Origin of the sequence: Microcoleus sp. MON1_C1, assembly GCF_036701945.1 — a bacterium.
Lineage (GTDB): Bacteria > Cyanobacteriota > Cyanobacteriia > Cyanobacteriales > Microcoleaceae > Microcoleus.
Window position 1 is genome coordinate 57,672 of record NZ_JAUBRO010000018.1, and the last position, 57,671, is coordinate 115,342.

General features: G+C 47.5%; 36 protein-coding genes and 1 pseudogene. 15 read left to right on the forward strand and 22 right to left on the reverse strand.

Annotated elements, in window-relative coordinates; genetic code table 11:
• Positions 1-94: 94 nt before the first annotated feature.
• Complete coding sequence (locus QUA62_RS12525) at positions 95-1,057, reverse strand: orange carotenoid protein N-terminal domain-containing protein (RefSeq protein ID WP_333404347.1); 963 nt, start codon at positions 1,055-1,057, stop codon at positions 95-97.
• A 278-nt stretch (positions 1,058-1,335) separates the two neighbouring features.
• Between QUA62_RS12525 and queG the strand changes: the two genes are divergently transcribed.
• On the forward strand, positions 1,336-2,301 hold the full coding sequence (queG, locus tag QUA62_RS12530; protein ID WP_333404349.1) for a tRNA epoxyqueuosine(34) reductase QueG: 966 nt from the start codon (positions 1,336-1,338) through the stop codon (positions 2,299-2,301).
• 261 nt (positions 2,302-2,562) lie between these two features.
• Positions 2,563-3,201, forward strand: a complete 639-nt coding sequence (locus QUA62_RS12535; RefSeq protein WP_333404351.1) for an HAD-IA family hydrolase — start codon at positions 2,563-2,565, stop codon at positions 3,199-3,201.
• Positions 3,202-3,352: 151 nt separating this feature from the next.
• On the opposite strand, the gene QUA62_RS12540 is transcribed toward QUA62_RS12535, so the two are convergent.
• Together QUA62_RS12540 and QUA62_RS12545 are read right to left on the reverse strand one after the other, a co-directional pair.
• The gene (locus QUA62_RS12540; protein WP_333404353.1) at positions 3,353-4,180 is read right to left on the reverse strand and encodes an SWIM zinc finger family protein; all 828 of its coding nucleotides are present in this window, start codon (positions 4,178-4,180) and stop codon (positions 3,353-3,355) included.
• Positions 4,181-4,473: 293 nt separating this feature from the next.
• Complete coding sequence (locus QUA62_RS12545; RefSeq protein WP_333404355.1) at positions 4,474-7,896, reverse strand: DEAD/DEAH box helicase; 3,423 nt, start codon at positions 7,894-7,896, stop codon at positions 4,474-4,476.
• Positions 7,897-8,343: 447 nt separating this feature from the next.
• Between QUA62_RS12545 and QUA62_RS12550 the strand changes: the two genes are divergently transcribed.
• Positions 8,344-10,497: a polyribonucleotide nucleotidyltransferase gene (locus tag QUA62_RS12550; protein WP_333287309.1), complete on the forward strand. Its 2,154-nt coding sequence runs from the start codon at positions 8,344-8,346 to the stop codon at positions 10,495-10,497.
• Positions 10,498-10,856: 359 nt separating this feature from the next.
• Here QUA62_RS12550 and QUA62_RS12555 read toward each other — a convergent pair whose 3' ends face one another.
• Positions 10,857-12,125 (reverse strand): Rid family detoxifying hydrolase, encoded by a 1,269-nt coding sequence (locus QUA62_RS12555; RefSeq protein ID WP_333404357.1) that lies wholly within the window; start codon positions 12,123-12,125, stop codon positions 10,857-10,859.
• Between the two features lie 207 nt (positions 12,126-12,332).
• On the opposite strand from QUA62_RS12555, the pseudogene QUA62_RS12560 reads away from it, so the two are divergent.
• Positions 12,333-13,208, forward strand: a pseudogene (locus QUA62_RS12560) (IS630 family transposase).
• A 146-nt stretch (positions 13,209-13,354) separates the two neighbouring features.
• On the opposite strand, the gene QUA62_RS12565 reads toward QUA62_RS12560, so the two are convergent.
• The 7 genes from QUA62_RS12565 to QUA62_RS12590 form a co-directional block, all read right to left on the reverse strand.
• Positions 13,355-18,661: a response regulator gene (locus QUA62_RS12565; RefSeq protein ID WP_445301658.1), complete on the reverse strand. Its 5,307-nt coding sequence runs from the start codon at positions 18,659-18,661 to the stop codon at positions 13,355-13,357.
• Positions 18,662-18,712: 51 nt separating this feature from the next.
• Entirely contained in the window at positions 18,713-18,838 is a 126-nt protein-coding gene (locus QUA62_RS29370; protein ID WP_190661818.1) for a helix-turn-helix domain-containing protein, read from the reverse strand.
• A gap of 22 nt (positions 18,839-18,860) precedes the next feature.
• Complete coding sequence (locus tag QUA62_RS12570; RefSeq protein ID WP_333404361.1) at positions 18,861-19,616, reverse strand: HNH endonuclease; 756 nt, start codon at positions 19,614-19,616, stop codon at positions 18,861-18,863.
• 57 nt (positions 19,617-19,673) lie between these two features.
• Positions 19,674-22,766 carry a methyl-accepting chemotaxis protein gene (locus tag QUA62_RS12575; RefSeq protein ID WP_333404363.1) on the reverse strand — a complete coding sequence of 1,031 codons (3,093 nt, stop codon included), beginning with the start codon at positions 22,764-22,766 and terminating at the stop codon, positions 19,674-19,676.
• Between the two features lie 150 nt (positions 22,767-22,916).
• Positions 22,917-23,450 (reverse strand): chemotaxis protein CheW, encoded by a 534-nt coding sequence (locus tag QUA62_RS12580; protein ID WP_190661936.1) that lies wholly within the window; start codon positions 23,448-23,450, stop codon positions 22,917-22,919.
• Positions 23,451-24,148: 698 nt separating this feature from the next.
• The gene (locus tag QUA62_RS12585; RefSeq protein ID WP_190661814.1) at positions 24,149-25,387 is read right to left on the reverse strand and encodes a response regulator; all 1,239 of its coding nucleotides are present in this window, start codon (positions 25,385-25,387) and stop codon (positions 24,149-24,151) included.
• A 206-nt stretch (positions 25,388-25,593) separates the two neighbouring features.
• Positions 25,594-26,031 carry a hypothetical protein gene (locus QUA62_RS12590; RefSeq protein ID WP_333404365.1) on the reverse strand — a complete coding sequence of 146 codons (438 nt, stop codon included), beginning with the start codon at positions 26,029-26,031 and terminating at the stop codon, positions 25,594-25,596.
• A 986-nt stretch (positions 26,032-27,017) separates the two neighbouring features.
• On the opposite strand from QUA62_RS12590, the gene hmpF reads away from it, so the two are divergent.
• Positions 27,018-28,763, forward strand: a complete 1,746-nt coding sequence (hmpF, locus tag QUA62_RS12595) for a pilus motility taxis protein HmpF (RefSeq protein ID WP_333404367.1) — start codon at positions 27,018-27,020, stop codon at positions 28,761-28,763.
• Here hmpF and tilS read toward each other — a convergent pair.
• From tilS to QUA62_RS12625, 6 genes are all read right to left on the reverse strand, one after another.
• Positions 28,760-29,905, reverse strand: coding sequence for a tRNA lysidine(34) synthetase TilS (tilS, locus tag QUA62_RS12600; RefSeq protein ID WP_333404369.1), 1,146 nt, complete (start codon positions 29,903-29,905; stop codon positions 28,760-28,762). The genes hmpF and tilS overlap by 4 nt on opposite strands.
• 127 nt (positions 29,906-30,032) lie before the next feature.
• Positions 30,033-30,458 (reverse strand): KGK domain-containing protein, encoded by a 426-nt coding sequence (locus QUA62_RS12605; protein WP_333404371.1) that lies wholly within the window; start codon positions 30,456-30,458, stop codon positions 30,033-30,035.
• A 245-nt stretch (positions 30,459-30,703) separates the two neighbouring features.
• On the reverse strand, positions 30,704-31,774 hold the full coding sequence (gene ccsB / locus QUA62_RS12610) for a c-type cytochrome biogenesis protein CcsB (RefSeq protein ID WP_333404373.1): 1,071 nt from the start codon (positions 31,772-31,774) through the stop codon (positions 30,704-30,706).
• 144 nt (positions 31,775-31,918) lie between these two features.
• Positions 31,919-35,887: a CHAT domain-containing protein gene (locus QUA62_RS12615; RefSeq protein WP_333404375.1), complete on the reverse strand. Its 3,969-nt coding sequence runs from the start codon at positions 35,885-35,887 to the stop codon at positions 31,919-31,921.
• A gap of 1,217 nt (positions 35,888-37,104) precedes the next feature.
• Positions 37,105-38,874, reverse strand: a complete 1,770-nt coding sequence (locus QUA62_RS12620) for a DUF3352 domain-containing protein (protein WP_333404377.1) — start codon at positions 38,872-38,874, stop codon at positions 37,105-37,107.
• Positions 38,875-39,195: 321 nt separating this feature from the next.
• Positions 39,196-40,287 (reverse strand): hypothetical protein, encoded by a 1,092-nt coding sequence (locus tag QUA62_RS12625; protein WP_333404379.1) that lies wholly within the window; start codon positions 40,285-40,287, stop codon positions 39,196-39,198.
• 263 nt (positions 40,288-40,550) lie between these two features.
• On the opposite strand from QUA62_RS12625, the gene QUA62_RS12630 reads away from it, so the two are divergent.
• From QUA62_RS12630 to QUA62_RS12640, 3 genes are all read left to right on the forward strand, one after another.
• Positions 40,551-41,789: an LL-diaminopimelate aminotransferase gene (locus QUA62_RS12630; RefSeq protein WP_333404381.1), complete on the forward strand. Its 1,239-nt coding sequence runs from the start codon at positions 40,551-40,553 to the stop codon at positions 41,787-41,789.
• Positions 41,790-42,093: 304 nt separating this feature from the next.
• Complete coding sequence (locus QUA62_RS12635; protein WP_333404383.1) at positions 42,094-43,407, forward strand: AAA family ATPase; 1,314 nt, start codon at positions 42,094-42,096, stop codon at positions 43,405-43,407.
• Positions 43,397-44,338, forward strand: coding sequence for a hypothetical protein (locus QUA62_RS12640; protein WP_333404385.1), 942 nt, complete (start codon positions 43,397-43,399; stop codon positions 44,336-44,338). Before QUA62_RS12635 ends, QUA62_RS12640 begins: the two co-directional genes overlap by 11 nt.
• Positions 44,339-44,369: 31 nt before the next feature.
• Here the strand turns inward: QUA62_RS12640 and QUA62_RS12645 are convergent, their stop codons facing one another.
• Positions 44,370-44,612, reverse strand: a complete 243-nt coding sequence (locus QUA62_RS12645) for a helix-turn-helix transcriptional regulator (protein WP_333231486.1) — start codon at positions 44,610-44,612, stop codon at positions 44,370-44,372.
• Between the two features lie 131 nt (positions 44,613-44,743).
• Between QUA62_RS12645 and QUA62_RS12650 the strand changes: the two genes are divergently transcribed.
• Together QUA62_RS12650 and iscB are read left to right on the forward strand one after the other, a co-directional pair.
• Positions 44,744-45,091 carry a hypothetical protein gene (locus QUA62_RS12650; protein WP_333404387.1) on the forward strand — a complete coding sequence of 116 codons (348 nt, stop codon included), beginning with the start codon at positions 44,744-44,746 and terminating at the stop codon, positions 45,089-45,091.
• A 274-nt stretch (positions 45,092-45,365) separates the two neighbouring features.
• On the forward strand, positions 45,366-46,658 hold the full coding sequence (gene iscB / locus QUA62_RS12655) for an RNA-guided endonuclease IscB (protein ID WP_333404389.1): 1,293 nt from the start codon (positions 45,366-45,368) through the stop codon (positions 46,656-46,658).
• Positions 46,659-46,733: 75 nt separating this feature from the next.
• On the opposite strand, the gene cofH is transcribed toward iscB, so the two are convergent.
• Positions 46,734-47,879 (reverse strand): 7,8-didemethyl-8-hydroxy-5-deazariboflavin synthase subunit CofH, encoded by a 1,146-nt coding sequence (gene cofH, locus QUA62_RS12660; protein WP_333404390.1) that lies wholly within the window; start codon positions 47,877-47,879, stop codon positions 46,734-46,736.
• 140 nt (positions 47,880-48,019) lie between these two features.
• Between cofH and QUA62_RS12665 the strand changes: the two genes are divergently transcribed.
• A complete protein-coding gene (locus QUA62_RS12665) occupies positions 48,020-49,237 on the forward strand; it encodes a glycosyltransferase family 2 protein (protein WP_333404392.1) in 1,218 nt (405 codons plus the stop codon).
• A gap of 94 nt (positions 49,238-49,331) precedes the next feature.
• On the forward strand, positions 49,332-51,125 hold the full coding sequence (locus tag QUA62_RS12670) for a glycosyltransferase family 39 protein (protein WP_333404394.1): 1,794 nt from the start codon (positions 49,332-49,334) through the stop codon (positions 51,123-51,125).
• Between the two features lie 7 nt (positions 51,126-51,132).
• On the opposite strand, the gene QUA62_RS12675 is transcribed toward QUA62_RS12670, so the two are convergent.
• Positions 51,133-51,294 carry a hypothetical protein gene (locus QUA62_RS12675; RefSeq protein WP_333404396.1) on the reverse strand — a complete coding sequence of 54 codons (162 nt, stop codon included), beginning with the start codon at positions 51,292-51,294 and terminating at the stop codon, positions 51,133-51,135.
• Between the two features lie 7 nt (positions 51,295-51,301).
• On the opposite strand from QUA62_RS12675, the gene QUA62_RS12680 reads away from it, so the two are divergent.
• From QUA62_RS12680 to QUA62_RS12690, 3 genes are all read left to right on the forward strand, one after another.
• Entirely contained in the window at positions 51,302-51,499 is a 198-nt protein-coding gene (locus QUA62_RS12680) for a hypothetical protein (protein WP_333404398.1), read from the forward strand.
• Positions 51,500-51,741: 242 nt separating this feature from the next.
• Positions 51,742-53,886, forward strand: a complete 2,145-nt coding sequence (locus tag QUA62_RS12685) for an NACHT domain-containing protein (protein ID WP_333404400.1) — start codon at positions 51,742-51,744, stop codon at positions 53,884-53,886.
• Positions 53,883-55,130, forward strand: a complete 1,248-nt coding sequence (locus tag QUA62_RS12690) for an SUMF1/EgtB/PvdO family nonheme iron enzyme (protein ID WP_333404402.1) — start codon at positions 53,883-53,885, stop codon at positions 55,128-55,130. The genes QUA62_RS12685 and QUA62_RS12690 overlap by 4 nt, the downstream gene beginning before the upstream one ends.
• Positions 55,131-55,215: 85 nt before the next feature.
• On the opposite strand, the gene QUA62_RS12695 is transcribed toward QUA62_RS12690, so the two are convergent.
• Together QUA62_RS12695 and QUA62_RS12700 are read right to left on the reverse strand one after the other, a co-directional pair.
• The gene (locus QUA62_RS12695; protein WP_333404404.1) at positions 55,216-55,821 is read right to left on the reverse strand and encodes a DUF3318 domain-containing protein; all 606 of its coding nucleotides are present in this window, start codon (positions 55,819-55,821) and stop codon (positions 55,216-55,218) included.
• 262 nt (positions 55,822-56,083) lie between these two features.
• Positions 56,084-57,658, reverse strand: coding sequence for a nucleoside transporter C-terminal domain-containing protein (locus QUA62_RS12700; RefSeq protein ID WP_333404405.1), 1,575 nt, complete (start codon positions 57,656-57,658; stop codon positions 56,084-56,086).
• Positions 57,659-57,671: the final 13 nt, after the last annotated feature.

Sequence of the window (57,671 nt, forward strand, 5' to 3'; positions counted from 1 at the left end):
TCTAAAATCTAAAATCTAAAATGATAGAAACCCAGACACCTAATGGCATCTGGGTTTCTGGGCAAGCCTGTTTAACAGAGCCAACAAGAAGATTCTATTGGCGGATCAAATTGAGCAATTCCTTAGGAGATGCCAACAAGTCGATCGCCACAAAGAAAATTTGACCTTGGGGATCTAACAAAAACCGCCACGCGATGTTCATTCCCACATTCGCGCCGAACCAGGGAGTTTCGACTTTGCCGGTGACTTTCACTTGGCGGTAGCCATCTTCTGCGGGTTCCGATACGCCTTGCTGGGGCATCATTTTCAGTCCGATGCACTCTTCCCGCATATAGTTGAGGATAGCTTCGCGACCGACGATCGGCTTTTGGAAAGGTGGTTGCAGGGCACCTTCTTCGGCAAATAAACCGATGGCTGGGGTGAAGTCGAAGGCGTTCATGTAGTCGATGTAGTTGAGGACAGTCTGCTCGCTGATACCCTCAATTTTGGTTTTCACCCGCTCTTCTGGAGCGGTGGGAGTGCTGCGGGGGGCTGAGCGTTTGCCGTACTCTTGGCTAAAAGCAGGGTCATAGCCCATGTTAACTACGGTGTTGCGAAGTACGGTAATTTGCTGACTGGGATCTAGTTTCTTGATGGTTTCTAGAACTGTGGTGGCTTCGGGAGACATTTGATAGCCAGCGGGGATCGGAGCGACAAGGCCCTGTTTCATCAACTGTCCCAACTCGTACCAGAAACCGAGTTTGGTGTTGACGCGCAAGGAAGTGTAAATCCGGCCGATCGTTGTGTCGGCGTTGCTGGCTAGGTCAAACATGGTTTTGCTTTGAGCAGCCGGCGACATTAGCTTGATTTCGCTCAGTATGCCTTCAACAAGCGCCATGCTGGCTACTCCGGGAGCTGCTGGGGTGATGGAAATACCCATTTCGGTGTAGGCATACCAGAGCAAGGCTAGTTGGTCTTCAACGCTGAGTTTGTAAAATGCTTCGGTGGTAGCCGGAACAGCGCTAGCAATCTCCATGTTGGAGAAAATAGATTGAGCTGATTGAATACTAACTGCCATGTGTATGCTGTGGGATTTGTGGTTGTAGCGAGCTACTGGAGTTAGGAAACGTCAAGCTCCCTTGATTAAATTATGTAACGTTTTGTTAAAAATTGCAAATATAAATTACATATAGCTGACTTATAAAATTATGATGAATGGTTTGGTAAATTGCGATCGCCGTCACTAGATTGTGCGCGGAATTAGTTTATTTAGGAAACCGATCGTTAAAAATTGCTTTATGTATCATATAAAATCAAAATAGTCAATACAAAAGGTAAATATTTACCTGATATCAAATGAAAGCGCCAAGTAGCAGCATTTTGGTGAAGCAAAAAGCCCTTGAGTTGGGATTTCACAAAGTCGGGATAGCCTCAAAAGACGCGGATTTCGATCTAGAAAAACAACGATTGCAGGCTTGGCTGGACAAGGGTTATCAGGCGGATATGGCATGGATGGCCAACCCAAAGCGGCAGGATATTCAATTGGTGATGCCAGAGGTGCAGTCCTTAATATGTGTCGCCATCAACTACTACACGCCTCACCAACGCCCCCCGAATCCCCCTTTGGAGGGGAGGGTCGAGCCAGGGGTCGAATATGCCAAAATCTCTCGCTACGGCTGGGGAAGGGATTATCACAAAATCCTGCACAAAAAACTGAAGGTTTTGGCAAATTGGGTGCGATCGCAAGGCGAGGGAATTGAAGCGCGGTATTATGCTGATACCGGGCCGATTCAAGATAAAATGTGGGCGCAGCGTGCAGGGATTGGCTGGATTGCCAAAAATGGTAATGTAATTTCGCGCGAATACGGTTCTTGGGTGTTTTTGGGAGAAATCTTGACTAATTTGGAGTTAGCGCCCGATGAACCCCATACGGAACATTGCGGTACTTGCACTCGCTGCATTGAGGCGTGTCCGACGGGGGCAATTACTGAGCCTTTTGTGGTGAATGCCGATCGATGTATAGCCTATCACACGATCGAGAATCGAGCCGAAAAATTGCCCGACGAAATTGCATCTAATTTACAAGGTTGGGTAGCAGGCTGCGACATTTGTCAGGATGTTTGTCCTTGGAATCAGCGATTTGCTAAACCAACTGATGTTGAAGAGTTTGAGCCTTATCCTGAAAATATAGCGCCGACACTTGCAGAATTAGCGGACATTTCCGACGAGGAATGGAACCGCAGATTTACCGCTTCGGCGCTGCGGCGCATTAAACCCGAAATGCTGCGGCGAAATGCCAAAGCCAATCAAATTAACCCTTAAAAGTTGAGATGTTCGTCAGGGTGCTTAGGGGGCACCTTACCCTATAGATAATACCCCTAGGGTATTTACGGAGCGCCAATAGTCAATATATTATGCAGTAAGTCATTCCCCATCTAAAATCTAAAATCTAAAATCTAAAACGGAGCGCCAATAGTCAATACATTATACAGTAAGTCCTTCCCATCTAAAATCTAAAATCTAAAATCTAAAATCTAAAATCTAAAATTTTATGCTCCCCCGTTCCTTATTTGCTATTGTCCAATGACCAAAGTAATTATTTTTGATTTTGACGGTACTTTAGCAGATACAATCGATATTCTTCTGAGCATCACTAACCGTTTGTCAGTAGAATTAGGTTTTAAATCGGCGACCAAAGAGCAAATCGCTCAACTGAGCAATTTAACTTCTTGGCAACTCCTTCAGTATTCGGGCATTTCTATCTTCAAATTCCCGCTGTTGATTAGAATGTTGAAAGCAGAGTTACGCAGTGAAATTCCCAATATTAAATTATTTCCGGGAATTAAAGAAGTTTTACTCGCTCTAACAAAACTGGGCTTTCAACTGGGCATTATCACATCTAATTCCCGTGAAAATGTCTTGGCCTCGCTGGAAACAAATGGTTTGCAAGACACTTTCACCTTTATTTACTCTGGTTCAACTTTTGGCAAACATAAAGTTATTAATAGCTGGCTAAAAACAGAACATATAAATCCTCAACAAGTCGTTTATGTGGGAGATGAGATTAGAGATATTGAAGCGGCTCGAAAAACAGGAATTAAGGTAATTGCTGTAGCTTGGGGTTTTAATTCTCAGGAGGCTTTGGCTGCACACAATCCCGATTTTTTGATTAAACGCCCCCAGGAATTGATAGAGATTATGAATAATTTGTGGGAAGTGTAAACTGAAATTGCAAAAAGTAAGACTCGTCGGTTGAAATCTCTTCTACCCAAACTCTCGTTCCAACAGAGAGGGACTAAAGAATAAAAGGGGTATAAAAGCCTGATTTGTTATCAGCCACAGTCCCTAGTATCATCTCTGCGAGTAAATTATGTTACTCTCCTTCGCCCCGTTTCAGTGCTGCTAAAACTGCTTGCTGGCTAACTGCTTGGTAGATTTTGCTAAAATGCTGCTTGAGTGCGTCAGAGGCGGGCGAGGATTTGCTAGCGGTTCCTTTTCCGTCGGTTGCGAGGGGAATTGGGCCTAAGATATCTAATACTGTCTCGCTGCTGGGCGGCGGTACAATAACTACTAAAGATGATTCTAGCTGCTGATTGTATTCCCAAAAGCGATCGACCTTTGGCAATTTAGAATTCGCTGTGGGGGAATTTTCGCCGGAGTTGAGTTGGGAATTTTCCTCTCCTTGCGTACCTCGTCTTTGACGAAGTGCTGTCAAGATTTGCTCTTTGGTTCTCCCCCGCAGTTGAAAGAGTACGAAGGGGTCTTCGCTGAAGCGATCGCCCAATAAGTAGTATACTGCACTGATGTGTTTGCAAGGGTTTTTGGGGTCAGGACAGCTACAGCGCGATCGAATATCAGATAAGCTTAACGGAAATAGCGTTTTGCCTGCTGCTGCAAATACATCTTCAATATTGTGCGGCATTTCTCCTGCTAAGAGTTTAGCTGAAAAAACTGCTCTTTGCGACATATTTTCAATCACATAATCCCAATCTTCATCAGTCAATGTATCCAGTCCTAAAGAAACTTGATAGGGTTTTGGATCGGTTCCTTGAACTATGGCAATTACTTCTTGATTGGGAAATTTAATGCTAAGAACTTTACCTTCGCGCGCGTACTGCCAGCCACGTTCTAAGCGCTTTTTGAAGCGGTAGGTATTGATTAAATCTAACCACTGTTGTGTCCACCATTCTCTGTCAATCATAAGCCGAAGGAAGAAGGAAGAAGGAAGAAGGAAGAAGGAAGAAAGCTTTAGTTATCGTCGCGAGAGAAGGAAGGAGGAAGAAGGAAGAAAGCTTTAGTTATCGTCGCGAGAGAAGGAAGGAGGAAGAAAGCTTTAGTTATCGTCGCGAGAGTCAGAAACCGGGTTTTTTACGAAAAAACAGGACTATAACCTTTAATCCTGGTAGAAAACCCGGTTTCTGTGGTCAGAGTGCGTAATTCCTCTGATGGTTGAGAACTAAAGTCCTCACTCGAAACCGAAGAAAATTAAGCACATTATTCTTCTTCCGTTTCTATGATAGCATTGCGATCGAGGATTAGTAAATTCCGAAGTTGGTCTGTATCTAGCTCGGTGAGCCAGTTTTCGCCGGCGCTGACAACTTGTTCGGCTAGAGCTTTTTTGCTTTCGATCATATCGTGTATTTTCTCCTCTAACGTGCCAGTGCAGACAAATTTATGAACTTGCACGTTGCGAGTTTGACCGATACGAAATACGCGGTCAGTTGCCTGATTTTCTACTGCGGGATTCCACCATCTGTCATAGTGAAAAACGTGGGTGGCTCTGGTTAGGTTCAAACCTGTGCCGCCTGCTTTTAAAGATAAAATCATAATCGGCGGGCCTTGGGGGTCGTGCTGGAAGCGATCGATCATTTCTTCCCGCTGCTGTTGCCGAATTCCTCCGTACAAGAACAAAACTTCTCGCCCTAAATGCTGTTCTAGATGCGGTTTCAGGAGTTTTCCCCATTCGGCAAATTGAGTAAAAATTAAAGCCCGATCGCCCTCAGCGAGCACCTCTTCTAACATTTCCACCAACCGCTGCAATTTGCCCGATTCCTGACTCTTAATCTCCAATTCTTTCGGCTTAGCTTCTGCTTTCACAAGTGCTGGATGGTTGCAAAGCTGCTTGAGTTTTACCAGCAAGGCCAGAATCATTCCTCGGCGCTGAATGCCTTCTGCTGATTCTAATTCCGCTATTGACTCTTCGACTATTTTCTGATATAATACCGCCTGTTGAGCCGCCAGCCCACAAAATACAGTCATCTCCTGTTTTTCGGGCAAATCTTGGATGATTTCTTTGTCAGTTTTCAGGCGGCGGAGGATGAAAGGCCGAACGAGCGATCGCAAAGTCTGCAAAGATTCCCTATCTCCGTATTTCTCGATCGGAATTGCAAATCGGCGCTGAAAGAAATTGCGCGGCCCCAAATAGCCAGGATTCAGAAATTCTAAAATTGACCACAATTCTTGCAGTCTATTTTCCACCGGAGTTCCTGTCAGCGCAATTCTAAAAGATGCCTCGATTTGCCGCACCGCTTGCGACTGCTTCGCCTCGGAATTTTTAATATTTTGCGCTTCATCTAAAACCAATCCTTGCCATTTAATGGCTTGAAATTCCTTCGCATCGCGAAACACCAGGGCATAACTGGTAATTATTAAATCCTTTCGTTTAATTTCAGCCGCAAATGCTTTGCCTTTAGCGCGCTTGTCTCCGTGGTGAACTAACACTTTTAGCGTCGGTCCAAATTTCTTGACTTCGCGCTCCCAATTGCCCAATACCGATGTCGGACAAACCAGTAATGTTGGCGCTTCTAGAGAATCTTGTTCCTGTAAGTGCACGAGGAAAGCAATTAGCTCGATGGTCTTCCCCAATCCCATATCGTCCGCGAGACAAGCACCCAAACCCCAGCGTTCTAAGAATGCTAACCAGCCTGCTCCTAGGGCTTGATAAGGCCGCAATTGTCCTCGGAAAGTAGCCGGAGTTGCGATCGCACTTACCGCTTGATTATCGCTCAAAGTATTCAACAATTCCTGAAGTTGACCCGTAGCCTCAAAATTCACTACAGGCAATTTTTCGATCATCTGAGTATCGCCCGACGCCAAACGCAAAGCATCCTCCAAAGAAAGAGTCATTTGCTCTTTGCGACTGGCAAAAAAAGTTTGAGCCGCTTTCACATCGGGCGCGCGCAACTCCACCCACTCGCCGTTAATTTCCACCAAAGGCGAATTCAACGCAGTCAATCTGTCAAATTCTGCCTTAGAAAGGCGCTGTCCGCCGATCGTCAATTCCCACTTAAAATTTAGCAGACTTTGCAATCCCAACCCACCTTTCGCCGGAGTCACTTTCGGAGTTTCCGCTTGAATGCTCAAGCCCAAACGACTCGCCCAACCATCTGTCTTTGTCAAACTCGGCGGCAAAACTACGCCCAACCCGCTATCAGCAAACCGCCAAGCTACAGACTTAATAAACTCGTAAGCTTGTAGCGGATTTAATTGGCAAGATTGAGGCCGCTGTGCTTGCAAACTCGGTTCAATTAACGGATAAAGTTTCGAGGCTAAACCCAAGCCGCTGAGCAAAGTTTCTTGAGGCAATTCTATTGTCCGCCCCGCATAAGCCAAACGCTCGACAGAGTTGTTCCAAACAGTTGTCGCGTCTACCAAAAATTCGGTTTCATCTGCTGCTTGCAAGCAATAATTTAAATTCCAGTTGGCTTTACCGGGCGCTGGTGGTATGAGTTGAAAGCAAGTGCGAAATTGACTTTGTTGAGATAATTGATTTTGCAGCGGTGCAGTCCAAGCACTCAGCTTGGTTGCCAAGTTTTCCAATGCTGCTGTTTCTACTTGCACAATCCCAGATTCCTGCTGCAAAGCTTGCAGCCAGTCGCGCACAGGAGAAACTGTTTTTATCTCTAAAGTAGAGCTACCAGCCGTTAGCGCAGCCCTCGAAGAGGATCGCACTTGACTATCTACAATACTACTCAAAAAGCCTAACACCAATTCCTCCGCCCCCATCGGCAAATCCACCGCTAAAGGCAATTGACTGGATTCTTCTTCCTTTTCCCCTCTTCCTTCTTTTTTTTCCCCTCTTCCTTCTTCCTTCTTCCCTCTTCCTTCTTCCTTCTTCCCTCTTCCTTCTTCCTTCTTCCTGACATCCCTTACATCCGTTACATCCGTTACAGAATCCGTTGCCGAACTTCCTTCTTCCTTCGATTGATATGTTCTGCAAGCCGTCGGCATTTGCTTGACAAAAGTGGCGAGGCGGAGTGTATCTGTAGAACTATCTAACAACGGTTGCCATTTGGCAATAGCAGAACCGTCCGACTGTTTCTCCAATCCAGGCAAAAATTTGCATCTTGCCAACAAATCCAAACTCCACCTAGCAATATGAGACCAAAAACGCAAATCTGAGCCGACAAAAGAGTCTGGTTCCGTGCTGTTAAGCGGTAGTGATTGCAAGAAAACAAAAGCTGCTTGAGGGTTGAGACAAAAACCCTCGACTTGCCAGGGATAAAGGTAAATTTCCTCGGTTTTTGCCGGTTCCTCAAGTGCTGCGGCTGAGTGCTGCGGCATCAGATTTGCGTTCGATTCTGAGATTTGGGTGGGAAGTGCGATCGCCCGAATTTCCCTTTTAATTGAGGAGTTTGGGGGGGGGATTTCTGCGTTTTGACTTTTGGGCGAGCGCCGAGTTTTTTTGCTTTTTTCCGGTTGATTTTCGGCGGTTTCCGGTAATTGCCAATCCAGTTTTCCCGACTGCTGCAAGGAATTTAGGAAAGTCTTAAATTCAGCTTCGGTCATTGCTAAGGGATGCTGTAGATTTATCCCCGCTGTGGTGTCAATCGCCCCAAATTTTCGCCAAGTTTCTCCCCAAATAAATAAGCAACTTTTCTCATTGTCAAGTAGCCAACTGCCGTGTAAAATTGCCATCTTTTTTACCCTGATATTTTTATTTATTTGCGAGGTTGACTACAGCATTTATCTGGGATTTATGAATATTTTTTTTAACAAACAAAGGATATTTTGAGCCAGACAGGAATTAGGTAGAACCTGTATATGTAGGGTGCGCCCTAACCACCTTACGGCTTATTCCCTGTCCTAGATAACTAAATCCTTCTTCCTTCTTCCTTCAACGTCCCAATTCCCAAATGAAAATTCATAGTACCATCTATGGAAGGCGTTTAGCGGGCGATCGACCGGAGAATCGACCCCAGACTGCAAAAAATAATTTTCCAGTATAAATGCTTACAATCGAGACACAGACAGTGGATCGCGAGGCGATTATCCCTGTCTTTTGGCGTCGGACTCTCAAACATCCTGTGGTAATGTTACGATCCCGACAGAGAAAGAATGTGGTAGATAAGGAAGCAGTGCTACATGGTAGAGATAGACAAGTCAATATCCTTCGATGGACGGGATATTAGACTGAAGATTGGTTTACTAGCGCCTCAAGCAGGCGGTGCAGTTTTGATTCAGTCGGGTGACACGGCGGTTTTAGTGACAGCGACTCGATCGCAGGGGAGAGAAGGAATTGATTTCCTGCCCCTGTTGGTGGATTACGAAGAGAGACTCTACGCTGGCGGTAAAATTCCCGGTGGATTTTTGCGAAGGGAAGGGCGTCCCCCCGAAAAAGTGACTTTGACTGGCCGTTTGATCGATCGACCGCTGCGCCCGCTATTTCCAAGCTGGCTGCGAGATGACATCCAAGTTGTAGCCACAACGGTTTCGATGGACGAACAAGTGCCACCGGACGTTTTGGCAGTGACGGGGGCTTCGGTGGCGATACTGCTGGCGAAAATGCCGTTTTACGGGCCGATGGCGGCAGTGCGAGTCGGTTTGGTAGGGGACGATTTCATCATCAACCCAACTTACAGCGAAATCAAAGAAGGCGAGTTGGATCTCGTGGTAGCTGGTTCTCCTGACGGAGTAATCATGGTAGAAGCCGGCGCCAACCAGTTGCCCGAACAGGATATCATCGAGGCGATCGACTTCGGCTATGAAGCAGCCTGTGACTTGATTCAAGCGCAGCGCGAAATTATGGCGGAATTGGGGATCGATTTGGTGGTAGAGGAACGGCCATCCCTAGACTCGGCCCTGGAAAACTTTATTCGCGATCGCGCCCAAGCCCCAATCCGCACCATTTTGTCTAAATTTGAACCAGACAAAAATCAGCGCAATGCAGCATTGGACGAAGTTAAGGCAAATGAAGTCGAAGCTGCGATCGCCGAACTCCCGGAAGAGGACCCGGTAAAAATAGCGGCCACCGCCAACAGCAAGGCGATCGGCAACGTTTTCAAAGACGTTACCAAAAAAATCATGCGCCAGCAAATCCTCGAAGATGGCATCCGTGTAGACGGTCGCAAGCTAGACGAGGTGCGGCAAGTTTCTTGTCGCGTAGGAGTGCTGCCCTCGCGAGTACACGGCAGTGGGTTGTTTAATCGCGGGTTGACTCAAGTCTTGTCCGCAGCTACCCTGGGAACCCCAGGCGACGCCCAAGACTTAGGAGACGACTTGCACCCGCAGCAAGACAAACGCTACCTGCATCACTACAACTTCCCGCCGTTTTCGGTAGGAGAAACCAAGCCGATGCGATCGCCCGGACGCCGAGAAATCGGTCACGGAGCCCTCGCAGAACGCGCTTTGCTGCCGGTTTTGCCATCCAAAGAAGATTTCCCCTACGTGATTCGCGTAGTTTCAGAAGTCCTTTCTTCCGACGGTTCGACCTCAATGGGTTCAGTTTGCGCCTCAACGCTAGCATTAATGGATGCAGGCGTTCCCCTTTCCCAACCGGTCAGCGGCGCGGCAATGGGCTTAATTAAAGAAGGCGATGAAGTCCGAATTTTGACTGACATTCAGGCAATTGAAGACTTTTTAGGCGACATGGACTTCAAAGTAGCTGGTACCGACACCGGTATTACCGCTTTGCAGATGGACATGAAAATCAAAGGTTTGCCCTTAGATGTGATTGCCAATGCCATCCGTCAAGCCAAACCGGCCAGACTGCAAATTTTAGAAAGAATGCTGGCAACCATCGACACTCCCCGCAAGGAAATGTCGCCGTTTGCACCGCGTTTGCTAACCCTGAAAATCGATCCAGAATTTATCGGTTTGGTAATTGGGCCTGGTGGCAAAACGATCAAAGCCATCACCGAAGAAACCGGTGTCAAAATAGACATCGAAGACGACGGAACCGTGACAATTGCTGGCAACGACAGCGAAAAAGCTCAGCGGGCTTACAACATTGTCCAAGGCATGACGCGCAAGTTGAATGCAGGAGACGTGTATGTCGGCCGCGTAACTCGAATTATTCCGATCGGCGCTTTCGTGGAAATTTTGCCCGGAAAAGAAGGCATGATTCACATTTCCCAGTTAGCGGACTACCGCGTTGGCAAAGTGGAAGACGAGTTAGCTGTAAACGATGAAGTGATTGTCAAAGTGCGAGAAATTGACAATAAAGGTCGAATTAATTTGACCCGCTTGAATATTCATCCCGACGAAGCGGTAGCCGCCCGCGAAGCGTTGAATAAATAGTTTACAGTTGGTAATTGGTAATTACTTGTAGAGTAATTGCTAATTGCTAATTGCTAACTCGTAATTAGTAATTGCTAATTGCTAATTGAGATTAAATCTGATAGTTTCAGATTGATTTGGGAGTAGGTGCGCGACAGCGACAGATCGACAAAAGTGCGATCGGCTGTAGAAGTTAATACAGTCGCGCACTTTACCCTCGGCGGTTGCTATAAATAAACTTTCAAATTATTCATCTCTCTCCCCTCTTCCTCTGCGCCCTCAGCGCCCTCTGCGGTTAAATCACTCAGAAACATAAAAAAAAACCAAATATTCAGAAACCAGGCTTATTGAAAAAGCCTGGTTTCTCCAAGAAGATGAAATCAAATCACAGCAATACAGTCAATCTCTACTAACACATCTTTCGGCAAACGCGAAACCTCCACACAAGCGCGCGCCGGTGCTGTTTCGGCATCAAAATATTTCGCATAAACCGCATTCACAGCGGCAAAATCATTCATATCTTTGAGGAAAACCGTAGTTTTTACGACATCCAACCAAGTAGCGCCGGCTTCTGTGAGAATGGCTTCGAGATTTGCCATGACTTGTTCGGTTTGTTTTGCCACATCGTCGGTGTAGACAATATCGTTTAGTCTAATGTCGATCGCAATTTGACCAGCTACAAACAGCATAGTGCCCGTAGCGGCAATGGCTTGATTGTAAGGGCCCACGGGTGCGGGTGCTTTGTCAGTACGAATAATTTTGCGTGTCATATAGGTCACTTTTTGGGATTCTTGTTGAGAGCTTTGCCGTTTGTAGTCGATTTCTGGTTCTGAGATTTCTGGTTCTGAGGTTTCAGGCTCATAGATTTCTCCATCTGGCATTATCGCACCAGTGAAGTCTGCTTTTTTAATATTCCAACCATAGGTTTGAGCATCAGTCAAGTCTGCTTTCTTAAGGTTGGCTCCCTCCAAACTTGCTAGCATCAAAGTTGCTTGTTTAAGACTAGATTTTTCTAGATTTGCCCCTGCCAGACAGGCTTTTTTCAAATTTGTCCCTGTGAGGTCTGCTGCACTAATATCCGCCTCAGTCAGATTCACGCCTGATAAGTTAAGTGCAGAGAGATTGACACCTCGAAGTTGGGCTTGCTGGAGATTGGCATCTTCGAGACTAGCATTACCTAAGTTCACTTGACTCAATTGTGCTCCTGTCAAATTTGCCCTCGTGAAATTTGAGCCGCTCAGATTTGCTCTCTTTAAATTTACTTCCTTCAAGGAGGCTGTAGTTAACCATACAGAGATTAATTGGGCATCACTCAGGTTTGCATTGTCCAGCTTAGTATTTCTCAAATTGGCACTGGTGAGGTCTGCCCTACTCAAGTCAGCACTGGTGAGGTCTGCAAAACAGAAGTTGGCACTATTACCTATCACCCCGATTAAGTTTGTTCCTACCAGGGATGCTCTACTGAAGTTTGCTCCATAGAGGCTTGCTTTGTTCAGAGTTGCCTCATTCAACTCAGCTCCCGTCAAATTTGCACCGCGTAGGTCTATTCCACTCAAGTCTGCACCTTTGAGATCTATCCCGCTTAACTGTGCTTTTGTAAAGTTCCGTTCGCCTTTAGCGTATTTTTCTAAAAGTTCTTCAGCATCCATAAATAACCCCTCGCCCTTCCGCTACACCCCAATTTCCCAGCCTACCACCAAAACCGAAAGCGCGAGCTAAATCTGCGTCAATCCGCGTCAATCCATTTTCATCTGCGGTTAAGAAATTACCTTTTTTAACCGCAGATATAGCAACCGCCTTGGCGGTTAGGGTGTAAACTGGAAGTAGTCTCTGATGCTGCCCCGATCGCACGACCCATGCCAAAACCCTACAGTTACGACCTACGTCAGAAAGTCATTCAAGCTATCAAACTAGATGGCTTAAAGATTAGTGAAGCGAGTATACTGTTTAATATCAGTTGCAACACAATCGGCTTATGGTTGAAGCGACAAACCGAAACAGGAGACTTTTTAGCATTACCGAATAAGCCAAAAGGTAACGGTCATAAAATTAGTGATTGGGAGAAATTTCGTGAGGCAAGCCAAGACTCATGGGGATAAAACTCAAGTTGAAATGGCCTCACTTTGGGATGGAGAAATTAGCTCACGCACAATCTCGCGGGCTTTGAGAAAAATTGGTTTTACTCGAAAAAAAAGACCTACGGCTACCGTCCGCGGGATGAAGTCAAGCGGCAGGCTTTTGTAACCGAATTGTCCACCATTCCCTCGGCTCAGATTGTCTATGTTGATGAATCTGGCATGGATAATAGAGACCAGTATGATTATGGTTGGAACGAACAGGGGCAACGGTTTCATGCACTGAAATCTGGGCGACGTGAGGGTAGGGTAAATATGATTGCTGCTCTATGTAACCAAAAATTGCTCGCCCCTTTTACCGTCGTTGGAGCGTGTAATAGAACAGTTTTTGAAATTTGGCTAGAAAATTGTTTACTGCCAACACTTGTGACAGGACAGGTGGTGGTGATGGACAATGCCACGTTTCATAAAGGTGGTCGAATTGAGGAATTGATTCAAAGTGTAGGGTGTAGATTGTTGTATTTACCGCCGTACTCCCCTGATTTGAACAGAATTGAACAATGCTGGTCTTGGCTCAAAAGTCGCATCCGCAAACAATTAGAGCGGTTTGACTGTTTACGTGATGCGATCGAAGATGTCCTACGCCTTGCATCCTAACCGTCTTGGCGGTTGCTATACAAGCAGATAAACACAGATTCACGCAGATGAATTAGAGATTATCTGCGTGAATCCGCCTTTATCAATTCTTATCTGCGGTCGGAGAAATTGCCTTTTTTAACCGCAGATAAACGCACATTTACACATTAGACAGCAACCGGAGCACCAACAACCTCACCTTTCAACATCCGAGAAGCAGCATCAAGCAATTGCTCCTCCAAATAAGGCTTAGTGAAATAGCCTTTGGCGCCCAAACTGTAAGCCATTTGGCGGTGTCTGTCAGCACCGCGAGAAGTCAACATCGCGATCGGCAATTCACACAAAACGGCATCCTTCTGCATCCGAGAAAGTAGTTCCAAACCGTCCATTCTCGGCATTTCAATATCGCAGAAAACGATATCGCAAGGCAGACCAGATTTCATCTTTTCCCAAGCTTCCTTACCGTCGCGAGCTTCTTCCACACGATAGCCAGACTTCTCGAAAGTAATCGACAATAGCGATCGCACCGTAATCGAGTCATCCACAATCAGCACAGTCGGCTCAGTCTTCTCGATTTCCGCCTCCTTAGTAGCCTTCTCGCTCTCATCCCAAAGCGTACCGCCAGTGTCCTTACGCAGCCTTCCGGTAGCCAAATCGATCAGTTCCAGAACGTCCGCAATCGCCACGATCCGACCGTCCCCGAGCACCGTGGCCCCAGCAATCCCGATCGGCTTCGGCACCGGCCCCTCCAACGGCTTGATCACAATTTCCTGTTCCGTCGAAACCTGATCCACCTGCACCGCCAAGAAATTGCCGGCCGACCGCAGCACGATCACCGAAATCATGTCATCGTCAGTATTAAACCCGTAAACACTGCCCCGGCCCAAATGGCGGTTGTAAGCCAGCAAATCCCGCAGCGGCCGGAACGGCAAGCTTTGACCCCGCCACTCAATGCAAGGCAAACCGTCGGCCCCGGTCGTCACCTGATCGCGAGGCACATCGATCATATCCTCGACCCCATCCATCGGGAAAGCAATGCGAGCTCGATCGCTAATGCAAGTCAGAGCCTTAGAAATGCTCAACACCAGAGGTAAACGGATGGTAAACACAGTCCCCTTGCCGATCGTTGAATCGATCGACACAGTACCGCGAATCTCCTGCAAGGAAGTCTGCACCACATTCATACCGACTCCCCGGCCGGCATACTCTGTAGCCTGTTCCTGAGTGCTGAAACCCGGCATAAACAGCAAATCGTAAACTTCCGAGCGAGACATCCTCTGAGCCTGAGCCGCCGTCAGCATACCCTGCTTAATCGCCTTCGCCTTCACCCGTTGCGGGTCAATTCCCGCCCCGTCGTCAGAAACCGAAACAACGGTTTGGTTCCCTTGGTGGAAGGCGCGAATGGTAATTCTGCCGACTGCTGGCTTCCCAGCCGCCAGACGCACTTCGGGCGGTTCGATCCCGTGAGTAATCGCATTGTTCACCAAATGAGTCATCGGGTCATATAGCTGATCCACAATCATCTTGTCGATCTGAATATCCTTACCCTCAACCTGCAACTGAGCCTGCTTCCCGCACTTAATCGCAATTTCCCGCACCGCCCGGAACAGCCTGTCCGTCGTCTCCGCAAACGGCTTCATCCGGGCGCGAGTCAAACCTTCTTGCAGTTGAGTAGTAACTTGCCGCAGTTGGCGAGTCACCTGATCGGCCTCATCCACCAAAAACTCAATGTCCGCCGCCGACTCCCGCACCCGCACGATCAGCTCGATAATCTCCTGAGCCAAACTGTGGAAAGGAGTAAACCTGTCCATTTCCTCCGGTCTCCAGGCACTTTCCCGAGTGTGGGCCGAATCCTCAGAGCGCCAGGCCGATCGGTGTCCCTGGCGGTTTGCCAGCAAAGCAATCTCCAAAAGACTCCGCTCGTAGAAATCCTGAGTCCGCTGGCTCACATCGCTCAGCAGCGCTACCTGGTGCAGCAAATTGTCCAAAAACTGCCGCATCCGTTCTTGGTCTTGCTCCAAACTGTTGCGGTTCACCACCAGTTCCCCCATCAAATTGCTGAGGTTATCCAGTTGCTTGATCGGCACCCGCATCGTTTGGTCGCCGAACCCGCCCGCGCGCATATTGCGCCTGGGTCTGTTGATCGCCGACGGCCCCATATTGCCTTCCCCTTGGCGGCCGCTCTCCTTGGGATCTTCCAGCAGTTTTTCCAAATCGCCAAATTCGTCGTCGCTCTCCTCGGCTGCAGCGCGCGAAGCTTTACTGGCAGTTGTCGCCGGTGCAGGAATTTCCGGCATAGTTGCGCTCTCGCTGAGGAGCTCTTCGAGATCCGAGAAAACTTCTGTATTTACCGGACTCTGATTTGTACTCCCAGAAGCTGCTATGACAGCTCCAGCACCCCCTGCAATCAACAGTGCTTCTAAATCGTCAAAATTGCCTTCGTCATCCTCAGCGCCTGATTCGTCCTCGCCAAAAAAGTCTGCCAGCGACCCCTCTTCCAACTCCGAGGAATCGGCCTGGGCCGACTCGTCCTCAGCGTCCCAAAAGCCCGTCGTCAGTTCCGAAGTCACCAGAACCTCAGCATCGATGGAATCCAACAAATCGTCAAAACCCTCCAACTCTTCGTTGTTGAGAGTAGCCCCGGTTTCCATCGCCGAGAGCAAGTCAGCATCGCCCTCAAACATACCATCAAGAGATTCTGTCGGCAGCGCCTCTAAATCCGCACTCGAAAAATCTGTTTCTAGGGCATCAAACAAATCATCTTCGCCCTCAGACTCCCCGGCGCCATCTGTTTCGGCTCGATCGAACAAATCCGCACTCACCTCGTCGGACAAACCATCGGGAAGTTGGGCAGACAATTCCTCAACATCAAGAGCCGCGCCCTCATCTGGCGCCGATCCAGCATCGCCGTCCTGCACCATGCCTTCCCCAAACATATCCTCCAACAAATCGAAAACTGCGCCCTCATCAGATTCGACATTTGAAATTTCCGACTCAGGACGATCGTCGGACAAAGCCCCAAGTTTAACCGCTGCCGAATTTGCCAAGCCTTTGTCGGAAACAGTCGCACCATTGTTCTGGAACAAACTCCCCAAGTCGCCCTCATCAACTCCGACACCGGCACCGAGCAATTGTGAATCCCCATCATTCAGCCAAGCCCCACGGCCTTGGCCCGAAGCTTCTCCGTCATACTCAGTACCCGTAGGTACAGAACCGAACAGCTCAGCCAAATCGGCCGCTTCTCGGGATGTAGTCGCTCCTTGCCCATCCCGCACAGTCTGTTCATCCTCAGAAATCGAACCCGAGGTCATATCCCCAAACAGCGCATCTAAATCCGTATCGTCCAGCTCCAGGTTGAGCGATTGCACAGACTCGTCTTCCAGGCCGAAAGCATCTTCTAGCCAGTTTTCATCCGCAGAGATATCTAAATCAGAATTTGATGTCATGTTAAGAACGTTGCCCATTTCCTCATTTTGTGGGATGCCAGCAGCTCGATCTCGATCGCCCCCGTTCTCCATACCTTCGTCTTCTGAAGAAAGGAAATTAGAAGTAATCCCTAACAGCTCGCTCAAATCCGAGTCCTCGCCAACCTCAGAGAACAACTCGAAATCATCCATTTCAGGGAGACCAAGCGCTTCGGCATCCGCTGAATCATTATTGCCCCCTGCTGCAGGCTCCTTCGATTCTCCGTCTAAAGCCTCCGACTTCAGGGAATACTCCGAAGAAACTGCAGGCACATCCGTTGCCTCAGATAAGCCTAAATCGCCGAACAAGTTATCGAAATCAGTATTGTCTGTAACACCAGCAGAAGTTTGGGCGGCCACTTCGTCCAAAAGCGTACCGAGAGCATCTTCGTCCGCTTGTCCCCTGGCTGGGGCTACCGTCTCCTCTCGCCGCTCCAAACCGCCCTTACCGTTACCCGTTTTAAGCTGTTTGCGAGTTAACCGCTGGCTCGAACCCCCATTTTTCTGACCCGCAGCTACTGCCGACCCCTCTGCCTCCTCTCCAAACAGCAAATCCTCCCCAAACAAACTCGTCAGGTCATCAATCGGAGGCTTTGTGTTCGTTTCGGAACTTTCCGAATCGTATTCGTCAAACAACAAATCAGTAAAATCGCCGGAATTGTCATCGTCTGACCCCAGCATTCCCGCCGCCGATATCCCAGAAGACTGTGCATAGTCGAGGTCTTCTTCTTCTTCCCAAGTGCCGTCGAGATCAGGCGACTCGCCGTCAAACAAGTCAGCTAAAGTGTTGAGTTCTGCCGCGCCCACTTCCGGGCCCGTGCGGGTCGAGCCTCTAAAAGCACCCGTCTCCATATCCGATTCTGCGAAGGCGGAATCGTCGAACTGGGCGGATCGAAGGCCGCTGTCATCGTTGCTGTCGCCGCTGTCGAGTTGGTCGAACAGCTCGTCTATACTCAGCCCAGAAATAGTCGGCAGCAACTTGTTCAATCCATCCGGGGCATCGCCCGAGCCCACCAGATCCCAGGCCTCATCCTCAACAGAAACCCCATTTGTCCCCGATTTACTCGGTTGAGCGAAGGCCAGCAAATCTTCAAAATCCGTTTCTGGAACCAGAACAGCCGGCTGCAGCGCCAGAAGTTTTGCGCTTGGTGCGATCGACGATTCTAGACCAGAAATTACAAGTTCTTGCGCTTGTTTGATGTCTTTGATCACCGTTGGGGCTAAGGTGCGGTAGGTATTTTCTGGGTTGGCGATCGCCTTGGATACAGCTTGGATCAATTCTATCCAGCAAGGCAGTCCAAATTCTTCCCCCGCCCTGAGCAAATTCCGACAAATGTTCTTGAGTTGCCGCCTGCTTTCTGGCCCCTCGGGCTGTTTGAACTCTTGCAGGAGTTCCCGCATCCTCGCCGGCACGTCTGAGTCAAATACTAGCTGCAGCGCGCTGTCTTCTGTTGCTCTGGCATCAGGTGCATAAACTGACCGCGAATCCGGAATACTCCTTGATGAGGCTAACGCCCCGACTGCCATCCCCGCCATAACTGGTTCGGGTACTGACATCGCGTAGGTCTCGTCTGCATGGTGTTCTCCGTGTCCGACGAGTCCCCCCAAGTGCCCGTTGAGCTCTTCAAATACTGGTTCTAATTCTCGAACCATCTGTTCTCCCAATTCTTCTGTCAGTCCAAAAGGCCCCGACAGTTGCTCTAACAGCCCTTGCAATGTGTCAAAAATTCGCAGAAAAAGGGACTCTAGCTGTTGGTCTACTTTAACGCTGCACTCTTTTAAAACTTTAAAACTATCTTCTAGTCGGTGAGCTGTTTGTTGAATGCTGGTCAGCCCCAGCATTGCTGCTCCTCCTTTGACAGAGTGAGCGGCCCTAAATACTTCGTTGACCAGTTCTGGGTCTTCGATCGTGGTTTGCAGATTCAGCAAGCCTTGTTCGATCGTATTGAGGTGGTCTTTTGCCTCCTCAATAAAGTAGCCCATTATCCTCTGTTGTTGCTCCGGCAGCATAGTTTTATTCCTGATTTTAAGCGTTATTGTATTGGGTCTATGTTAGTAGTTCTAGAGAAGCTCTCTGTATATCTCGCCCCTTGCCAAGAGAATAATCTGACTGCGAGATATCGCAAATGTCCTGGCTATTTTTGTTTTCGATATCCCCTCACTTAAAAGATAGCGAATCTCCCGCACTTGTTCGGGTTGGAGTTTGCGGTTAGGGCATATCTAGCCGGGAACGCAAGGAAAGCGGTTTTTTTCGCTCGGCATCGCGGGAGTTATCGGCGGGGGTTCCTTTCCACAAATGGTCGGGATTGATACAATCGCGATCGTAGCAACTGTGACACGCAAAATAATCGGCTTTGACAGGCCTTCCCAGTTTGTGTTCCCGTACAAGTCTGTGACCGTAGAAACTTTTTGTTTTGCCCTTAATTTTAGTACCTTTAATGGCGTAACCCTCACTTCTTTTAGCCCAGGTACAAATCATGCAGCGGTTCGGCTGTATTTGGGTTCGAGTACCGGGAATTATTTCTTGCCCTCGCAGTTGTTTTTGAGGTTTCGGCGCCGATGTACTGCGGACATCTTTAATACGTTCTTTTTTAAACCGATATTGAGAATTTTCCCGCCGAGAAACTTCCCACAAAGGGTTAGGATTAATGCAGGTGCGGACATCGCAAGTATGGCAAACAAAGTATTCGGGTCTGAGTGGCCGCTCTAATGAATCTTCTAATAGTAAACGATGGACAGTAAACCTTTTCCCTTCACCGTTAATGCGAAGTCTTTTTTTGGCATAGCCCCTGCTATTTTTTGCTAGGCTAGAGATATTACAGCTCCTCGGCTGAATCTCGCCAAATATGCCGTAAATTACCTCTACTATGTTATCCTCCATCTGTGCAACTCCTACTTTATTTAGGTGTTGAATTAGCAGCCTCGCAGCGGTTTCAAGACTGCGAGGTTGCTTTTTGTCTGCCATTCTTGCCCGACCAACGTGCTGGTAAATCAGCCAGCAAAACAAGCATTAGACACTTAATTATTGTCTTTCTGCGGTTTCTACTCGGAATCTTTCCACCGATGTCAAAAGGTCACGAGCAACGCCTACCAAGTTTTGCAAAGCACCGGAAACTCGCTGCGCTTCTTGTGACGTTTCCTGAGCTGTCAACTCGACAGCCTGCATGACAGAAGCTACCGCGCGAGCTGTTTCGTTTTGCTCTACAGTGTCGGCAGTAATCGATCGCACTAGCACGTCAATTCGGTTAGTGACTTGAATGATATCTTCAAGCGATCTCTTCGCCTGTTCTGCCAATCTTGTCCCCTCAATAACCTGCTGCGTCCCTTCTTCCATCGCCGTCATTACCGCGCCGGTTTCGCTTTGAATTTGCATCACGATCTGTTCGATTTCTTTCAAAGACTTAGCCGATCGGTCTGCCAATTGTCGCACTTCGTCTGCCACGATCGCGAAACCCCTGCCCGCTTCCCCAGCTCTCGCCGCCTCAATACTGGCGTTGAGGGCCAACAAATTCGTCCGGGAGGCGATCGTCGCAATTAAAGCCACAATCTTAGAAATTTCTTGAGAAGCTTCCGCCAAACGCTTGACTTTTCTCGTGGTTTCTGCTACTGTTTCTCGAATTTCCAAAATCCCGGCCACCGTCCGCTCCACAGCTTCGCCTCCTTTCAGAGCCGTTGCCGCCGCGCCCCGTGCCACTTCTTCCGCCTCTCTAGCGCTCTCTGCGACCCGCTGAATCGCGTCGGTGAGGACTTGCACGGAATTCAGCGTTGCCGCCAGTTCCTCAGCTTGCCGCAGCGCGTCGGAAGACAAATCGCCCGCAAACTTAGCACTATCCGTCGCGCCTTTGCTGACCTCCCGAGCCGCCTGCTTCACCTGATGGACAATTTCGCGCAGATTTTGAATTGTCAAGTTAAACGAGTCAGCAACAGCACCCAAAACGTCTGCGGTCACTTCCGCAGTCACCGTCAAGTCACCCCGGGCCGCTCCTTCCACGTCGTCTAGCAAGCGAATCACTTGGCGCTGCAAGTCTTCTTTTGCCTGTTCCTGCTCGTCAGACTTGCGCCTGGTATCGCTAATCGTGGTTTGGATAACCTTAGCCATGTGGTTGAATTTAGCAGCCATTTTACCAAATTCATCTTCCGAGTAAACCGTAGCGCGAGCATCCAAAGTTCCTTGAGATACGGCATCGAACTGAGCTTGCAAATTATCCGACGACTTGCGTACCTGCTTGGCGATCAACTGGCCGATGCCCCAAGAAGTTAAAAAGCTCGTAAAGCCTGCGGCTGCGGTCATTACCCAGCCTGTTTGGCGCAGGTAAACGATCGCCTCGGGTTTGTCTTGCCGCAGAGCTTGATAGGAGGCAATGTTGGTGACGAAAGCCACAGCTACCAGAGAAACCAGTCCCGCCCCAATTGCCGTGTACAACTGTTTTGTAAACAAAGGGGCATTTTCCAAGAAAGCCAGTCCCCCCTGTTCTACCGTAACCGAAGTATCGACCGCTTCTGTTTCTGTGGAAGCAAAACTCGGCACAGACGCATCAGCCGGGCCGTTTATGCTAAATATCTCGTCATCCCGAATTGCTGAGCCATCGCTGTTGTCAAAGTCCAGGCTGCTGCCAGTCGTTCCCATCATGCCGCTGGTCGAGTTGCCGAAATTGGTGTTACCTCTAGTCAAGATCGAACTGCTGGCATCTTCTGAGATATCAAAGTCCGGCAAATTGCCCAAATCGTCAAATTCGTCAAATTCGTCTAAAAAGTCGCTGTGTTCTTGAACGTTCCCAGCTTTTGACGACCAGCCGCTGTTGTTCTTGTCGGACGCTCCAAAAGCTGTCGCTTGTTCGTTTTCGTCGAAAGAGAAAGAATCGCTAAAAGCATCATCATCAAAAGCATCTAACTCGAAGTTGTCTCTAGAGCCAAATGCCGGGGGTTCCGAGTCGCTGTAACCGTTGCTGTTGGCGGAAGATCGATCGACTGAATTAAATTGTCCCCGGCTCGACCTTTGACTTTGAGAGTTAGGGACAGCACCTCCCATCAACAGCGTTTCGTCTTCCGCCAGCGAATAGTTTGATGAGTAGTCCGACCCGTTATTCGGCTGCTTGTTTTGAGGTCGAGAAGACCCGAAACCCGACGATGGCATCGCCTCGGCAAAGGGGTCTTCCTCTTCGGCCAGAGGTGCGTTATGACCGTAATTTTGGCCGCTCTGGGGCGGGGATTGGTAGTCGTAGTCGGAGTTATCGTCGAATTCGTCTGGCAAATCGAGCCCAGCAAAAGGTTCGCCAAAATTGTCCGAGGGCCCGATGGGGGAGTCTAGTTGGTTTGAGTCGAAGGAATTCCCGGTTTCTGAAGAGGCAAAACTTTGACCGTTGAGCATCTGAGTCGGAGCTTCTGAAAACGAATCTCCTGAGTAAGGTGCGCTTTTCCCAGACACTTTGCTGCTAGACACGTCAGCAGCATCAAACCCTCCATCATCTAAGGCAAAAGGGTCTCCAAAGTCCGAGTCTGCAAACTCGTCTATGTCTAGCGAGTCGGAGGTCTCAGCATAAGCTGCCATTCCGCCGCTGTCGCCAGCAAACGGGTTAGAATGTGAGGTTAAATCTGAGACAGGGCCGGCGCGATCGTCGTCTTCTGCTTCCCACCCCAGGCCACTCATGCCCAAGTCAGCCAAGTCCTCGTTTTCCATGTCGTCTGAGGATTGACTTCTATAGGAAAGGGATGGGGAATTTCCTTGGAAAAGTCCTAAATCCGGGTCTTCTAACCCTTCATCAAGAGATAAGTCTGGGTAGAATTCTAATTCAGTTTCAGCAGACAAAGCCTCGAAATTTTCCGTTTGCAGCTCTCCAGATAAAAATTGGTCTGTGTAGGTAATTCCGTTGTGAGCGTGTTCCACCAAACTCGGGTCGTCACTCAGGCCTAGCACAACCGTGTACTGTTCCCGCGCCACCTCATACTGTTGCAGCCCGTAGCAGTAAATGTGGCCGCACAGCAGGCGAGCACTGGGGTCTTCGGGAAAATCTTCTACTAATTGATAAACTAGGGCTGCGGCTTCTGAATAATTGCCATCCATGTAGGCCGCTTCTGCCCGTTGGTAGTCCTGCTGAAAGTTGGTACTTGTTGCCATTTGCCGCCCTCTTTGGATTTTAGATTTTAGATTTGAGATTTTTGATTTTTATTATCTTGAATTGAATGTTTAGATGCGCGCCTCAAGTCGTGTGACTGTTGATGGTTAGACCCCAATCGAAAATCGCAAATCGCAAATCTAAAATCGATTTCACGCTGCCCACCGCGCCGAGCGCAGAATTTTCACTTGATCTAGCAGTCGGAGCACTTTCTGAGCTTGTGCACCTAACATCCATTCTCCCCTCAGAAATGGAATCATGCCGTCGGGTGCATTGTTCTGAGAGTGCAGTTGCTCTACGTCGAGCCAGTCCATCCCCACAATTCGATCGACTGCCAGCCCCAAAATCGTGTCTTGGTCTTCCACAGCCACGATCGGGATTTCGGGTCTATCTGTGTTCAGAGGTGTTTGGTCTCCCAGAAATTGGCCGAGGTCTGCCACCCAAATCACTCGTCCTCTCATATTTAGCGTACCTAAAAGCAAAGAGGAAACGTTGGGGATCGGTGTCATACGGTCTGGGGACGGGGATAGTACCTCTCTAATCCCTGTCGCTGGCAGTGCGAACTCGTTCCCCGAAGGAACGTAGAACCGCAGGTGCAGCTCACCTTCGGGAGTTTCTAGTTCTTGGAATTCCGGAGCCGGATCTACCCCTAGTCCTGGTAATATAAAGTCTGGGCTACCGCTAATCATAATTCTGACACCTGCATTTCTAGCAAATTGTTGAGATTTCCCGCCAAGAAGAACCCGATCGAAACTTCGATGGTCGAAACTTGACACAGCCAAGCTTGACACAGCCAAGGGGTGAATCGCGCGACTGCCGGAGGTGCTTGGCAATAAATTTGCTCCGTCCATAATTGACTGCAATCAATAATTCGCGCGACCTTTGCTTACAAATTAGCTCACATCGACTACGAACAATTAATTGGGAACCCCTAAAACTTCACTTTGTACTCCCACCGCCGTCTCAAGTGGTAAAACTCTGGGTAATTTCTGCGATACAATGCTAAACCGATACTCGGAGTAGCGAGGAGTTGTTGACATGGCTAGTGTCGCGACAATCCTGAACGGAGTCACTTAAGACTGAGAATGCACTCTCTGACTTTGTACAGAAATACCTAGCAATGAGTAGCTCTGTGCATCAGTTTTTCGGAGCGGCTGCAAGTGGAGAACAAGTATATTATATTTGCACTTTGAGCGTGTTAGACCCACTTGGGTCGAGAAATTGAACAGAGTTTTACCGACGCCCTCATGCCAGCGCCCGGATTTATACATTCTAGTTTATGGTGCGATCGCCAATCCTGTCCCCAAGCTTTCTCCTTGTGGTGGCCAAGACTCGATCTAACTGCAGGTACAAGAAAGCTCCAATAATGCCATCGGTGCGAAATTTATTTTTCTTCTAATTGGTCTTCTAGAGAGCGGTCTAATAATCTTTCCGAGAGATTAACCCGAGGGTAGCCCGGGCCCACATATTTTTCTACCAGCATCAATAACTCGCTTTCACCAAAAGGTTTGGTGTAAAAGTCTGTAGCTCCTGCCATGCGGGCTTTAACGCGGTCGATAAATCCGTCGATGCCCGTCAGCATAACGATCGGCGTCTGCCGGAAAGCGCTAGAACTACGCAGCATAGCGCAAATTTCGTAGCCGTCGAGTTCCGGCATGGCGATGTCACACAGAATTAAATCGGGTTTGAGTGGAAACACCAAACTCAATGCTTGGAGGGGATTGCCGATCGTAGTAGCTTCGTAACCGTGTTCATTTAAAATTGACTCAACTGTTTTGCGAATAGTATTGTCGTCGTCAATACAGACAACTCTGGGAGCCTTGGTTTCTGGGGACGACCATTCTTTTTTGTTGTTGGTGGGGGCAACAGAGGGTTCGTAAAATACTTGCACCAATCCCTGCTGCACAAAGGGGTAAATCGCCTTAGCAACAGTGAGCACGTCTCGGTTGAGGTAGCGCGCCATTTGGCGGATCGAAGTGTGCCCGTCGGCCCAGCGTCTGAGAGTATTAAAGGTATTGACAGGCAGCGCGACTCGCAGCTCGGAGGGGTCTGAAATCACCGGGCATTGGTTGGGCGACTGAATGTGAGGGTGAAACTGCTTCCACTGCTGCACCTGTTTGACAATCTTGGCCAGCAGCGAGCTAATTTCTAAGCTGGTCAGTTGAGGAGCCAAAGCTGGGCCCATTTCAAAAGTGAAGGAACCCTGGTGGAGACTCAGCAAGTCAAATAGGGTTTCGTGGATCATGCTCTGGATGATGTTGCGCCCTTGAGCTGGGGTGAGGATGTGGTTTTCTAGCAGGGCCCATAGGTAGCCGTATTCTGGGGCATTGGTAGATGCCATATAGGGAACTTGGATTTTGTCGAGGGCGGTATCTGCTTTGTAGCGGCGCAGGTAGTCGCGCAACCGAAACAAACTGCCCGCACTCTGGGTAGCGTAAATAATCTGACCGTTGAAGCAGAAGACATACCAGGATTGTCCTGCAAGGGAGCGCTGGGTAGGTTGAGTACCCGTGCTGCTGCCGGTGGAGGTGTAGGCCTCTACGAACAGTTCTCCGGTTCGCTGACCTAACTCAATCAATTGCAGGATGCTGCGGATGTCTATTTCACTCAAATTTCCCTGCATGCAGCTAAAGTGTCCTCCTTAAAACCGTTGGCGTCTGAGCTCGGAAAGACTGTGTGCGGGCGAAAAGATTGACTTTAGTTTCCGTCAATAATTTACGCGCTGATGCCGATCTCACAATTGGGAATTGACGAAAGGGCGATACTTGCTGCTGCTCCTCGGCCGCGCTACCAGTCCACAAGCTGAAACCGCGAAACTCGCGGCATTCTCTAAGTGTAGAGTTTCACCTTGTATTCCCACTGTTGCCTAAACTCGTAGAATCCACACCGCATGATTGCACGGGTTCTTCGAGTGTGTAACGCGGGCATTCCCGACTGGTTCATGTCTTCGATGGCTAAAGTTTTGAAGTTTGTGGCTGAGTATGCCGTCAGTTTATCCAACACCTCTTGGCGTAGGTCAACTTCAAAATACCGAGGATTCTCTGGTTTTACCGCTGCTACCAGCAGCAAGTGCCGATCGATGCCCGATGGGAACTTGAGGCTAGTCTGTTGGGTTGGATGAGTTGCGATCGAGGTTTTTTTTGGGTTTGCCACAGCCCTAAAATCAGGTGCAGTCAAAATGAACCTTTGTTGGCAATTGTCAGGAAAACCCTCAGTGCCGATCGACCTTTTTGCTCGCCCGCGGCGAGCGTCATAGGCTCGCGTCATTACCTTATTCTAAGGCAGCGCGGTTCAAATCCCTAGTCCGGCGGAGCAGGGCGCAGGCTTGGGGGCTGCAACGGCTTTTCTCACGATCGACCCATAACTAAAGCGTTGTAAAATCAATAGAAAGTTTTTGATAGAAACGCCAGAGGCAAGCCCTGGGCTAACGACATGGGGATTTAGACCTGGGGATCAGTCGCTAGGGACTTTTAAGTCTCGTGAAACGATTGTGTTGCTAAAACCAGAGTGGTATAATTGGCCCAGAGCGATTCGCCAGAGTAAGAATAACTTTCAACCCATTGAAATATCCTAGACGGCGAGCAACCCCGGCAACGCACTAATCTGATTAATTCGGAATAGTTAAAGGGCAAATAATTGCAGCATAGGTCACGTTTAACCTTAAAAATATGAAGAACTCAGCAATTCTGCGCTCCGGGAGAAGTAAAGTTCTTTGAGTGAATAGAGGGATATTTGAATGTCCCGTTGTCGCCTTGAAGGTGGGCAAGAATCCCCCGGCTTTAGACGTGGGGAGGTTCAAGGACTGACCTTTTTCAGGTTTGGGCTATGGCAGTCTCCGCAGTGAGAGCTAGTCTTTAATCAAGCGGCATTGGTACTGCTCTCTCATTCCTCCAGACAACTGGCGACGGCCGTACTTTCTGGAAGTTCTCCCGTGAGGATCTGCTATGCCTGAGTGCTGCTAAAGTTAGAAAAAAATGCTATCCCCCGATTGGGCAAACGATACCAAAAAGTAAGACTTAAGTGGCAAAAAGTTATGCTTACTTGCCTATACTTATTTACTTTAGGTAAGTTGACTAAAGATCGCACGCAGTGTTATCTTTAGTCAAGAACCTTTGGCTTAAGGGGGATAGCCTACTTATGTTGGGATTAGCCGTCTACCCAACAGCGTAGGAAGTAAACACCACTTATCTTTTAGGCCTTTAAGTAACTTAAAGTAAGTTGGGATAGGTTTTACGAAGCAGAGGACTATTAGTGTGCTGTATCTAGCGGAAGTACAAAAACAGAGAAGCGGCTTTGGTCTCGGTGGCGGTAAGGCTGAGCTGAAACTGCTAGCTTGTCAGCGGGGCGAACATAACTGGAGCGCCGTACCAGGCGATGACGCGATCCCAGTTGAGGAAGCTAATAAGTTTAACGACGGCACGCTGGTGCTGGTTGAGTTGAGCGCTAGCAAGCAAGTGCAGCGAATTCAGGAGGCGGCCCGCCAGTTGGTGAGCATTCTGCAAAATTTCTCGCGATTGCAGGACAAGTTTAAGGATAAGGAAGAGGAAATTGAACAGTGGAAGGCTTCTCTGACGTTTTCGAGTCAGGAACTCAATCGCCGGGAAATGGAAATGCAAGCCCGCGAAGAGCAGTTGGCTCAAATGGAAGAGGAGTTGGAGCGACTGGAGGCTCAGCGCTCAGAAATTGAAAATACTCGAGATGAAGCTAACCGACTGCGAGAAGAAGCCGATCGCAGTCGCGTGGAAATTGAGACGGCATGGGAACAGTTGCGGGGCGAGCAGCAACGGGTGGCCCAGCAGCAGTCTGAGGTTCCCCAGGGGGCAGTAGTTGATGAGCAGCAGACCCAGAGGATTCAGGAGTTGATGCAGAAGCTGGGAGGGGCAATTGCTTCGGCCCAAGGGGTGCGGGAACAACTGAATCAGTCTTTTGGTGCCGTGGGCGCTCAACAGGCAATTCTGGATCAGCACTGGCAGCAGTTGGAGCAAAAACAAAGCATAGCTCAACAGCAACAAGAAGAGGTCGATCGACAAAATCAGACCCTCCAAAACCGCTGGCAAGAGTGGTACCAATCTCAAGAAGCTTTGGCGCAAGCTCGGGCGGAGCTTAAAGGCCAGCAAAGTACCCTCAGCGCTAAGCAGAACCAGGCTCAGTCCGTGTCTTTGCAGGTGCGGGCTGTTGAGGAGCTTTACCAGCAAGTTTCCAGGCTCGCATCTGCTTCGGGTGCTGCGGGTACGCAGCAAAAAGTAGATGTGTCAGCTTTGGAGAAGATGCCTGTTGATGAGTTACAGGGGCTGGTGCAACACCTGCAAGAGGATTTGGAAAAGGTGTTCCGGTTTGTTAACGATCAAGAGGAGGAGTTGACTCTGCAGCGGGAGACAATCGAGGAGCTGCAAGGGAAAATTCAAGCTGCTAGCGAGTACGATCGCATGGCTTTGGAAAATGAAATGGCAGATGAACTCGAAAGTTATCAGATGTTAAACGAAACTCTGGTGGGACAGCGCCTCCGGTTGCAGGAACGGGAAGATGTTTTAAAGCAGCATCAGGCGGTTCTGTGGCGGCGACTGGGTACTGCTAATGCTCCAAAACAAGAGCGAGGAGATATTGATTTGGGGCCGATTGTCGCACAGCTAAATACTCAGCGGCAGCAGCAAAGCCAAGAATTGCAAAGACTGGAAAACGAAATTCAGCAGGTGCAGGAAGCCGTATCCCAAATTGAGGCAAATGTCAACCGCCAAAATGGGGAAAGTGAGGCGAAACGCTACGAACTCAAGCAGTTAGAGCAGAATTTGTTCAACCAGAAAGGTGCAGTGGCGCAACTCTGGGGCAGAGTGAATGTTTATCAAGAAATGTTGCAGCCGGTGCAGGACAATTTGACTGGGCTACGCCAAAAGCTCGAAGCGGTGGCGGGGGAACTCGATCGGGTGCAGCAGACTGGAGAGGAGCAAGATCGGGTAGTTTCAGATTTGCGGCAAGTCCTTTCGGGTTTGATAACAGGTTAAAATTTAAGATCTAAAATTATCGAAGGGTGTTCGACTCGACCGATCGCTCCTCCAGGAAATGGATCGGTTTGCGATCGGTTGGGCGCTACGATTAAGCTGGTTAGTTTTTCTACGCTTTCAAAACTCGGCCCCGAGGGCAATATTTGTTGCAATAGTTGCCGCATTGCGCGTCGCTGCAAGGCCAGGGGTGCTTCCCGCAAAATCGGGCGATTTAACTTGACGGGAAGTTGAAAATTCACCTGCGGGCTGTCTGCAATTGGAGACATTGCTCGCTGTAGCAAGTCGCTGGCTGCAAGTTCGAGATATTCTACGTCGGCGCGGAGGAGTTCGGCTGTTTGAGCTAGCGCTTGTTGGGCTTTTGGGTTGAAATGAGTTTCCAAATAAGGCAATAATTCCGATCGAATCCGGTTGCGACTATATTGCAAGTCTTGATTTGTGCAGTCTTCCCAAATGGGTAGTTTTTGCTCCTGACAAAATTGACCTGTTTGCAATCGAGTTATTTCGAGCAAGGGACGAACTAAATAGATTTTAGATTTTAGATTTTGGATTTTCGATTGGGAATTTTCATCCTGATTTTCCAATCTAAAATCGGCCGATATTTGGGAGTGGGGGTTTTCGCCGGAATTCTCCAATCTAAAATCTAAAATCGGCAATTGAAAATCGAGCAGGGGCCGCGTCCAGGTGAGGGCAGAAAGTCCGTCGGCGCCACTGCCGCGAATCAGGTTGTAGAGAAGTGTTTCGGCGCGATCGCTGGCTGTGTGGCCTGTAACAATGTAGGGGTAGTTGTGGGCGATCGCAATTTCGGTTAAAGCTTGATATCGCCACTTTCTGGCGGCTGCTTCTGTTTTGGGGATGTCCGAGGCTGTTTCCAAATAGTAGGATATTCCCCAGTTTTTAGCTAATTGTTCTACATGATTGGCCGACGCTTGCGAGTCAGAACGCCAACGATGATCGCAGTGAACAATCGCTAGATCCCACCCCCATTTTGGCTGCAAATCTAGCAGTAATTTAATTAAACACAGAGAATCTTGTCCGCCGGATACTGCTACTAGCAGGCGCTGAGTTGATGGCAATATTTGTCGGTAAAGCAGCGTCCTGTGAACTTGAGCGTGCAGGTGCGTCCAATTGGAAGATTCAGCCATGAGAGCAGTTTTTCATTAAGCAAAAATAAGGAAGTCAGACAACGAGCAGTGTACGGGATTTAACCGATGGATTTTTAGCAAAGAAGGGGAAGCATCCCCCTCTCCCCATCTCTCAGTCTTTGCCTTCCTAGCTCCACATTCCTATACTTTGGGGGTCGCGATCTGGATACCTAGAAATAGGAAAGTGATTACTTATTTCTGTTGAGTCACATTGATTTAATGACTCATCTATATCGGTTTGAGGTGAGCTATCTACGGCGTAGTTTTGCACGGTGTCCGATCTTTCGGCAGCGGCAGGAAGGGCTTTTTGTTCTTTGATTTCAGGTTCGAGCGGAATAAACTCCAGACGCATTCTAAGTTTTCCTTTAGTCCAGTCTTTACCAGCACTTAATAGCTCGCAATCGAGACCGTCTGAAAATAATTTTTCGTCTACCAATTTTGACTGCATAATGGCCATAAATTCGCTGACTTTGAATGTACATTGATACATCAAAGCGCTGGTAGGGGCAGACACAACATCGTTTTCTTGGGGAAATATTTTCGATTCGTCCATATTAATTGTCCTTATTTTAATGAAGGAAGAGGGAAGAAGGAAGAGGGAAAAAGGAAGAAGGAAGAGGGAAGAATGCCTTTCGACTTCGCGATCGGGTAAAAAAAGGGAAGAAGGAAGAGGGAGTTAATTATTAGAATCTCGCTGGTTGAGTAAGGTGGGAATTGCCCACCCTACAACCGGAGATGATATTAATCCCGATTCTTTGACTTATCCTGTTCTTCTGTAGCTGATTGGTGGATCAGGAATTAGAAAAACCAACCGTAGGAATGTAAACCTTTGCCTAACAGATTAACGCCTAGATAGCAAATCCAAACTACCACAAAACCTGTGGCTGCTAAAATTGCTGGGCGTCTTCCCTGCCAGCCACGAGTAATGCGGGCGTGCAAGTAGGCAGCAAATACCAACCAAGTAATTAGCGCCCAAGTTTCTTTCGGGTCCCAACTCCAGTACGATCCCCAAGCTTCGTTAGCCCAAACCGCACCGGCAATAATGCCAACTGTCAGTAAGGGGAATCCTAAACCGATGATGCGATAGCTAATGTTATCAAGAGTTTCTGCTAGATTCAATCGCTGGGGCGAGAGAAGTTCTGCGGTTTGAGTTGGGGCGGTTGATGGGGTTTGAACGGTTGCTAATTCGAGCACTGCGGTGGTCCCCAAACCGTTATTGTTGGAGTTGAAAGACGGTTCGCTGAAAACTAATGCGCTGTCGGCGCTGGTTTCTGCAATTTGGGGTTCGGAGTTTTGAGGGCGTTGGAGGCGGTAGTTGCTGTTGCGGTTGCTGTTGGTGCCGAAGGAACTACCGGTGAGTTCGATTTTTTGGCCGCGGGTGACGATTAAAAAGGCGATCGCCAGTAGCGCTCCTACCATTAAAGTTGAGTAACTCAGCATCATGACGCTAACGTGCATCATCAGCCAGTTTGATTTGAGGGCGGGTACTAGGGGCTCTGCCGATTGCATGGTTTCCGGCAGAGTCAGGGCTGCAAAGGCGGATATTGCCATTGCTACGGGGGAGGTGGCTACTCCTACTAAGCGGGAACGGCTCATGTTTTCCGCAACTAGGTGGATGGCGGTGATTCCCCACACGAGGAAAAATAGGGATTCGTAGAGATTGCTTAAGGGGAAGTAGCCGGCTTCTATCCATCGAGAACCTAGTAAAGCGGCGATGGATAGGTTGGCGACGGCCATTCCTGCGGTGCCTAGGGCCCCCAGGTAGGGAATGCCGGGGAAAGCTGCGCCAACCCAGTAAATGAGCATTGTGGAGAACAAAACTGCAAAGGAGATGTTGTCCAGCCAGTTCTGGAGTACGACCAGATCCATAAAAATTACTCCGGTAGTGTTTTTACTTATTTTTGCTAACTAGATCGATCGTACTGGGGTTGGGCAGTTTTGGGTTTGGGATTTTGAATTTTTGTGGCAATTATGAGTGGTTGGCGGTTGTTTATGTGCGAGTGGGCGATCGACTCACCAAGGATTGCCAATCATTCTAAAAGCAGACCAATAATAAGGATGAGAGAAATTCTGACTCCCCACCTTTGCCAATTCCGGAGGTAGCGGCAGATTGCCACCAGAAGTGTGCAGCATCCCCCCTTCAATTCGCACCTCTTGGCGCAACATCGCTAATTGCGCTTGCCGCAGCGCTTCTGCTTTAATCGGAGCAGTTTTTAACTGCGCGTAAAACTCCGACATCAATCCCAAACTGCCCTCGTCGCTGACATACCAGAGAGTCGCCATAGCCGATTTAACCCCTGCTTGCACGGCTAACCCGCCAAAGCCCAACTCGGCTTCTCGATCGCCCACAGCAGTCCTGCAAGCACTCAAAACTAACATTTCAACTTGCGGGCTGTGCCATCCCATTTGCCGCAACTGATCCAAACGCAGTTTAGTATCCCACAACTGAATAAAGGATTCGCTGGGAGCTCCCGATCGAAATTCGGCGTGAGTAGCCAAGTGAATCATCCCAAAAGGCTGCTGCTGGCGCTGCGATTTCAAATTGGCCAGGGTGAAAGCTTCATTCAAGAAAGACTTACCCGGCCACTGGTGCGGCGTGATTGTCGATACTTCTATTTCCACCGCAGGTAAAGGACTCATCTCTGGAAATTGCGACGCCCCCATTGCCAGAACTTGGGTATTTTTGAAATTGGCGGGGCTGCTATCTGTCAAACTCAGACTCGGCATCGAGCCAACACTGTAACGCTCTACCAGAAAGCCTTTGCCGTCGTGTAGGGCGCCCATCGGTATCGATCGCAACCCCCTATCAGAGATAAAAGATAAATTCTCAATGCCTTTGGCTTGCAGTTCTGCTTCGAGCGGCGCTACCATCCACTGATAGAGCTGCTGAGCCAAGGGCAAATAACTTTTAGTGTTGCGCTTTACCGGATTAGTCAGTTCATCGCGAAATTTCCGAACAGCTTCCATTACCTGGGCGCGAGAGGTTCCAGGGATGCGCTGGCGAACGGGCACACCTTCCGGGGTGATCACCATCATTTCCAATTCGTCAGAGGCTTGAATTTGCTGTTCTACGCGCAAGATGGACGAACTGCTGTAAGGCCGAGCGACTGTAGATCCCCGGGGTACAAAGCTGATATAAATGAGAGCTGGTTTGATGCCTGTGGCTTGTTGGACACTGCGAAGGGTATCTTGGGCATCTTCTAGGGTGGCGATCGCAGTTGTTGATGGCAAATTTAGGTAATCGACAAACTCACTGGTAAATCTCTCCTCGACGGGAAAAATAACGGCGCCGACGTTGGTGGGCAAATTGGAAGCCTCAATATCCCGGGACGCGGGAGGTGAAATGCGCTGTTGCAAGGAATTAGATATCTGGTTTTGCTGCTGCAAGCTGGGGGAAAATAAAGGATTTGTGCTGGGCGGCTGGTTGGCTGCGATCTCCGGTGTCGGTATCGGTGCGAGATTTATTGGCGCAGCAGCAGGCGCAACCGCTGGATTTTGAGAAATTGTCGGTGCGATCGGCAAATTTGATACCGGCGCTGGTGCTGGCGCTGGTGCTGGTGCTGGTGCTGGTGCTGGTGCGGGTGCGGGTGCTGGTGCTGGTGCTGGTGCTGGTGCTGGCGCTGGTGCTGGTGCTGGTGCTGGTGCGGGTGCGGGTGCTGGTGCTGGTGTCGGCGCTGGTGCTGGTGTCGGCGCTGGCGCTGGTGCTGGTGCTGGCGCTGGTGCTGGTGCTGGTGCGGGCGCTGGTGCTGGTGCTGGTGCCGGTGCTGGTGCAGGCGTTAGTGTTTGTAAAGGCGCGGGCGCTGGTGCTGGTGCCGACGCTGGTGCGGGTGCTGGTGCTGGTGCTGGCGCTGGTGCTGGCGCTGGTGCTGGTGCCGGCGCTGGTGCTGGTGCTGGTGCTGGTGCTGGTGCTGGTGCTGGCGCTGGTGCGGGTGCTGGCGCTGGTGCTGGTGCTGGTGCTGGTGCTGGTGTCGGCGCTGGTGTCGGCGCTGGTGCTGGTGCTGGTGTCGGCGCTGGTGCTGGCGCTGGTGCTGGCGCTGGCGCTGGTGCTGGTGCTGGCGCTGGTGCTGGTGCTGGCGCTGGTGCTGGTGCTGGCGCTGGTGCTGGTGCTGGTGCTGGTGCTGGTGCGGGTGCTGGTGCTGGTGCTGGTGCGGGTGCTGGTGCTGGTGCTGGTGCGGGTGCTGGCGCTGGTGCTGGTGCGGGTGCTGGTGCGGGCGCTGGTGCGGGCGCTGGTGTCGGTGCTGGTGTTGGTGCTGGTGTCGGTGCTGGTGTTGGTGCTGGTGTTGGTGCTGGTGTCGGTGCTGGCGATACTGAAGAAGCCGTAATGCTAATTTGCGTCGGCTGTACTATCTGAGGGTCGGGGCTGAAATAACTTCCCTGTGTAATCACATTTTCCTTCTTTGGACCGCCAGTGGCAATGCTGCCAGCAGTACCGTTGAGTCTGTTATAGTCTGGCCCGACGCCGAAAGAAGTGTTCGAGGCTTTGCCACCGTGGCGAAAGGTGATATCTCCACCATTAGCGCTACCAGTAGTGGATGCGGAAATGCTGCAAGCTTGCGACAAGCAGTGGTTATCGTTGGTGAAAGTGCCTGTAGCTCGGAAATTACCGCCGGCTGTAATGTCAATATCTCCTCCGCCTGTTCGGCCTTCGGTGTTGATATGGGTTACTTCGATGTCGTTGCGGGCGTTGAGGGTGACTTCGCCGCCTTTTTTTTCTTCGGAGTTGGCGTCTATGAACCCTGTTTGAATGCTGCTTGAGGGTGCTGCAATACGAACGTCTCCGGCGTTGCTGTTTTTGTCGATCGAGCTTGCGTTGATATTGCCTGTTTCTACTTTTCCTGTACGGCTGGTGACGGTGATGTTGCCGCCTGCGGTGGTGTCGGAGTGAGAGTCGATATCGACAGTGCTAATATCACCACTAGCTTCTAGGGCGATCGCACCGCCTTGGGAACTTGTCAGGTTTCCGCTGACTGCAATGCTGTTAGCGGCTTGAATTTCGATCGCCCGAGCGTTTGCATCTTTTAGCGCAACGTCCCCCGCAGCTACTACTCGGTTAGACGCTGTGAGTACCACTTGACCGCTGGCATTGACGCTGATGCCTGTAGCGTTTGTTTCACCGATGCCTGTGAGCAGTTCGGGCAAGGATGCGATCGGCAATGCCGAAGCTGTTACCGTTGTTCCAGTGCTGCTCGTCGCTGAGGGCGGCTCGATTTCCAAACTCAGCAAATTGTCTCCCTGGCTGACGCGCACTAATTTTGTCCCGGAGACTGATGCTACGGTAAGTTGACCGCCTGGGGCCGAAAGGCTGCCGGTGCTGACCACGGTGCCGCCGAGCAAGGTTAAGTTCTGCCCTGACTTGACTGCTAAGTCGGCCGTGCTGATAATTGCCCCTGCTCGATCGGCTCCAAAAGCAAAGGAACTGGGCGCGCCTGTCAGAGATGTGTAAGTGCTACTACCGTTGGCGTTAAACGAGTTTGAACCAAATCCAATACCCGTGGCGGTGGTTGCTGTGAAAGAGGCCGGCACGTTTAAACTAGCACTGTTGCCAAATATGATGCCGGATGGATTCATCAGAAACAAGTTAGAATTGCCGCCGGTTACTTGAATTAAGCCGTTAATAATCGAGGGGTTGCCGCCGCCTATGCCCGCTAAAATGTTGCGAATGTTGGGGTTTGATATAAAGTTGGCAATCTGATTTTCCGACAAGCCGAATTCTTTAAAGCTGTGGAAAAGATTTTGTTGATCGCTCGATAATTTTCCGCCTTGAATATCGAAGCGACTGGGCTGCCCAGCAGCCCCGTTTTGGGCTGCGGGAGTGACGGTAGTGCCTGTTGCGTCCGCCGCTGGAACAATTGTTTGACCTTCGGCTTTTGCTTGCAGGAAGTAAATATTTATTAAGACTATTTGCAGAGCAAGTGTCAGTTTGCTTATTCTTGCTTTTGAGAGAAATTTAGACTTTTTTTGAATATTTTTGGCGGTTTTCATGGGTTTTTAATGGGTAAAATAAATATAAATCACAGAAATTAGGTACAGAAACCGACTTTGTAGAAAAAAGTTGGTTGACGGCTGTGTCACTAAATATCTGCACCTGTGCTGTGTCGGGTCAATTTGCGTAGAAGATTAGAAATCTACCCCTCTTTTTTACAGGGGGTATTTGTGAGGTATTCTGGTAGTCTTATTGCTAAGTAAGGTTTGCGTCGTCAATGTTCACGTTCCCTTGTTAGGAAAGCGATACGCTTAGCTATAAACCTGTCCACTCGTTCCTTAATCGCCTTCGACAGTGCATAATGCTGACGTTTAGATCACCGTGTCATCGATGAACGTAGTCAGTTAAGACGCTTGACTGCACGTTCCGATGTTGTACAGGTGTTGACTAGGAATGCCAAGATCTGCATAGCTTGTTCGGAACGGTTGAAGACGCTATATTTAGGAAGCAACCGGGTTTCTGACTGCCAGTGCATTCAGGAGTCAATGGGTAGAATTTGCCTCTGCTTTTGCAATTTTTTCAGCGTAGCTTTTCCACAATCTAAATATAACTCGCAAGGCCTAGGAGCTGTATCTTCCGCATGACATATTATTAAAAAAAACAAAAACGACCTTCCTAGAGGCACTTCCACCCCTAGAAACCGGGTTTTTTAACTATTATTGAGAGTATGAAGGAAGTATCGGGCTTCAAAAACTAGGTTTCTGCGTCCAAGACTGACCCGGAAACATCCCAAAATATTTTATACAAAACAAAAAATACTATACACTTGCCAAAAATTAAAATTATGAAAAGAAGAAATGAGAAGGAGTCAGAAGACAGAATTCAGAATTCAGAATACCCCATGCCTGAAGTGAGGGTTAACGGTCACGGAAATATTTTTTTGTGAGCCACGATTAAATTCGGGGCTTTTAAACCTCGATTCTCCATCGTTTCGCACAGAATCCCTTCTGGATTCTGGCTCCTGAATTCTGAATTATTCTTCAGTAACTTAAATTGTTAGGGTGTTCAGGAACCCGGTTTGTTTAAATAAAAAACCGGGTTTTTGGTTTTTTTGGTCTGAGCTTTTGTGAAGTAAAGCTACTTAAATCCGGCTCTATTTCCCTCTTATAGTCAAGTCCACTATTGCCGATTTCGAGCGGCTGCTTTTCGATTTTAATCGATCGCCCTGTTGGTATTTAAGGGGGTGTGCAGGCGGATTTGTGGAAGGATTTTAGAGTTAATTGGGTGAAGTTTGGACAGTGGGCGAGGGACTGGGTGAAGCAGGGCGCGGTGAAGCAGGACTCGGTGAAGCAAGACTGCGTGAAGGATTTGCAGAAGGAGTGGATTGGGTGGATTTTTTGAGACCGACAAAAGCGTCGTAACGGGTGGTACGATCGCCAATGACGGCCGCTGTAACGCCGATCGACCGCGTGGCATCTATCCACATTTTTTGGTTGGGAGGAAACTCCGGCAAAGCTAGGTTTTTCGGGTTAAACGCACTCTCGATGTCGATGAAGAAATTGCCGTTGTGGGGTTTAAGTTGCGATCGTACAGTTTTCTGGAACAGTTCGCTGCTTAAAAGCGGACTTTTCGGTGCCGGAACGATCGCATCAACTATGGGAGCTCCTACTGTCATAAACGCTACATCGTTCATCCAACCGCGAGTTACCGTAATCCCTCCAAACGGCGATGTCCATTTAATCGCAGGTTTGCCGCCGACTTGAATTTCCTCCACTCTAAACCCTTTCATTTTCATCGTTTCATCAAGCTGTTTCAGGGATTTGTTGGCAGCGCCCCGGTTGTTTGTTTCCACCATAAATACAAATCCGGCCGCAAATTTGTCTCTGGGATTCTGGGCGGGCGCTGGTATTAATGATAGAGAAAATTCTCCCGCCATCCAGTTCATCAAGTCTTTATCTAAATCCAGGCCGGTAGTGGATTTTAAACCTGTGCGTAAAACTTGGGGATTAATCGGGGAAATTGGGTTTGCCTCGGCTCCCAATACGTAGTCTTGCCACAAACGCTGCAAGTTGCCACCGGATACCATCATTATTGTATTGTTTGGCAGGCGGTTAACCATTTTTAGAGCATTGTTTTCTACTGCTATCCTTCTGGTAGAATCTGGTTTTAGCCAAGAGACTGATTTGAATCCAATTCCTTCTGGCTCCAGCGTCGCTGTGGTGGCAAATCCCTGATTTTGTTGCAGTTTTTCGAGGTTTTCTGGCGAAATTTCACGGGCTGAGTTGGCGGCGGCATAGGCGGCGGCAACGGGCATATTGACGTAGATTTGACCGAAGGCGCCCGGACTTTTTATTTTGTCTATGGCGCCTGAATAGCCAGGGGTTTTTGCTAGGGAAGGTTCGCCTTTGTAGGTGTCGATTATTCTGTCTGTAGCGCTAGGATCTGTGGTGACTGCTAGATAGCTGGTGCCGAGTACCGCGACGGAGAAATTGCGATCGGGTACGCCTTGAGTTTCTGTGACTTGTACGCCTTTATAATTACGCTCAACTATTTTTCCTTGGGTGAGAGGCCTGGGTTTTGCTAATAATTCTTTGGCTTTGAGCGGGTTGGCAATTGGCAGGATAATTGCCACTGACTGTTGAATTGGCGGAGATGGGGGCGTATTGGGTGGGGGCGGGGGGGCTGGTATAGCTATTTTGTTGCGGAGAAAAGCCACCATTGCTGTGTTACCCACCCAGGGTTGAATGTCTTGCTGGTAGGCGTAGCCGTTGGTTGTGAGAATGCGATCGCGCATTTCGCTTAAAAACCTCTCAAACGAAGCTTTTGACTCGGGCGTGCCAAACTCTCGCAGTCTATTCCACTGCGATTGATCGGTGCTGATGGATAGGGCCATCATCGTATCTTGCGGGACAACGGTTGCCCCCGCCGGCAAATCTTTGGCGGGCCCACGGGAGATGACGAGGTAGTAGGTGACAAAGCCTAAACCGATCAGAAGTGTGGCGGCTCCGATCGTAAACAGCAGGGAAGATTTATCTTTCTTAAACATTATTCGTAAGGTTCGGGTGCTCGCAACATCATAAATTATATTGGGGATTGGGCATGGGGCATTGGGCATGGGGCATGGGGCATTGGTAATTTGCTGTTTTTTATTTGTTATTAGAAAAACTACTAACCAGTAACCACTAACCACTATAGTCCTAGACCCAGAAACCGCTTTTTTACTAAATACTGGCTTTGAGCGTTGAATCCTGGTAAAAAACCTGGTTTCTGTGGAATTTACGCATAAGCCCTACACTAACTACTCCCGATGCCCAATTCCCGATGCGCGATGCCCCATGCCCCATGCCCAATTCCCAATTCCCTAATGTTAGTTTCTGGCCTTAAAGTCTTTAAAGATAGTTTGAAACGAGTACATCAGCCGGTGCACATCGTTTGTGGCTCTAGGAAAAATGTTTAGTTCCCATTTTTTGCGAGCGGTAGTTAGCAGTTTTGCTACGGGTTGGGAGTAACTGTTAGAAATGAAATAGCTGCCGCCTTCGTAGCGAATATCTGACGCTAAGCCGATAAAAGCACCAGCCATTTCTAGTTTAAGTTCTGAGGTGCTGTGTTCCGATTTTACTGCTAAAATTACCTGCGAGTGCCGGGGTTCGCGGTTGAGCAAGCGACAGATAGTCGCTTCTTTTTGGTACAAAATTAAAACGTTGCAGTTGTGGAGAACTCCGGCTCTACCTTGGACTTTTACTCCTAGGTGAACTTCCAGGGCGGGTTTGTCGGGAAATTCCACAACAGCATGAGTGTATGGATGTGCAGTTCCGTGAATTTTTCCCGCCGTTTTTCTAAATGTTAAATATTTCGGTGTTTCGTCGTCTAAAACATTGTTGTAATAAATAGTACCGCCTTCATTAGCAACTGCTTTTAGCAGAATTGTGAATAGGTAAGTGTCAAAAATTCTGGCTTGTTCTGCTGCTGTGTTAAAATCGGGATCGATCGAGCTTTTTAATTTGCTTTTAATTTCGGAATTTATGGCGTAGTTGCTGGGCCCGGAGGGCAGTTTTTCGAGCAAGTGCTTGAGGGCGATCGCCTGTTTGTGGCGGGGGGCTGTGACGCTGGAGGTAAACTCAATTGTTTTGGCAGTTTCGGCACCTGAATTGGCAAAGGTAATTTTTGTGCCGAGGGGAGAGGTTTCTGATTCTACTTTCAAGAAATAAGCAATTTCGTCTTCCATTTCGGAAGTGTTGACCGTCGCTTGTTCGACAGCATTAATTAACAGCAAAAGTTGTTCTTTTGCGGTATAATCTTCTATCTTGAGCAGGGGGGTTTTTCTTTTGAGCGATCGCTCTTCAATTACTTTGCCTATCTCTACAGTATCTGCTACTTGTTGAACTACCCAACCTAAATTAAACTCATTCAGAATTGCCGCCAGTTCTTGATAGAGTTTGGCGTACTCGATCTCATCCATAATTGCTTCTGCGCTGCACACTATTCTGATTATACAAGCAGATTTGATTTTTTGGTCAATGGCTGGTGAGCAACTACGCAGATTGACTGTAATGGCGGATTGGCGGAGTGTTCGAGTGTCCGAGCGGGGAAAATTTTTCTCTTCCCCGAACATCCATCCGTTACATCCGTTAAATCCCGTACACTGCTGGTTGCCGAACTTCCTGCTTCTGGAGAGAGACAATTGGGAGTAAGCTATTCTACGACATTTGTAGCGATCGAACTATGGCAACTATCAACGACAACTACCTCAAACTCAAAGCCGGCTACCTGTTTCCCGAAATTGGGCGCAGGGTGAAAGCCTTTGCGGAGGCGAATCCCGAAGCGCCCATCATCCGGCTGGGGATTGGCGACGTGACTGAACCACTACCGGAAGCTTGCCGCCAAGCGATGGTGAAGGCGGTGGAAGATATGGGCTCGCGGGATACCTTTAAAGGATACGGCCCGGAACAAGGTTATGAGTGGCTGCGGGAAAAAATTGCCGAGCACGATTTTAAGTCGCGGGGATGCGATGTTGATGCTTCGGAAATCTTTATTTCTGATGGTTCTAAGTGCGATTGTGGCAATATTCTCGATATCTTTGGCAACAATAACACGATCGCAGTTACCGATCCAGTTTATCCGGTGTATGTAGACACTAACGTGATGGCTGGACACACGGGAGATGCGAACGAAAATGGCGAATACGGCGGCTTAGTTTACCTGCCAATTACAGCGGAAAACAATTTTACTGCGGAAATTCCCACCGACAAAAAAGTCGATTTAATTTACTTGTGTTTCCCGAATAACCCGACGGGGGCAACTGCAACCAAGGAGCACTTGCAAGCTTGGGTAAATTATGCTAAAGCTAACGGTTCGATTATTTTCTTCGATGCGGCTTACGAAGCGTATATTACCGATCCGAGTTTACCGCATTCTATCTACGAAATTGAAGGGGCGCGTGATTGTGCGATCGAATTTCGTTCTTTTTCCAAAAATGCTGGTTTTACGGGTACTCGCTGTGCGCTAACAGTTGTACCGAAGACTTTGACTGGAAAAGCAGCAGATGGTTCCGATGTCGAAATTTGGAAGCTGTGGAACCGCCGCCAATCTACTAAGTTTAACGGAGTTTCTTACATCGTGCAGCGCGGTGCTGAGGCGGTTTATTCAGAGGCTGGCAAGGCACAAATTCAGGCATTAGTCAATTTTTACATGGAAAATGCTGCGATTATTCGTGAGAAATTGACGGCGGCCGGAATCGAGGTTTTTGGTGGCGAAAATGCACCTTATGTGTGGGTGAAAACGCCTCACGGTTTGTCGAGTTGGGATTTCTTTCAGAAGTTGCTGGAAACTTGCAATGTGGTGGGAACTCCTGGTTCTGGTTTTGGTGCGGCGGGTGAGGGTTATTTCCGCATTTCGGCGTTTAATAGTCGGGAGAATGTGGAAGAAGCGATGAGACGGATTGTGGAGAAGTTTAAGGTTTAATCTTATCTCCTGCTTAAACCGAAAAGCCGCCAGCCCGCCAGGGAATGAATTCCCTGGCTAATAGCGAAAGTCCTCTGAAGAGGACTAATGAGTTCTTCAGTCCTCTTCAGAGGACTTTAGCTTTGAGACAGGGGTTTCAACCCCTGGCGGACTGCCGGATTCAGCGAAAAAGCATTAATTTAATATGTTGTGGAACAGGCCGGAAAGCCTGTTCTTGAAAATAGTAAAAAATGTGAGTTATAATTTAAAATAATTGTGGCTCAGCGTTTCAATAAAAAATGCCAGCTAACACTAGGAGTTTATTATGCACTTGCTACGAGTTCAAGTTCCTGATTTTCGCGGTTTAAAGGACATTGACATCACTTTTGAAAAAGATTTTTTTCCTAATATTTTTCCGCTTGGAAGTCAAAATGGCGGCGGTAAAAGTACGCTATTGCAGTTGATTTTTGTATTGTTACACTGTTCAGTTGATGATGATAAAAAACGGTTTTTAGCAAATCTGCTTCAGGGATTTAAAATTTATGATGGGGAAGACAAACGAGTCTTAGCCGTAATTGACATTTGGGATGGAGAAAAAGTTGTCAAACTTCAATTCATTTCTTATAACGATTATTATGTAAAAACAATATTAGACTTAGATAGTAAAAATGAAACTATAGATGAAGAATATTTGTGTTTTTCGACATTAAAAAAATTCAAAAATGTCACGGCTTACCTATTCAAACAAATTTCATTAAATCCGCAAAGAAATGAAGAACAGATAGTAAAATCTCGAAAAGAACATAAAAACCTTGAGGTAATTAGTGAGGAAATTATTAAATATTTAGAATCAGAAGATATGACATATATATGTAACTATTCAAGTGACAAAAATTCTAATGATAAGCGAGATGAAGCTTTATTATGTCATTTCAATAATATAGATAGCAAAGAAACAGAAGGTTTTTTTAATGAGTTGTCACATAAAATATTTTTGGCCGCCCCGTCCACGCAAATATTTCTCTTTTTTTCGCAAGTTTCTAGAAAACTCTTATTTGGAACCTCAAGTGAAGAAGATAGGAATTACTATGGGATACTGGAATCTGCAAAATCTAAATTAAAATGCTTATTTACCTATGATTTCCTTGCTGTAGAGCTACTTATTGAATTATTTAGAACGGCTCGCGATCTCGACTTCAGAGAAGCGATTAAAACAGGTACCTATGGAAACAACTATCAAACTCTAATTAAGGAATTAAATCTGCTGTTGGGAAATAAAAGAATAAATTTAAATGAAGATTTTTCAGGTGTCAACTTTAAATTATATAATAATAGTGAAACTATAGAACTATATCCAGAAGATTTAAGCCACGGCGAACTCAAAAGACTCAGCATTTATATATGGCTCAAGTCTCGTAACATAGAAGATGCTATTATTTTGATGGATGAAGTGGAAATTGCTTTTCATCCAGATTGGCAATATCAAATTATATCAGACCTTACAGAGTGGGCTCCCAGCAATCAATATATTCTCGCAACTCACTCCTACGCATTGTGTGAAGCTCTGACACCAGCTCATGTTAAAGAAATTGAGCCAAAACTTATCAAACAAGAATCTAATATTACAAATGAGTCTTAGTCCACAACAGCTAAAAAAACATTGTGAGGCAATTCTTCAATCTCGCAGAATTAAAAACAAAATTGTGGTATTGTGCGAAGGTGATATTCGGAAAACGCAGGGTAGAGAGTCACCTCAAGCTTATAAAGCAATGGAGCAAATGCCTGATGCTAACTTTTATAAGGCTTGCGTTCCGACATGGTGGAGACAGAAGTTACCGGAATTTTTCAACTGCGGCGATCGCAAAGATGTATTAGACACCTACTCTACTCTTTCAATATTACACGAAAAGGATACCACTAATTCATATTTAGATCCCGAGCGACTTTTTGCAATGATAGATTTAGACTTGCAACTGCAAACGATCGACAATTATATTTTTACAGATACAGAAGCAATTTTTCGCAATCTTTACGAAAAATCCCAGGTGAAAGAGCAAAACGCAGCACAGCACCGGATCTGGATTACAGGTTTGATTCATAAAGAAGCATATTTTCTGACACCTGAACTTCAACCAATATTTGACAATTGTTGTAACGAGCCGATTTATCAGGGGAATCCTGCGGTACTCGCAAATATTTATCTGGATATGGCTGATGCAATTTGTAGGGACTTGGATTTACAGAACAACCTACAGAGAGCGTTCGATCGCATTAGTTACTGTTCGGGATTAGATTGTACTGAAGTTCAAGCATTTCAGGCTTCGTGGAAAGAGCGGTTTCAAAATGCTGTAGATGAAACGCATAGGAATCAGTCGATCGCAGTTTTGCTGACAATTAAAAAAGCTAAGGATTATTGGCATCAAATTAAGCCATCCGGTCACTTTAGCCGGGAAGATTGGATATTTAGAGAGCAACTCTCGTTAGAAATTGGGAGATTTTATTCAGCGCAAAGTAGCGATGTTAAGTCTCATATTCCTTTTTTTTTCAAGACATTGTATGAGTTCGTTTAAATAAAACGCCTCAATTATAATCTTCCATTTTCTATCCATCAGCATCGCTAGGAAAACCAAATTGGTCTGGTAATTCAGCAGAGGTAATTTGCAGAATCTCTAGCAACTTCTTGTATTGAACAGGCGTTAGCTTCGGTACCGATCGCCCCGATTCCCAGTTCCTTACCGTCGCTTCCGTAACTCCAAGTGCTTCAGCTAGCTGCTTTTGAGTCAAAAACCGCTGAACTCTCAGTCGCATTAGGGGCGATCGCTCGGCTCTTTCTGAGATTTCCATAGGCTATTTGTTACTTTATGTTAAAATTTTTACGCTTTTATTAAATAGGTTGACGCCTACCGTTATTTGATTTACGCTCGTAGCAATAGAGATTACACAGCACCAGCTAAGCCACTTGTGCTGTAGGGGAATTGCTGTCTTTTCTTCAATTTGTTATTGTACGCGGTTTTACCGTTACAAAGCATCAAACCTATCCAAAATTATTAGTCAAAGCCATGTTGCAAGATTCATCATCAAACCAAACATCGCCCAATGTTTTAACCAACCAAACCTTTGATGGCGATCGCGAAGCAGTCCGTCACGTCATCATCGGTTCGCCGCTGGGGGTACGCCGAACTATCCACCAACTGCACGCATTGCGCTACGAGGAAGCTGTTCGTTGGACTCATCCGATCGCCATTCCCGACAATCGCATCATTATTACACCCGAACAGGGAGAAATCATGAGTCTGTTAGTCAAATTAATCCGGCTGCAATGAAGTCATAAATGTGCGATCGATCTTTCTAGAATTGAGTCAAAAGTGCTATTCACCAAACAGTAGACAAAAGTGGACAACGACTTCAAACACTGGAGAGATAGCCAGCCTAAGTTACAAACTACGTTTTCAAGGTGATGACACCTACAGGTGCTTTCCAGCTTGTAGCCCTGTCGTCAATCGTTAAACATCCCTATTTGGTTAAGGAAGTGCGATTGATATCACAAGCCCTGAAAACATTGGCGAGGAAAACATTACCCCGAAAGGGAGGACATCCATGTCTAATTTTGTATTTGTTGTGGATACCAATGGACAACCGCTTAACCCAGTACCGCCAGGACAAGCAAGGCGATTGCTAAAACATAGGCTTGCCGCTATTTATCGGCGTTACCCATTTACGATCGTACTCAAATACACAGTATCCGTTCCAAAAATACAGCCCTATCAATTAAAAATCGATCCAGGCTCTAAGGTTAGTGGATTAGCCATTGTCCGAGATGACAAGGTAATCTGGGGTGCCGAATTAACCCACAGGGGACAACAAATTAAGAATGATTTAGAGTCGCGTCGTGCAATTCGTCGCCACCGTAGAAACCGGAAAACTAGGTATCGGCGAGCGCGGTTTTTAAACCGCAGCCGAAAACCGGGATGGTTGCCACCCAGTCTAGAATCAAGAGTAGAAAATATTCTGACTTGGGTGAACCGTATACGCCGATATGTTCCAATTACAGAAATATGTCAGGAGTTGGTTAAGTTTGATACCCAGGCAATGGAAAACCCTGAAATATCGGGTATTGAGTACCAACAAGGAGAACTGGCAGGCTACGAGATTAGAGAATATTTATTAGAAAAATGGGGGAGAAAATGTGCTTATTGCAACGCTCAAAATGTTCCCTTGGAAATTGAACATATTCATCCCTATTCCAAAGGGGGAAGTTCAAGAGTTTCTAATTTGACAATTGCTTGCCGTCACTGCAACGAAGCCAAGGGAAATCAGGAGCTTAAAGATTTCTTAGCACAGAAACCAGAGTTGTTAAATCGGATAACAAAACAAGCCAAAAAACCCTTGAAAGATGCAGCAGCAGTAAATAGTACGCGCTGGCAACTATTCAACAGACTAAAAGAAACATCATTACCAGTTGAAACAGGAACAGGTGGTAGAACCAAATACAATCGTACTCGATTGAAATTACCAAAAACTCATTGGTTAGATGCAGCTTGTGTAGGAGTAGTGTCCCACTTAAAAATATTGACTTCACAGCCTTTGTCAATCGCAGCTAAAGGATGGGGAAGTCGTCAGATGTGCCAGCCTAATAAATATGGCTTTCCGATTAAACACAAGACGCGATGCAAGGAGTTTTTTGGTTGTAAAACTGGCGACATAGTACAAGCAACTCTGCCCACAGGAAAGTTTGCAGGTACTCATGTCGGTAGGCTAATTGTACGAGCAAGTGGAGTTTTTGAGATGATTTCGGCAACAGGAAAGGTGAGCCCAGTGCGTCACAAATACTGTAAAGCAATTCACCGTAATGATGGCTATATGTATGCCTTGTCAACTTTTGTCCAGTAAATCGGCAATTAAAGGCGTAGCGATCGGCTAAACTCGTAGGATACGTTACGCACTTCGCGCTTCGCATCCTAAAAGTTACACAATAGCTGCCAAATTGTCAACCCCTAAAGGTCGATAAATTGTATCTCTTTGCTGATAACTCCGCCCCAAAGAACTAATCGCATTTTGCAAATCTTCGACAGATTGACAACTGCCGCCAAGCGCACCGGCCATTGTAGTAATGTGCTCTTCCATCAATGTACCGCCGATGTCGTTGCAGCCCCATTTCAGCGCTTCTGTAGCTCCATCTAAACCTAATTTTACCCAACTCGGTTGGTGATTGGAAATCAAATTTCCCAAGAAGATTCTGGATACTGCGGTGAGTAACAATGTATCTGCTAAAACTGGTTGATCGCGGCCGACTCGACTCCGCAAAGGTGCCGGTGCTTCTTGCCCGACAAAGGGTAGTAAAATAAATTCTGTAATGCGTGCTGGATAGTCTTGGTCGATCGCAGTTTGTTGGAGCGATCGCACTTTTTCTAAATGCAAAACCTGCTGTTGGGCCGTCTCAATATGCCCGCAAAGCATCGTACTCGTTGTCGGCAAACCCAGACGGTGAGCAGTTCCCACAATTTCCAGCCAAGTTGCCGAATTTAGTTTTTCCGGGCAAATCACCCGTCGCACCGAATCGTCGAGAACTTCCGCAGCGGTTCCCGGCATCGAACCGACTCCGGCATCCCGCAAAGCCGAAATTACATAGCTGAAACTAAGATTATCTTCTCTGGCAATAAATTCTATTTCTTGGGGCGAAAAAGCGTGCAAGTGCAACTGAGGAAACTTATCCTTAATAGTTTTCACCAAGTGCAGATAATAAGGTAAAAATGCGCCGTTCAGCTTAGCTTGAAGATTTAAGCCGCCCTGCATACAAATTTCCGTTGCACCCCGCTGCACTGCATCAGTTGCCTTTTCCTGAATTTGATCTGCATCTAACCAAAAAGCGCCCTCATCTCCCTCGTCGCGGCGGAATGCACAAAAACTGCAATGCTGCTCGCAAATGTTAGTAAAATTAATATTCCGATTGATAACGTAGGTGACAGTATCGCCTGATTGTCGGCGGCGGAGCAAATCAGCGGTTGTTTGAATAGAAGCTCGCGCGTCTGGATCTCTTTGCTGCAAAAGTACCAAGGCTTCTGCAGCAGAGATGTTATAACCTTGTAAAGCTCGATCGAGAATTGCATCCACAGTTTTCTTTTTAACTCAATTACAGAATTACTGACTAGAATTAAGGCGTTTTTATATTTTAACTAATCAATTATGGAGGAACGATATTTTACAATCTCAATTCCTACCAAACCACCCTCAGGATTCTGGAAACTAAAATTATGGGCAGCTACCAACCAAATCAGGTTTTGCCAGTGCCGTCGGGGCCTTTGCAGATTCCTGCTCTACAGACTTTCGGTTCAACTTTTGTACACACAGGCACATCGCTAATTTATTTTTCCCTGGTAATTCCCACCTACAACGAGTGCAGGAATATCCAGAGTATTGTGGAAAAATTGAGCCAATTGCTCGATGGTATCCTTCCCGGCAACTACGAATTAATTGTAGTCGATGACGACAGCCCCGATCGCACCTGGGAAGTCGCCCTGTCCCTGACACCGGAATATCCGCAATTGCGGGTGATGCGCCGGGAAGAGGAGCGGGGACTTTCCACAGCGGTAATTCGCGGGTGGCAGGCAGCTCAGGGTGAGGTTTTGGGCGTCATCGATGCCGACTTGCAGCATCCCCCGGAGACGCTATTGCAGCTTTTAGCAGAAATTCAGCGGGGAGCAGATTTAGCTGCTGCGAGTCGTCACGTTGGCGAGGGTGGTGTGAGCGACTGGAGCGTTGTCAGGCGATTTTTATCGCGGGGCGCTCAAACTCTGGGGTTGGTGATCCTGCCGGGAGTCGTGGGCCGAGTTTCCGATCCGATGAGCGGCTATTTTATGGTGCGTCGCACTTGCATTGCGGGCAAAACCATGAATCCTGCTGGTTACAAAATATTGATTGAAGTGCTCGGCAGGGGGGATATCCGCTGGATTGGAGAAGTTGGTTACGTGTTTCAGGAGCGGCAAGAAGGTGATAGCAAAGTTACTTGGAAACAGTATATTGAGTATTTGCAACATTTGCTGAGGTTGCGGTTTGCCCGGTGGCCGATGGGTAAGTTTCTGCGCTTTGGCATCGTGGGCTTCAGCGGGGTATTTGTGGATATGGGAGTTTTTTACCTGCTGCGGACTTTCCTCGGTTTGGGGCTGACTCGCAGTAATATTATTTCTGGTGAAGTGGCAATTATTAGTAACTTTTTGTGGAATGATTTGTGGACTTTTGGAAATATTTCTAAGCACCAGCCAGGAAACCGCCAACGCTTGAAACGGCTCTTGAAATTTAATACGATATGCTTGATGGGTTTGATTTTAAATTCGCTGCTGGTTAGTTTGCTGTTTGATGTTTTTAAGGTAAACCAGTATTTGGCTAAGTTAATTGCGATCGCAACTGTGACTCTGTGGAATTTTTGGATCAATATGAAACTGAGTTGGCGGGTGACCGACGTTCAAAAATAGTTTTTAGTTTGGCTATTCGTTAGCGGTTATTGGAACTCACAACTAACAACTCCCAACTGACAACTGACAACAGTAAACTCCCAATAGTTTTTAGATGACTGAATTAATGATGAATAACAAACAACTGTTGTTGCTATTTCTGTGGACGGCGATCGCCTTTATTTTGCGCTTTGCCAATTTGGACTGGAAACCGCTGTGGACGGATGAGTTTTCCACTCTAGTGTTTAGTTTGGGCAACAGTTTTCGAGGTGTGCCCCTCGATCGCGCGATCGACCTTTCTACATTATTACAACCGCTGCAATTCCGTGTCGGTGCTGGCATTGCAGATGTCCTAAACCATTTGCTGCTAGAAAGCAATCATCCACCAGTGTATTTTATGCTCGCCCACTGGTGGATGCGACTGTTTGGGCCGACCGAGGATAGTTTAGTTTGGATTGGGCGAGCTCTTCCTGCATTGTTGGGCGTGATTTCAGTTCCAGCTATCTACTTTTTGGGCAAATTTGCTTTTAGTTCTCGTTTAGTCGGTCAATGTGCGGCCGCGATGATGGCCGTTTCTCCCTACGGCATTTATCTCGCTCAAGAAGCTCGCCATTACACTTTAGGAATCTTATTAGTTATTGCCTCTCTTTTTTGCCTAGTATTAGCTGCAAAAAAGCTGCAACAGCGCGCTCCCCTGCCTATTTGGGCTGTGCTGCTTTGGGTAGTTGTTAATTGTTTGGGAATTGCGGTTCACTACTTTTTTGCACTGACTTTGTGTGCCGAAGCAATAGCATTAATTGCTGTTATCTGGCATCAGTTTCAGGGAAAATTGCCAATTGACAACAGCCAGCAGCCTAATATTTGGCAATTTCAAATCCTCTGGCGGTTTTTCGCAGTAGCGATGGGCACTTTGGCTGGCGGTTTAGTTTGGTTGCCGGTATTTTTGTCAAATAAATACGGCAGCGAACTAACTAATTGGATTGTCAGCGGCGATCGCACATTTTTAAATTGGATCGCGCCGATTTTTCAAGCTTTAGCTGGATGGATCACTGTGATGTCTCTGCTGCCGGTGGAATCGCCCAATTTGGCAGTAGTAGTTGCATCGGCGATCGCAATGACAATATTTTTTATATTGGTGCTTCCCATCCTGTTTAGCGCTCTTAAAATTTCCTTAAAAACGCCCGATAGTCGTTTAGGTACTGTTATTTTCGGCGGATTTGTGATAGGCTCAATTTTCCTATTTTTCAGCTTTGCATATATTCTAGGGATTGACCTAACTCGCGGCGCTCGATACAATTTCGTCTACTTTCCGGGGGTGATATTGCTTTTAGGAGCAATCTTGGCGGTTATTTTTAACACACCTACAGCAAAAAGTCAATGGTTTAATTTACGGGCGATCGAAGTTCCGGGCAAAAAAGCAGTGGTGCTAATTTTAGCAATGGGTTTTTTTAGCGGTGTCACAGTAAATTCCAATCTCGGCTATCGCAAATATTACAAACCAGACCTTTTAATTCCGATTATCCGCCAACTATCGAAAGTTCCCGTGTTAATTGCCACTACTCAAAAGACTCATGTAGAAATAGGAGAGTTGATGGGGATAGGGTGGGAATGGGAAAGAAGTTCGGCAACGGATTTTGTAGCGGATGTAACGGATGTTAGGAAGAAAGAAGAAGTTAAAGCCTTTGATTCTCCGCTGTTTCTTTTGGCTAATCAAAGAAGGGATGGGCCGGAAATAGCGGCAGGGACACTTGACAAAACACTCAGTCAATTAGAACGTCCGCTGGATTTGTGGTTGGTTAATTTTCGCGTACCTGTCAATCTAGAAGCACAAAAGTGTCAGGTTGAATCGCGCGAGTTGCCTGCGGTGGATGGGTATGAATATCAAGTTTATCATTGTTCTAACTCATAGGTAAGTCTTAGGCGATGGAGCGGTAGATCGCACTTTCGATTAAAATAAGTGCGTTAGCGCAGCTTTCCGCAGGAATCGCACTTATTTCCTCAGTCGCAACAGTATAAAGTGCGATCGCTCTTGCGTTTAGCAAAAATGCTAAAATTATATCAATCAAAAATTTAAACATAAAAAACATGACTTTCAAGGCAGTTTTTAGTCTTGTTAAGCAGTTGTATATATCCGAAAAGTTACGGTTGATTAAGTGGATGGTTCCTGAGAGAGAACGAGAATTAGTTGTTGCGCGCCCTAGTCGCCGCAAATCATTGTGGGGTTTATGTGCTGGCTTGGGAATTGCACCATCGGCTGCTGAAATAGATGAAGTTCGCGGGTAAAAATGGGCGAATTTTCCCAGGCCGGATTTCTAATGTTGCGTGCCGTAGCTGATAATCATGCAGTTATATGGAGTGTCAATACAATTTGGTAAAGCGGATATTTTTATAGAGTAGGCTGAATCTAACTGAAGCAGCGCGCGATCGCACTTTCGATTGAAATCAGTGCATTAACGAAGCTTCCTGATAATCACCGCTCAGATGCGTAAAACTGGGAAACAACAGGCTTTTAAGTGCGAGCGCGTATGTCCAGATTTATACAAAATTGGCTGCTACAATCCCTACCGGTACTCACTAATGCTTTCTTGGCTTGGCTGATCAACCAACTGCCCGGTAAACAGGACTTAAAAATTCCAGACCCTATCATAATCTTACTGACAGTAGGGTGTCTATTGGCACTTTTTATCCTCGGTGCTATATCCAGTCAGTCTCCGCCGAGTGCAACGCCTGCAAATCAAAATTGGCTTGTTGGTTTTTTACCCCTGGTGGGTGGTGGCATCCTTTACGGACTCTTGAAGGGGAACCACGTAGCCGCCGAATTCAACTCAGCAGTTTTTTATACATCTCTCATTCTGTTTGGTTTGGGGACTGTGCTCCCGCCTGTACTGCTTTTACCGAGACAATGGCAGAACAGGTTGGTATGGGTTCCGCCCGGTTTGGGACTGGCGGTAACGTTGTATTTCATACTGAGGGGCGAAGGGACCGCAGGGTTTTTGGCTTTGGTTGTGACTGTAATTTTGATGTTGTTTATCCATGCCATCAAGTTTCTCATCCCAGTTACTAACCAACTTGCACCGAAGTTTAGGGCAAAGAGACAGCAACTTGCAGATAGTTTTGCAGACGGGATTTGGAATAAAATTGAAGATTCAACCTCACGTTTTCAGCGGGAATATTACAAGGGTTTGACTTATATCTGTCGATATTATCAAACACAGGGATTGGATAGAGATCGAAATCTGAACTTGCAAAAAGTATTTGTGCCTCTCAAAATTGCTGCAACAGAGGCAGCGAATACAAGTCACAAAATGATTCAGCCACTCAAGGATGAAGGAAATAACTCAAATGAAATACAAATTTGGAATTTTTTAGCAGCGATAGATAAGTATCCGGCATTTCGGCGCATGGCAGTGTTGGGCGCACCCGGTTCCGGGAAAACTACCCTTTTGAGAGATTTAACGCAGACTTATGCCACAAAGCAACAGCGGAAAGTGCATCCGAAAGCGCCGAAACTGATTCCGATATTGTTGTATCTCCGAGATGTGCGTCAGGAAATTGTGAACAATAATCAACTCACTCTGGCAGAGTTAATTACTCAGCAGGTACAGCAGCAGCAGCAAAAATATCAACTGGAGAATCCACCGCCTAACTGGTTTGCCGAAAAAATACGTCAAAACAAATGTTTGGTAATGTTAGATGGATTGGATGAAGTGGCAGATGAAACCCAGCGCCAGCAAGTAAGTGGTTGGGTAGACGAACAGATGCAGACATACCCGGACACAGCTTTTATCTTAACCTCTCGACCTTTTGGCTATAAAACTGCGCGGTTGCAACAAGATGTGACTGTCTTAGAAGTGCAACCATTTAACATGAAACAAATGGAACAGTTTATTTGTAGCTGGTATTTGGAAACAGAGGTGATAAGTAGTGCTGGACAAGATGATGCGGGAGTGCGGGCAGACGCTAAACAACAAGCAGATGATTTAATTAAGCGGATTAAAAATAGCACACCTCTGGCGGACATGGCGGTGAATCCTTTGCTGCTAACAATGATTGCCACAGTTCACCGTCGCGGTAGCGCCTTGCCAGGAAAACGGGTTGAACTTTACAAAGAAATTTGCCAGGTTTTACTAGAAAAGCGACAAAGAGCTAAAAATATTGCGGATGCGCTAACAGCGACGCAAAAGCAATCTGTTCTGCAAGTGCTGGCATTTGAATTAATGCAGCAGAAAACTCGTGATTTCAACCTATCCGATGGAATTGATTGGATTACAGACAAATTGGCAGATGTAGGAGGCAGTGGGGCGAATCCAGAGGAATTTATTCAGCAAGTTCGCGATGTGAGTGGGTTGTTAGTGGAAAAAGAAGTAGGCGTTTATGAATTTGCTCACTTGAGTTTCCAGGAATATTTAGCAGCGGTTCAGATTAAGGAATCGAACCAAGAGAGTCTGTTAATCGGAAATATTAATCAATCTTGGTGGGCTGAAACTATCCGTCTTTATGCAGCGCAGAGTAATGCTAGCAATCTGATTCGTACAGTCTTGGCGATGCCATCTCCATCCGTTGAGGAAATGGCACTCGCCTATGATTGCTTGGACGAGGGGTTGAGTGTAAATCCAGACGTTCGGCAACAATTGGAACAAAGGTTAAACGCAGATTTGGAAAGTCTATGACAGAAAGATTCACCTTAGCAGCTAATGTTTTGTTATCCCGGCGTCTGCAAAATCTACTGCGGATTGATGAGAATGTCGAAATTGACATGAGTTACATCACCTGCGCCGAATATCAGCTTTTTATTGATGAGAAGCTGAAAGCGGGTGCACATCGTCAACCTGACCATTGGAAAAGTTACAGATTTCCGCCAGGAGATGCTCAAAAACCCATTACTGGAGTACGATCTAGTGATGCTGAGGAGTTTTGTGAATGGTTAACTCAGCAGCAATCTGCATTGGGATTTAAATATAGACTGCCAACTCTAGCTGAAGTAGAGGAGCATCCAGTTACAGAAAAACAATTAGGATGCTGGTGTTTTGATGGAGAACAGCGAATCCTTGCAGGAATAGAAACTGGACAGAAGCAAACTTGGCAACAGAAATTAGATGAGGTTTTGGTTCTCAACCTCGACCTCTACCGCGTCCTCTACCGCTACCTCAACCTCGACCTCAACCGCGACCTCTACCTGGACCTCAACCTCGACCTCTACCGCGACCTCAACCGCGACCTCAACCTCGACCTCAACCTCGACCTCAACCGCGACCTCGACCTCAACCTCAACCTCGACTTCCACCGCGACCTCTACCTCGACCTCAACCGCGACCTCAACCGCGACCTCAACCTCGACTTCCACCGCGACCTCAACCTCGACCTCAACCGCGTCGTCAATCTCGACCTCAACCTCGACCTCAACCGCGTCCTCTACCGCGACCTCAACCGCGACCTCAACCTCGACCTCTACCGCGACCTCTACCGCGACCTCAAGCGCGTCCTCTACCGCGTCCTCAAGCGCGACCTCTACCGCGACCTCTACCGCGACCTCTACCGCGACCTCAACCGCGACCTCAACCGCGACCTCAACCGCGACCTCAACCGCGACCTCAACCGCGTCCTCGAAGGTCAATTTAAAGCAATTGAAGCAGGCAAAGCTAGTGATTTCCTACTTTTATACTTCCCTCTGCTTCCTGTTATTGTTATCTATCATTTCTTGTCAGTAACTTATGGGGTAATCTTCAAAAATAGAGCGTTGCTAAATATAATTAAGTTAAGCCGTCAAGAAGATGAAGCTATTAGCCGTAAGTATTTAGAGAAGCTCAATGAAATCTACCCACTTTATGTTTACTTAGTATTACTAGATGAGCGGCAAGCGGGTCGGATACCAGCATGGGAGAGTATTCGGATTGTCAGGGAAAGAGTTGAGTAGCAGATATAGCGCCTGGATAGTAGGGACACAACAGTGTTGTGTCCTTTGGCTGCCGAACACAGGATTGTTTGTGAAATAGTATTTTCTAATCTTGCCTGACACTATCGGGCACGCCCACCGCCGAAATACCCGAGATCGCCTTTAAGTTTTGACACCGAATCAACTCATTAAAATCCAAACTGCGCTTTTCTATCTGCGCCACAGCCTCGATCGCCCCAAGCAAATGTCCGGCCGCTTCCGCTTCGTTGTAACCACGCCTTCCCGCTACTCTAATCGCCCCTTCGTCAGCATCTAACTCTACTTGGGAACTGCGGTTGTCGCGCCAAATTCGAGTCATGGCGAGTCCCGTCAAACCGCCCGCGATCGCAGTGCCGATCGCATCTCCCTGCAACAATTCTACAACAGTCCCGACAATTCCCGCCAGAGCCGCACCTTGATAAATATCCGGTTTAAACCACTTAACATTGCACAGAAAACTGACATTCCGCAATATCAGTAAATCCCGCTGCGGCTTAGATAGCAGCCGCCACAAATCAAAATTAATATAAATCGGGCGAGATTGATTCCAAGGTAAAGGAAAATCGCAGTCAATTACCGTTGATTGTTGGGGCTTATTAATAATTTTACACGTCATGCGGCCGGAGGCTGGCATCACATCTAACAGGCGGCGAATTTCTGGATCGGGATTCATAAATTTTGGGGTAATTAGTAATTGGTAATTGCATCTAGATAAAAAAACAATAATATTGGTCAGGGCTTCGTAGCGGCGGGTTTTACCGACAATAATTGCCTAAAACCTACAATCTCGTAAACCCGCGCCCACCCAAGATCTGATTTTATCGAAATCAAAGTTGATGTAGGTTATCCGTTGTGTGGGGGCGGGTTTCTGTAGATTTTTGACGCTAGTTAAATATTGTTCGTAAAACCCGCCCCTACAAGTCCATAGAAGATAATTAAGGGTTTTTCTTGGATTCGGGAGAGGGAGATTTTTGAGCTTTCGGAGCCGCTTTTTCCGCGTTTGCCGAAGGCTTCGGACTGACAATCGCTGGGGCAACTGACGGCTTTGAATTCGCGGCTGGGGATGGCCCTGGTTTTGGAGAATCAGGGGCTGTTAGCGGGGCAGCAGGGGCTGTCTTAGCGCCTAAAATGCTGGCGTCTCCGGTGTCGAAGGTGCCGGCGATGCAAGCGATCATCATTGTCGCTAAAGTGCCGACAAATAATGCTTTCCAACCGAGTTCGGAAATGTCTTTGCGGCGGGATGGAATTAGGGCGATCGTGCCGCCGACAAATATGCCGACGGAGGCTAAGTGGGCGAAGCCGGAAAGGGCGTAACTGACAATTAAAACTGTACGATCGCTCACCAGTTTGTTTGCCGATGCTTCTGCTAGAGTTTGATAGGGAGGAATCGCCGTTTCTAACAACCTGCGACCGATAATTACTGACGCTTGCCAAGAGTCCTCTAATGGAACTCCTGTTAATAGCGTCAGGGGATAAAATAAGACTCCCATAATGTTTGCTAAGGTGACAACTTTGAACAAGTCACCAATTGGGCCGGGCAAAATTGCCAGCCAGCCAAAGAATTGATTGATTAAGGAAACTAAGCCTAAGATTAAAATCAAAACAGCGGCAATTGCCACTGCCATTTTTACACCGTCCAATGCACCAATTATCGCTGCATCGAGAGGGCTAACTCGTTCGATGGGTTCTCCCCCAACAGTCTCTTGTTTGAATTCTTCGCGCTCGGTGTCCGAAATTTCTTCGCCCACAAACTCGCGGCCTTGAGGCTTCGGTTCTTCCTTGGGAATGCCGCCCATTGTCAGGGGCACGCCTGTTTCGGGTACTAAGATTTTGGAGAGAACAAAACAAGCGGGAATGGCGATAATTGAAGCGGAAACTAAATGCCCTAAAATATTGGGAAAAACTGGCTTTAGAAAACTAACGTAAATTGCTAAAGTTGAAGAAGCGGCCGTTCCAAAACAGCAAGAGAGGATTGCACAAAGTTCCGAACGAGTCATTTTCGGCAAATAAGGCTTCACGACAATTGCCGCTTCAATTCCTACGAAGATATTAGCAGCGCCGCTGAGGGCTTCTGCGCCGCTCAACCGCATTGTCATATAAAAGATTTTGGCAAAAAGTTCGGTGATAATTTGAATCACGCCGATGTTGTATAGCAAGGCCATGAGGCCAGAAAAAAAGATGACTGTCGGTAAAGCTCTAAAGGCAAAAATATATCCTAAATTAACTGCCGGAGCTTTACCAGGTATCGGTACAACATTGCTCCCGAATACAAATCTCGCTCCAGCGTCAGCAGCGGTGAATACTCCATCCAGTAAGCCAGTAAACCACTCTAGGGCGATGCGAGTTGGGGGGAACAGGAATACTAAAAATCCTAAGACTAATTGCAGTCCAATGCCCCAGATGATGACGCGCCATGGAATATACTTGGACTGTCGGTTTTCTGAAAAAATCCAGGCGATCGCACATAAGCCAAAAATTCCCAGAAACGAGATAAGATTGTAGATTGACATGAGCCTAGTCCTT

Coding starts and splice junctions, on each gene's coding strand:
- QUA62_RS12570 (WP_333404361.1), bottom strand. CDS start 19,616: ATGGCAGACAAAAAGCAACCTCGCAGTCTTGAAACCGCTGCGAGGCTG.
- QUA62_RS12545 (WP_333404355.1), bottom strand. CDS start 7,896: ATGGCAATTTTACACGGCAGTTGGCTACTTGACAATGAGAAAAGTTGC.
- QUA62_RS12695 (WP_333404404.1), bottom strand. CDS start 55,821: ATGAATCCCGATCCAGAAATTCGCCGCCTGTTAGATGTGATGCCAGCC.
- QUA62_RS12605 (WP_333404371.1), bottom strand. CDS start 30,458: ATGGACGAATCGAAAATATTTCCCCAAGAAAACGATGTTGTGTCTGCC.
- QUA62_RS12670 (WP_333404394.1), top strand. CDS start 49,332: ATGACTGAATTAATGATGAATAACAAACAACTGTTGTTGCTATTTCTG.
- QUA62_RS12630 (WP_333404381.1), top strand. CDS start 40,551: ATGGCAACTATCAACGACAACTACCTCAAACTCAAAGCCGGCTACCTG.
- tilS (WP_333404369.1), bottom strand. CDS start 29,905: ATGGCTGAATCTTCCAATTGGACGCACCTGCACGCTCAAGTTCACAGG.
- QUA62_RS12540 (WP_333404353.1), bottom strand. CDS start 4,180: ATGATTGACAGAGAATGGTGGACACAACAGTGGTTAGATTTAATCAAT.
- QUA62_RS12690 (WP_333404402.1), top strand. CDS start 53,883: ATGACAGAAAGATTCACCTTAGCAGCTAATGTTTTGTTATCCCGGCGT.
- iscB (WP_333404389.1), top strand. CDS start 45,366: ATGTCTAATTTTGTATTTGTTGTGGATACCAATGGACAACCGCTTAAC.
- ccsB (WP_333404373.1), bottom strand. CDS start 31,774: ATGGATCTGGTCGTACTCCAGAACTGGCTGGACAACATCTCCTTTGCA.
- QUA62_RS12550 (WP_333287309.1), top strand. CDS start 8,344: ATGGTAGAGATAGACAAGTCAATATCCTTCGATGGACGGGATATTAGA.
- QUA62_RS12665 (WP_333404392.1), top strand. CDS start 48,020: ATGGGCAGCTACCAACCAAATCAGGTTTTGCCAGTGCCGTCGGGGCCT.
- QUA62_RS12700 (WP_333404405.1), bottom strand. CDS start 57,658: ATGTCAATCTACAATCTTATCTCGTTTCTGGGAATTTTTGGCTTATGT.
- QUA62_RS12685 (WP_333404400.1), top strand. CDS start 51,742: ATGTCCAGATTTATACAAAATTGGCTGCTACAATCCCTACCGGTACTC.
- QUA62_RS12525 (WP_333404347.1), bottom strand. CDS start 1,057: ATGGCAGTTAGTATTCAATCAGCTCAATCTATTTTCTCCAACATGGAG.
- QUA62_RS12535 (WP_333404351.1), top strand. CDS start 2,563: ATGACCAAAGTAATTATTTTTGATTTTGACGGTACTTTAGCAGATACA.
- QUA62_RS12640 (WP_333404385.1), top strand. CDS start 43,397: ATGAGTCTTAGTCCACAACAGCTAAAAAAACATTGTGAGGCAATTCTT.
- queG (WP_333404349.1), top strand. CDS start 1,336: ATGAAAGCGCCAAGTAGCAGCATTTTGGTGAAGCAAAAAGCCCTTGAG.
- QUA62_RS12645 (WP_333231486.1), bottom strand. CDS start 44,612: ATGGAAATCTCAGAAAGAGCCGAGCGATCGCCCCTAATGCGACTGAGA.
- QUA62_RS12680 (WP_333404398.1), top strand. CDS start 51,302: ATGACTTTCAAGGCAGTTTTTAGTCTTGTTAAGCAGTTGTATATATCC.
- QUA62_RS12675 (WP_333404396.1), bottom strand. CDS start 51,294: ATGTTTAAATTTTTGATTGATATAATTTTAGCATTTTTGCTAAACGCA.
- QUA62_RS12615 (WP_333404375.1), bottom strand. CDS start 35,887: ATGAAAACCGCCAAAAATATTCAAAAAAAGTCTAAATTTCTCTCAAAA.
- QUA62_RS12590 (WP_333404365.1), bottom strand. CDS start 26,031: ATGACGCGAGCCTATGACGCTCGCCGCGGGCGAGCAAAAAGGTCGATC.
- QUA62_RS12635 (WP_333404383.1), top strand. CDS start 42,094: ATGCACTTGCTACGAGTTCAAGTTCCTGATTTTCGCGGTTTAAAGGAC.
- QUA62_RS12625 (WP_333404379.1), bottom strand. CDS start 40,287: ATGGATGAGATCGAGTACGCCAAACTCTATCAAGAACTGGCGGCAATT.
- QUA62_RS12565 (WP_445301658.1), bottom strand. CDS start 18,661: ATGCTGCCGGAGCAACAACAGAGGATAATGGGCTACTTTATTGAGGAG.
- QUA62_RS12575 (WP_333404363.1), bottom strand. CDS start 22,766: ATGGCAACAAGTACCAACTTTCAGCAGGACTACCAACGGGCAGAAGCG.
- QUA62_RS12585 (WP_190661814.1), bottom strand. CDS start 25,387: ATGCAGGGAAATTTGAGTGAAATAGACATCCGCAGCATCCTGCAATTG.
- QUA62_RS12620 (WP_333404377.1), bottom strand. CDS start 38,874: ATGTTTAAGAAAGATAAATCTTCCCTGCTGTTTACGATCGGAGCCGCC.
- QUA62_RS12555 (WP_333404357.1), bottom strand. CDS start 12,125: ATGGATGCTGAAGAACTTTTAGAAAAATACGCTAAAGGCGAACGGAAC.